Annotated in this window: 53 protein-coding genes and 1 pseudogene (1 of these 54 running past the window's edge); 36 read left to right on the top strand and 18 right to left on the bottom strand. The window is 69.6% G+C overall.

The genetic code is table 11. From position 1 onward, the window contains the following. Positions 1-391 carry the end of an MFS transporter gene (locus ACWDUM_RS08280; RefSeq protein WP_450133589.1) on the top strand. 899 nt of this gene lie to the left of the window's left edge, so 391 of the gene's 1,290 nt are visible here — the last part of the coding sequence; its start codon lies beyond the left edge, outside the window; the stop codon is at positions 389-391. Between the two features lie 66 nt (positions 392-457). Then, a complete protein-coding gene (locus tag ACWDUM_RS08275; protein WP_450133588.1) occupies positions 458-946 on the top strand; it encodes a nuclear transport factor 2 family protein in 489 nt (162 codons plus the stop codon). A gap of 94 nt (positions 947-1,040) precedes the next feature. On the opposite strand, the gene ACWDUM_RS08270 is transcribed toward ACWDUM_RS08275, so the two are convergent. From ACWDUM_RS08270 to ACWDUM_RS08260, 3 genes are all read right to left on the bottom strand, one after another. Next, positions 1,041-2,390, bottom strand: a complete 1,350-nt coding sequence (locus ACWDUM_RS08270; protein ID WP_450133587.1) for an MFS transporter — start codon at positions 2,388-2,390, stop codon at positions 1,041-1,043. Positions 2,391-2,433: 43 nt separating this feature from the next. Beyond that, positions 2,434-4,740, bottom strand: coding sequence for a cytochrome P450 (locus tag ACWDUM_RS08265; protein ID WP_450133586.1), 2,307 nt, complete (start codon positions 4,738-4,740; stop codon positions 2,434-2,436). 268 nt (positions 4,741-5,008) lie between these two features. Next, on the bottom strand, positions 5,009-5,692 hold the full coding sequence (locus tag ACWDUM_RS08260) for an IclR family transcriptional regulator (RefSeq protein WP_450133585.1): 684 nt from the start codon (positions 5,690-5,692) through the stop codon (positions 5,009-5,011). Between the two features lie 221 nt (positions 5,693-5,913). Between ACWDUM_RS08260 and ACWDUM_RS08255 the strand changes: the two genes are divergently transcribed. The 4 genes from ACWDUM_RS08255 (at position 5,914) to fahA (ending at position 9,928) form a co-directional block, all read left to right on the top strand. Further along, positions 5,914-6,483 (top strand): MarR family winged helix-turn-helix transcriptional regulator, encoded by a 570-nt coding sequence (locus ACWDUM_RS08255; RefSeq protein ID WP_450113056.1) that lies wholly within the window; start codon positions 5,914-5,916, stop codon positions 6,481-6,483. A gap of 171 nt (positions 6,484-6,654) precedes the next feature. Then, entirely contained in the window at positions 6,655-7,869 is a 1,215-nt protein-coding gene (locus ACWDUM_RS08250; RefSeq protein WP_450133584.1) for a homogentisate 1,2-dioxygenase domain-containing protein, read from the top strand. Beyond that, positions 7,866-8,750, top strand: coding sequence for a hypothetical protein (locus ACWDUM_RS08245; protein ID WP_450133583.1), 885 nt, complete (start codon positions 7,866-7,868; stop codon positions 8,748-8,750). Before ACWDUM_RS08250 ends, ACWDUM_RS08245 begins: the two co-directional genes overlap by 4 nt. Beyond that, positions 8,747-9,928 (top strand): fumarylacetoacetase, encoded by a 1,182-nt coding sequence (gene fahA / locus ACWDUM_RS08240; protein WP_450133582.1) that lies wholly within the window; start codon positions 8,747-8,749, stop codon positions 9,926-9,928. Before ACWDUM_RS08245 ends, fahA begins: the two co-directional genes overlap by 4 nt. Before the next feature lie 57 nt (positions 9,929-9,985). Here the strand turns inward: fahA and ACWDUM_RS08235 are convergent, their stop codons facing one another. After that, positions 9,986-10,609, bottom strand: a complete 624-nt coding sequence (locus tag ACWDUM_RS08235) for a TetR/AcrR family transcriptional regulator (RefSeq protein ID WP_450133581.1) — start codon at positions 10,607-10,609, stop codon at positions 9,986-9,988. A 247-nt stretch (positions 10,610-10,856) separates the two neighbouring features. Between ACWDUM_RS08235 and ACWDUM_RS08230 the strand changes: the two genes are divergently transcribed. From ACWDUM_RS08230 to ACWDUM_RS08220, 3 genes are all read left to right on the top strand, one after another. Continuing rightward, positions 10,857-12,014 (top strand): hypothetical protein, encoded by a 1,158-nt coding sequence (locus ACWDUM_RS08230; RefSeq protein WP_450133580.1) that lies wholly within the window; start codon positions 10,857-10,859, stop codon positions 12,012-12,014. Between the two features lie 337 nt (positions 12,015-12,351). Continuing rightward, positions 12,352-13,506: a phosphotransferase family protein gene (locus tag ACWDUM_RS08225; RefSeq protein WP_450133579.1), complete on the top strand. Its 1,155-nt coding sequence runs from the start codon at positions 12,352-12,354 to the stop codon at positions 13,504-13,506. Beyond that, positions 13,503-14,603, top strand: a complete 1,101-nt coding sequence (locus ACWDUM_RS08220) for a hypothetical protein (RefSeq protein ID WP_450116957.1) — start codon at positions 13,503-13,505, stop codon at positions 14,601-14,603. The genes ACWDUM_RS08225 and ACWDUM_RS08220 overlap by 4 nt, the downstream gene beginning before the upstream one ends. 85 nt (positions 14,604-14,688) lie before the next feature. Here ACWDUM_RS08220 and ACWDUM_RS08215 read toward each other — a convergent pair whose 3' ends face one another. Continuing rightward, positions 14,689-16,221: an FAD-dependent oxidoreductase gene (locus ACWDUM_RS08215; RefSeq protein ID WP_450134185.1), complete on the bottom strand. Its 1,533-nt coding sequence runs from the start codon at positions 16,219-16,221 to the stop codon at positions 14,689-14,691. Positions 16,222-16,385: 164 nt separating this feature from the next. Between ACWDUM_RS08215 and ACWDUM_RS08210 the strand changes: the two genes are divergently transcribed. The 7 genes from ACWDUM_RS08210 (at position 16,386) to ACWDUM_RS08180 (ending at position 24,265) form a co-directional block, all read left to right on the top strand. Next, complete coding sequence (locus tag ACWDUM_RS08210; protein WP_450116956.1) at positions 16,386-17,003, top strand: TetR family transcriptional regulator; 618 nt, start codon at positions 16,386-16,388, stop codon at positions 17,001-17,003. 159 nt (positions 17,004-17,162) lie between these two features. After that, positions 17,163-18,326, top strand: a complete 1,164-nt coding sequence (locus tag ACWDUM_RS08205) for a steroid 3-ketoacyl-CoA thiolase (protein WP_450133578.1) — start codon at positions 17,163-17,165, stop codon at positions 18,324-18,326. Between the two features lie 116 nt (positions 18,327-18,442). Next, entirely contained in the window at positions 18,443-20,632 is a 2,190-nt protein-coding gene (locus ACWDUM_RS08200) for an acyl-CoA dehydrogenase (RefSeq protein ID WP_450133577.1), read from the top strand. Between the two features lie 12 nt (positions 20,633-20,644). Further along, positions 20,645-21,850 (top strand): lipid-transfer protein, encoded by a 1,206-nt coding sequence (locus ACWDUM_RS08195; protein WP_450133576.1) that lies wholly within the window; start codon positions 20,645-20,647, stop codon positions 21,848-21,850. A gap of 5 nt (positions 21,851-21,855) precedes the next feature. Then, the gene (locus tag ACWDUM_RS08190) at positions 21,856-22,728 is read left to right on the top strand and encodes a MaoC/PaaZ C-terminal domain-containing protein (protein ID WP_450116952.1); all 873 of its coding nucleotides are present in this window, start codon (positions 21,856-21,858) and stop codon (positions 22,726-22,728) included. Further along, positions 22,725-23,378, top strand: coding sequence for a PaaI family thioesterase (locus tag ACWDUM_RS08185; protein WP_450116951.1), 654 nt, complete (start codon positions 22,725-22,727; stop codon positions 23,376-23,378). Before ACWDUM_RS08190 ends, ACWDUM_RS08185 begins: the two co-directional genes overlap by 4 nt. A 98-nt stretch (positions 23,379-23,476) precedes the next feature. Continuing rightward, positions 23,477-24,265, top strand: coding sequence for an SDR family NAD(P)-dependent oxidoreductase (locus ACWDUM_RS08180; RefSeq protein WP_450133575.1), 789 nt, complete (start codon positions 23,477-23,479; stop codon positions 24,263-24,265). Positions 24,266-24,281: 16 nt separating this feature from the next. Here the strand turns inward: ACWDUM_RS08180 and ACWDUM_RS08175 are convergent, their stop codons facing one another. The 3 genes from ACWDUM_RS08175 to ACWDUM_RS08165 form a co-directional block, all read right to left on the bottom strand. Beyond that, on the bottom strand, positions 24,282-24,722 hold the full coding sequence (locus ACWDUM_RS08175) for a nuclear transport factor 2 family protein (RefSeq protein WP_450133574.1): 441 nt from the start codon (positions 24,720-24,722) through the stop codon (positions 24,282-24,284). A gap of 77 nt (positions 24,723-24,799) precedes the next feature. Beyond that, positions 24,800-25,396, bottom strand: a complete 597-nt coding sequence (locus ACWDUM_RS08170; protein ID WP_450133573.1) for a hypothetical protein — start codon at positions 25,394-25,396, stop codon at positions 24,800-24,802. Between the two features lie 98 nt (positions 25,397-25,494). Then, positions 25,495-28,302, bottom strand: coding sequence for an FAD-binding and (Fe-S)-binding domain-containing protein (locus tag ACWDUM_RS08165; protein ID WP_450133572.1), 2,808 nt, complete (start codon positions 28,300-28,302; stop codon positions 25,495-25,497). 217 nt (positions 28,303-28,519) lie between these two features. Between ACWDUM_RS08165 and ACWDUM_RS08160 the strand changes: the two genes are divergently transcribed. Both ACWDUM_RS08160 and ACWDUM_RS08155 read left to right on the top strand, forming a co-directional pair. Continuing rightward, positions 28,520-28,981, top strand: a complete 462-nt coding sequence (locus ACWDUM_RS08160; RefSeq protein WP_450133571.1) for a hypothetical protein — start codon at positions 28,520-28,522, stop codon at positions 28,979-28,981. 80 nt (positions 28,982-29,061) lie between these two features. Then, a complete protein-coding gene (locus ACWDUM_RS08155) occupies positions 29,062-29,460 on the top strand; it encodes a hypothetical protein (protein WP_450116944.1) in 399 nt (132 codons plus the stop codon). 246 nt (positions 29,461-29,706) lie between these two features. Here the strand turns inward: ACWDUM_RS08155 and ACWDUM_RS08150 are convergent, their stop codons facing one another. The 4 genes from ACWDUM_RS08150 to ACWDUM_RS08135 are packed head-to-tail and all read right to left on the bottom strand — an operon-like array spanning position 29,707 to position 33,292. Then, positions 29,707-30,225, bottom strand: coding sequence for a nuclear transport factor 2 family protein (locus ACWDUM_RS08150; protein WP_450116943.1), 519 nt, complete (start codon positions 30,223-30,225; stop codon positions 29,707-29,709). Then, positions 30,222-31,133 (bottom strand): TIGR03619 family F420-dependent LLM class oxidoreductase, encoded by a 912-nt coding sequence (locus tag ACWDUM_RS08145; protein ID WP_450133570.1) that lies wholly within the window; start codon positions 31,131-31,133, stop codon positions 30,222-30,224. Before ACWDUM_RS08145 ends, ACWDUM_RS08150 begins: the two co-directional genes overlap by 4 nt. Then, complete coding sequence (locus tag ACWDUM_RS08140) at positions 31,130-31,615, bottom strand: nuclear transport factor 2 family protein (RefSeq protein ID WP_450133569.1); 486 nt, start codon at positions 31,613-31,615, stop codon at positions 31,130-31,132. The genes ACWDUM_RS08145 and ACWDUM_RS08140 overlap by 4 nt, the downstream gene beginning before the upstream one ends. Positions 31,616-31,633: 18 nt before the next feature. Continuing rightward, complete coding sequence (locus ACWDUM_RS08135; protein WP_450133568.1) at positions 31,634-33,292, bottom strand: class I adenylate-forming enzyme family protein; 1,659 nt, start codon at positions 33,290-33,292, stop codon at positions 31,634-31,636. A gap of 217 nt (positions 33,293-33,509) precedes the next feature. Between ACWDUM_RS08135 and ACWDUM_RS08130 the strand changes: the two genes are divergently transcribed. The 4 genes from ACWDUM_RS08130 to ACWDUM_RS08115 all read left to right on the top strand — a co-directional run bounded on the left by ACWDUM_RS08130 (position 33,510) and on the right by ACWDUM_RS08115 (position 37,894). Then, positions 33,510-35,183, top strand: coding sequence for an AMP-binding protein (locus ACWDUM_RS08130; RefSeq protein WP_450133567.1), 1,674 nt, complete (start codon positions 33,510-33,512; stop codon positions 35,181-35,183). A gap of 22 nt (positions 35,184-35,205) precedes the next feature. Further along, complete coding sequence (locus tag ACWDUM_RS08125) at positions 35,206-36,006, top strand: SDR family NAD(P)-dependent oxidoreductase (RefSeq protein ID WP_450133566.1); 801 nt, start codon at positions 35,206-35,208, stop codon at positions 36,004-36,006. A gap of 120 nt (positions 36,007-36,126) precedes the next feature. Further along, positions 36,127-36,975 (top strand): SDR family NAD(P)-dependent oxidoreductase, encoded by an 849-nt coding sequence (locus ACWDUM_RS08120; protein WP_450134184.1) that lies wholly within the window; start codon positions 36,127-36,129, stop codon positions 36,973-36,975. A gap of 37 nt (positions 36,976-37,012) precedes the next feature. After that, positions 37,013-37,894 (top strand): LLM class F420-dependent oxidoreductase, encoded by an 882-nt coding sequence (locus ACWDUM_RS08115; RefSeq protein WP_450133565.1) that lies wholly within the window; start codon positions 37,013-37,015, stop codon positions 37,892-37,894. Between the two features lie 79 nt (positions 37,895-37,973). Here ACWDUM_RS08115 and ACWDUM_RS08110 read toward each other — a convergent pair whose 3' ends face one another. Together ACWDUM_RS08110 and ACWDUM_RS08105 are read right to left on the bottom strand one after the other, a co-directional pair. Continuing rightward, the gene (locus ACWDUM_RS08110) at positions 37,974-38,381 is read right to left on the bottom strand and encodes a DnaJ family domain-containing protein (RefSeq protein ID WP_450133564.1); all 408 of its coding nucleotides are present in this window, start codon (positions 38,379-38,381) and stop codon (positions 37,974-37,976) included. 27 nt (positions 38,382-38,408) lie between these two features. Continuing rightward, positions 38,409-38,969, bottom strand: coding sequence for a helix-turn-helix domain-containing protein (locus ACWDUM_RS08105; RefSeq protein ID WP_450111786.1), 561 nt, complete (start codon positions 38,967-38,969; stop codon positions 38,409-38,411). 66 nt (positions 38,970-39,035) lie between these two features. Between ACWDUM_RS08105 and ACWDUM_RS08100 the strand changes: the two genes are divergently transcribed. Continuing rightward, complete coding sequence (locus ACWDUM_RS08100) at positions 39,036-39,752, top strand: AzlC family ABC transporter permease (RefSeq protein WP_450133563.1); 717 nt, start codon at positions 39,036-39,038, stop codon at positions 39,750-39,752. Then, positions 39,749-40,072, top strand: a complete 324-nt coding sequence (locus ACWDUM_RS08095) for an AzlD domain-containing protein (RefSeq protein ID WP_450133562.1) — start codon at positions 39,749-39,751, stop codon at positions 40,070-40,072. The genes ACWDUM_RS08100 and ACWDUM_RS08095 overlap by 4 nt, the downstream gene beginning before the upstream one ends. Positions 40,073-40,156: 84 nt before the next feature. On the opposite strand, the gene ACWDUM_RS08090 is transcribed toward ACWDUM_RS08095, so the two are convergent. Further along, positions 40,157-40,591: a nuclear transport factor 2 family protein gene (locus tag ACWDUM_RS08090; protein WP_450111789.1), complete on the bottom strand. Its 435-nt coding sequence runs from the start codon at positions 40,589-40,591 to the stop codon at positions 40,157-40,159. A 150-nt stretch (positions 40,592-40,741) separates the two neighbouring features. On the opposite strand from ACWDUM_RS08090, the gene ACWDUM_RS08085 reads away from it, so the two are divergent. The 9 genes from ACWDUM_RS08085 to ACWDUM_RS08045 all read left to right on the top strand — a co-directional run bounded on the left by ACWDUM_RS08085 (position 40,742) and on the right by ACWDUM_RS08045 (position 49,615). After that, positions 40,742-42,250: an MFS transporter gene (locus ACWDUM_RS08085; protein WP_450133561.1), complete on the top strand. Its 1,509-nt coding sequence runs from the start codon at positions 40,742-40,744 to the stop codon at positions 42,248-42,250. A gap of 91 nt (positions 42,251-42,341) precedes the next feature. Next, the gene (locus ACWDUM_RS08080) at positions 42,342-43,508 is read left to right on the top strand and encodes an acyl-CoA dehydrogenase family protein (protein ID WP_450111791.1); all 1,167 of its coding nucleotides are present in this window, start codon (positions 42,342-42,344) and stop codon (positions 43,506-43,508) included. Continuing rightward, positions 43,505-44,449 carry a bifunctional MaoC family dehydratase N-terminal/OB-fold nucleic acid binding domain-containing protein gene (locus tag ACWDUM_RS08075; RefSeq protein WP_450111792.1) on the top strand — a complete coding sequence of 315 codons (945 nt, stop codon included), beginning with the start codon at positions 43,505-43,507 and terminating at the stop codon, positions 44,447-44,449. The genes ACWDUM_RS08080 and ACWDUM_RS08075 overlap by 4 nt, the downstream gene beginning before the upstream one ends. Beyond that, positions 44,449-45,558, top strand: coding sequence for an acyl-CoA dehydrogenase family protein (locus tag ACWDUM_RS08070; protein ID WP_450111793.1), 1,110 nt, complete (start codon positions 44,449-44,451; stop codon positions 45,556-45,558). Before ACWDUM_RS08075 ends, ACWDUM_RS08070 begins: the two co-directional genes overlap by 1 nt. Then, entirely contained in the window at positions 45,555-45,998 is a 444-nt protein-coding gene (locus ACWDUM_RS08065; protein ID WP_450133560.1) for a MaoC family dehydratase, read from the top strand. Before ACWDUM_RS08070 ends, ACWDUM_RS08065 begins: the two co-directional genes overlap by 4 nt. After that, positions 45,998-47,176, top strand: coding sequence for a lipid-transfer protein (locus ACWDUM_RS08060; protein WP_450133559.1), 1,179 nt, complete (start codon positions 45,998-46,000; stop codon positions 47,174-47,176). The genes ACWDUM_RS08065 and ACWDUM_RS08060 overlap by 1 nt, the downstream gene beginning before the upstream one ends. Positions 47,177-47,217: 41 nt before the next feature. After that, a complete protein-coding gene (locus ACWDUM_RS08055; protein ID WP_450111796.1) occupies positions 47,218-48,021 on the top strand; it encodes a MaoC/PaaZ C-terminal domain-containing protein in 804 nt (267 codons plus the stop codon). Between the two features lie 3 nt (positions 48,022-48,024). After that, positions 48,025-48,828, top strand: coding sequence for an SDR family oxidoreductase (locus ACWDUM_RS08050; RefSeq protein ID WP_450111797.1), 804 nt, complete (start codon positions 48,025-48,027; stop codon positions 48,826-48,828). Between the two features lie 25 nt (positions 48,829-48,853). After that, on the top strand, positions 48,854-49,615 hold the full coding sequence (locus ACWDUM_RS08045) for an SDR family NAD(P)-dependent oxidoreductase (RefSeq protein WP_450134183.1): 762 nt from the start codon (positions 48,854-48,856) through the stop codon (positions 49,613-49,615). A 310-nt stretch (positions 49,616-49,925) separates the two neighbouring features. On the opposite strand, the gene ACWDUM_RS08040 is transcribed toward ACWDUM_RS08045, so the two are convergent. Then, positions 49,926-51,602, bottom strand: coding sequence for an alkaline phosphatase D family protein (locus ACWDUM_RS08040; RefSeq protein ID WP_450133558.1), 1,677 nt, complete (start codon positions 51,600-51,602; stop codon positions 49,926-49,928). A gap of 152 nt (positions 51,603-51,754) precedes the next feature. Between ACWDUM_RS08040 and ACWDUM_RS08035 the strand changes: the two genes are divergently transcribed. Next, positions 51,755-52,465, top strand: a complete 711-nt coding sequence (locus ACWDUM_RS08035; RefSeq protein ID WP_450111799.1) for a phosphatase PAP2 family protein — start codon at positions 51,755-51,757, stop codon at positions 52,463-52,465. 2 nt (positions 52,466-52,467) lie between these two features. On the opposite strand, the pseudogene ACWDUM_RS08030 reads toward ACWDUM_RS08035, so the two are convergent. Then, positions 52,468-52,878, bottom strand: a pseudogene (locus tag ACWDUM_RS08030) (very short patch repair endonuclease); the annotation flags it as partial. A 220-nt stretch (positions 52,879-53,098) separates the two neighbouring features. Here ACWDUM_RS08030 and ACWDUM_RS08025 point away from each other — a divergent pair. Then, positions 53,099-54,337, top strand: coding sequence for an Nramp family divalent metal transporter (locus tag ACWDUM_RS08025; RefSeq protein ID WP_450134182.1), 1,239 nt, complete (start codon positions 53,099-53,101; stop codon positions 54,335-54,337). Between the two features lie 79 nt (positions 54,338-54,416). On the opposite strand, the gene ACWDUM_RS08020 is transcribed toward ACWDUM_RS08025, so the two are convergent. Next, entirely contained in the window at positions 54,417-55,982 is a 1,566-nt protein-coding gene (locus ACWDUM_RS08020; protein ID WP_450133557.1) for an MFS transporter, read from the bottom strand. A 93-nt stretch (positions 55,983-56,075) separates the two neighbouring features. Here ACWDUM_RS08020 and ACWDUM_RS08015 point away from each other — a divergent pair, with 93 nt between their 5' ends. After that, the gene (locus ACWDUM_RS08015; protein WP_450133556.1) at positions 56,076-56,699 is read left to right on the top strand and encodes a TetR family transcriptional regulator; all 624 of its coding nucleotides are present in this window, start codon (positions 56,076-56,078) and stop codon (positions 56,697-56,699) included. Positions 56,700-56,865: the final 166 nt, after the last annotated feature.

The raw sequence follows: 56,865 nt of genomic DNA, 5'->3' as shown, positions 1-56,865 counted from the left end.
CTACGGCCGCAAGCCCGTGCTGTTCACCGGCACCGTCGCCGCCGTCGTCCTGGGCGTCCCGATGTTCATGCTGATGGCGGGCGGCAGCATCTGGCAGGCGGTCGTCGGCCAGTCGGTCCTGTTCATCGCGGTGTCGGTGGTCAACGGTGCGTCGTACGTGACGTACGTCGAGATGCTCAAGGCATCGGTCCGCTACAGCGGCCTCGCCCTGGGCAACAACATCACCAACATGGCGCTCGGTGGCACGGCACCGTTCATCGCGACGTGGCTGATCGACATCACCGGCAACAACCTCGCGCCGGCGTTCTACTTCGTGTTCTGTGCGCTGCTCACCCTCGGTGCGATCTTCTTCGTCAAGGAGACCAAGGGCATCGAGCTCCGCGTCGACTAGTCCGGTCCCGTCGGGCCCTGCCGGTGGCGACACCGGCAGGGCCCGTTCGTACGAGAGGAGCTGCGCATGTCGCTCATCGACAAGCAGGAGATCACCGAGGTCCTGTACCGCTACGCACGGGCGGTGGACCGCAAGGACTTCGACCGCGTCGCCGACTGCTACTTCCCCGACGCGATCGACAACCACGGCGGATACATCGGCACCGTGGACGGCCTGATCGAGGACATGAAGGCCCGGCACGCGACCATCGACTCGTCCCTGCACTACGTCACCAACGTGCTGATCGAACTGGACGGCGACACGGCGAACGTCGAGTCGTACTGCCTGTGCTACCTGCGGCAGGTTCCCCAGGTTCCGGGCGGTACGCAGGCGCGGGCCACCGTCAAGTGCCGCTATGTCGACCGCTTCGAACGGCGCGACGGGCAGTGGCGCATCGCGGACCGCATCGTCGTGTTCGACGAGTCCGTGACCGAGGAGATCGAGGACGGCCTCGACTCCCACTGGGTTCGCTCCCGTCGGTCCCTCGAAGACCCGGTGTTCACGGGGAAGCCCTGACCGGCAACAGTTCTGGAGCGATGATGACGGCAGCGCCGGCACCCTGTGGGTGCCGGCGCTGCCGTATCGGGTGCTCGACCGGGGTGAAATGCGGTCAGGCGACCTCGTCCAGGTCGACGCCCTTCGTTTCCCTGCTGAACAGGAGTGCGGTCACCGTGATCGCCATCGTGACCACCAGATACCCGATCACCGTGCCGACGCCGAAGTTCTCGATCAGCCAGACCGCGATGAACGGGGCCGGGGCCCCTGCGATGATCGACGAACCCTGGAACACCAGCGACGACCCGGCGTAGCGGTAGCGGGTGGGGAACAGCTCGGTGATCCAGGCAGCCTCCGGGCCGGCGAGCATGCCGTGGAAGAAGGCGCCGACGCAGACACCGACCCACAACAGCGTCAGGCTCTGCTGCTGCACAAGCCAGAAGAACACGGGGGCCCACACGACGAGGACCACCGCAGGCACGAGCATCGCGACGCGGCGGCCCACCCGGTCGGACCAGGCGCCGCCGCCGATCATGCCCACGAACTGGAACAGCGACGCGAACGTGACGGCCAGGATGACGTCGCCACGCGGAAAGCCGTGATACGTGGTGGCGTAGGCGATGACGAACACGGTGTAGACGTAGAAGGCGATGTTCTCGCCCAGGCGCATGCCGAGGCCGATCAGGACCGGGCGGGGATGCGACAGGGCCTCGAGGATGCTCGACCGTTCCCGGGCGGCAGGGGTCTTCTCGGCCTGCGCCTGCGCGGCCTTGAAGACGGGGGACTCCTCGACTCCGCGGCGCACCCAGAAACCGATGACCAGCAGCGGGATCGCGAAGAGGAAGGCAACACGCCACCCCCACTGGTCGAACGCCTCGTCGGACAGGAACACTCCGATGACCGTGATCACGATCGTCGCCAGGACCGTGCCCATCGGGGCCCCGGCCTGCGGCCAGGACGCCCAGAAGCCGCGCTTCCTGGGCTCGCCGTACTCACTGACCAGCAGCACCGCGGCGCCGAACTCGCCGCCGAGCGCGAAGCCCTGGATCATGCGCAGCGCCACCAGCATGACGGTCGCCCAGATGCCGATCTGGTCGTACGTCGGCAGCAGGCCGATCGCGGCGGTCGCGGTGCCCAGCATGATGAACGTGACGACCAGCATCGGCTTGCGGCCGAACCTGTCACCGAGATGACCGAACACGATGCCGCCCAACGGGCGGGCGACGAAGCCGAGACCCTGCGTGGCCAGCGCCAGCAGCAGCTTCGCGACACCGCTGTCGCCCGGGAAGAACAGCGGGCCGAGGACGGTCGCGGCGAGGATGCCGTAGATCGCGAAGTCGTACCACTCGAGCACGGCGCCGGCCATGCTGCCGGTCAGGACGCGCTTGAAGCTCGACTTGGGTGGCTGGGCGGTGTCGGTCGTGCCCGGCGGCACGGCGACCCCGGTGACGGTCGGAGATCCCATGACGGATCCTTTCGGGTGCTGGAGATTCTGGAGGGGAGGTGGGTCAGAGCGCGAGGGTGATCTTCTTGCCGCACGCACGTGAGCAGCAGGTCATCATCGACTTGTTCTGAGCCCGTTCGGTTTTGGTGAGAACCATGTCGCGGTGATCCACCTCGCCGTCGAGGACGGGGGCTTCGCACGATCCGCACAGCCCCTCCTCGCAGTCGCTCTGGATATCGATGTTCGACGCGCGCAGGGCGTCGAGAACCGTCTGGTCGGCCGCCACCTGGACGGTGAGCCCCGAGTCGCGCAATTCGACCTCGAACGCGTGCTCGTTGGCCGGATCGAGCGTCGCCAGGTTCGACGTGAAGTGCTCGACGTGGAGGGACTCCTCCGGCCAGTGCACGGTGGCCTCCTCGAGGGCGGAGAGCAGACGCTCCGGTCCGCACGAGTAGATCTGGGTGCCGGGGGCCGGCGTCGCGAGCAGCGCCGGGATGTCGAGGCGGGTTCCGGCGGCGCTCGAGTGGATCTCGACCTTGTCGCCGTGATCGGCGGTGAGCCGGTCGAGCAGTGCCATCGTCGCGACATCGCGTCCGCAGTAGTGGATCTCGTAGTCCTTGCCGGCCGCCTTGGCGTGGTCGGCCATCGCGATGACCGGGGTGATGCCGATGCCGCCCGCGACGAAGACGTAGCGCTCGGCGTCCGCGTCGAGCTTGAAGTGGTTGCGCGGGCCACGCATCTTCAGGACGTCGCCGGCCTGCAGGGTGTGGTGCACGTAGCGCGATCCTCCGCGGCTCTCGGGCTCCTCGAGCACGGCGATCTCATAGTGCGACAGGTCGTTCGGGTCACTGCACAGCGAGTACTGCCGCGACAGTTCACCGAGTTCGAGGTCGACGTGTGAGCCCGGGGTCCACTTGGGCAGCGGCCTGCCCGACGGATCGGACAGCGTCACACGCACGACGCCGTCGGCGGCGGGGGTGACGGCGTCGACCGAGACGGTGCGCGAGATGTTGGTCTTCGACGGCTCACCGATCTTCACCGGCTGACGGTTGTCCAGGATCGACGGATCGGCACGCTCGGGGTTCTCGGACGGATCCCACTGCACCAGAACGTGATCCGGACCGCGGAACGACGTATTGGGCAGGTAGGTGAACTTCTGGTCGGGGACCAGTTCCATGTGCGGGAGTCGCTTGGTGAACTCCTCGAGGAAGATCTGCATCTCCATGCGGGCCAGGTTCTTGCCCATGCACTGGTGGCTGCCGTAGCCGAACGTCAGGTGATCGCTGGAGTTCTCGCGGCGGATGTCGAAGTCGTCGGCGTCCTCGAAGTGACGTTCGTCGTGGTTCGCGGACGAGGTGACGATCAGCAGCTTCGATCCCTCGGGGATGTCGATGCCGCCGATCGTGGTGTCGGCGGTGACGAGGCGGCGCCACGCGGCGACCGAGCCGGAGTGTCGCAGGCACTCCTCGACGGCGCCCGGGATCAGGCTCGGATCGGCGCAGATCTCCTCCCACACGCCGCGGTTCTCGAGCAGCAGGCGGAAGGCGTTGGCCGACGCGTTTGCTGTGGTTTCGTGTGCCGCAACGATTCCCGCCATCATCATCGAGTGCAGGTACGAGTCGGTGACGACGTCGGGCTGCTCCTGCTGGACCCGGATGCCGAACGGCATCCAGCCGTGGCCGGACGGATCCTTGCGCATCTTGTCGAGCACCTGGCCGGCGTACTGCCAGAACTTGCCGACGGCCTCGGCGACCGCGACCTGCTCCTCGACCGCCGGGCGCCCCCACGTGTTCACGGTGTGCGCGATCGAGTAGCTGCGCAGCTCGTCCATGTCCTCCTCGGGCACGCCGAGGAAGTGCAGCGCGACGGTGAGCGGGACCTCCCACAGCATTTCGTCGACGAGGTCGGCCTCACCGGTCTCGATGAAGCGGTCGACGTACTCGCGGGTGAGGCGACGGACCATCGGCTCGTGGTGGACCAGTTCCCTGGGGGTGAACGGGTCCATCAACACGCGTCGGCGCGGCATGTGCGCGGGCTCGTCCTCGTTCACCAGGGTGCGCGCCATCGCGTAGTCGTACTTGGCGAGCGTCGCCGTCGCCTCGTCGGAGACGGGGGTGATCTTCTCGAGCGCGATCGACGGCGAGAACAGGATGTTGTCGCGGAAGACGGCCTTGACGTCCTCGTATCGGGTGACGACCCAGTAGCCGATCTCGGGGCTGTAGAACACCGGCTCTTCGTCGCGCGACCAGCGCAGTGACGCCGCGGGGTCCACCTGGTACGGACCGGTGAAGGGATCGAAGGCGGCGGCATTCGGGGAAACCGGGCAGCCCGCGCTCTGTAGGGCCTTGTGATCGATTGGGCACGCGCTCATGACTTTGAATCTCCGTTGGTCTTGAACTCGCTCTGAACTGCGAAGTTACTAATAACGCACACTCTGTATCGGTGAGCGAACTTCGCACAGAGTAAGTGCGGTCACATTCGGGGTCAAGTGCGGTCCGGAGAACAACGCAGGCGGTCCGTTCTGCGGCTTTGCGTTGTTCTGCCGGCGTCGGCCGGCCGCAGGGAGGGTGCAGGGTGGGCGCAGGGCAGGGCCTGGCGAAGGTGTGACGATCAGGCCGCGGCGGGCCCGAGTGGGAGCGTCAGACGCTGATGAGGTGTTCGATCTCGCGGGCGGTGCGTAGTACCGCGTCCGCGGCTCGGTCGGTGTCGAGGCCGTCGATCGCGACGACCCCGACGCTGCGCTCGAGGCCGGTGCTGGAGCCCGCGCCCTGCGGCAGTGCAATGCCCGCGGCGATGCCGACGGCACCGTGTTCGAGCTGTCCGCGGGTGAGGCTGTAGCCGTCGGCCCGGGCCCGGCGGACCTCGTCGGTCTCGCCCGGCGCCTCCGGGCGCAGGGCGAGGATCGCGATTCCGGCCGCGCCCCGGTCCAGTGGATGGCTGCTGCCGACGCGGTAGCCGACGCGCAGCAGGGTGTCCTCCGGTTCGGCGACCATGATCACGACGCAGTTCTGGCCCTGAGCTGCGGAGACGAACGCCGTGGCGCGTGTCTCGTCGGCGAGTGCGTGCAGGAGGGGCTGGACGTCGCTCGCGAACTGTGGTTCGAATCGTGAGGCGAGTACCGCAGCCGCGACACCGAGCCGGATCCGGCCGTCGGCGGTGCGCGCGACGAGGGAATGCTCTTCGAGGGTGGCGACGATCCGGTAGCAGATGGCCCGGTGGACGTCGAGTTCCCGGGACAGATCGGCGACCGAGATGCCGGAGGGCGACTGGGCGACGATGTCGAGCGCGCGCAACCCACGGTCGAGCGTCTGCAGCGTGCTCATGTTGCGTCCTGTTCTCGGATCGTCGCCGGTAAGTCGGTAGGAGTCCTTTGTACAGACTCTCTCGGTGGCGGCGGTAACCCCTGGGGCGTGGCGATTCGCCGCCGTGAACGCCCGCGCCGGCAGGCGGCGAGCGAGCGCCGAAAAATAATTCACAGATATATTAGTTGGGTGACTGATGAGACGAGCGGGGCGCCGCCCGCCACCGGGATAGTGTTGGCCCCATGAGTGGGGACGAAGCGCGCGGCGGGGCAGGGGAGTCGGCGACGGCGTCCCCCGGCTCACTCGACTTCTGGTCGTTCATCGACCTCGCCAATCGGCGGCTGAGCACCGAGTTCGGCGCCACGCACCAACTGGCCACGCAGGTCTTGCTGACGCTCAACCGGGCCGCCAACGTGGTCACCTATGACCTCGAGTCCTCCGTGCATCGGCCCCGCGGGCTCTCGTGGTCGGCGTTCCGGCTGATGTTCGTGACCTGGCTCGCCGGCCCGATCGAACCGAAGAGCGCGGCCAAGCTGACCGGTATGAGCCGCGCGGCCGTGTCGAACCTGACGAAGACCCTGGAAGCGGGCGGCCTGCTCGAGCGGACGCCGGACGAGCGCGACGGTCGCTCGGTGCAGCTGTCGCTCACGGAGAAGGGGCGCGCCGAGATGGCCGCGACCTACCGGGAGCACAACGAACGCGAGTACGCGTGGGCGAGCGTGCTGACCGAGGCCGAGCAGCACGTGCTGGTCATGCTGCTCGACAAGCTGATCACCAACCGCAGTCAGTTCGACGTCCGCGGCCGTAACTGACCCCGACTGCGCGTCCGTGGTTGCACCCATGCCCACAAAATAGTTAATGTGTTTACTAACGCGATGACGTGAGCCGGGGGCGGGCCGCACGCGGCTCCGTCGATGCGTCGACAAGCAGACCGGTGCCCGCCAGAGTGGAAGCCGGGGAGATCTCAGACCCAGGAGGCCGTCATGGCGTTCTACCGACAGCTCGGCAACGTCCCGCCGAAGCGGCACACCCAGCACCGCGACGAGGACGGGCAGCTCTACTTCGAGGAGCTGATGGGCGAGGAGGGGTTCTCCTCGGACTCGTCGCTGCTGTACCACCGCAACATTCCGTCGGCGATCGTCGACGCGACGGTGTGGGACCTGCGCGACCAGACCACCACCCCGAACCATCCGCTCAAGCCCCGGCACCTCAAGCTCCACGACCTGTTTCCCGAGCAGATCTGGGCCGAAACCGATGTCGTCACCGGCCGCAGGCTGATCCTCGGCAATGCCGACGTGCGCATCTCGTACGTGGTGGCCGCGAAGGAATCGCCGCTGTACCGCAACGCGATCGGCGACGAGATGGTGTACGTCGAGTCCGGCGAGGCGATCGTCGAGACCGTGTTCGGCGCGCTGCGCGCACGACAGGGCGACTACGTGCTGATCCCGATGTCCACCACCCACCGTTGGCTGCCACAGGGCACGGAACCGCTGCGCGCGTACGCGATCGAGGCCAACAGCCACATCGTCCCGCCGAAGCGTTACCTGTCGCGCTTCGGTCAGCTGCTCGAGCACGCGCCCTACTGCGAGCGGGACCTGCACGGGCCCGCCGAGCCGCTCGTCGCCGAGGGCGCCGACGTCGAGGTCCTGGTCAAGCACCGCACGTCCCACGGCATCGTCGGCACCCGCATGGTGTACCCGACACATCCGTTCGACGTCGTCGGCTGGGACGGCTGCCTGTACCCGTACACGTTCAACATCTCCGACTACGAGCCCATCACCGGCCGCGTGCACCAGCCGCCGCCGGCGCACCAGGCGTTCGAGGGCAACAACTTCGTCATCTGCAACTTCGTGCCCCGCAAGGTGGACTACCACCCGCTGTCCATCCCGGTGCCGTACTACCACTCGAACGTCGACTCCGACGAGATCATGTTCTACTGCGGCGGCGACTACGAGGCGCGCAAGGGATCGGGCATCGGGCAGGGCTCGATCTCCATCCACCCCGGCGGCCACGCCCACGGCCCGCAGCCGGGCGCGTACGAGCGCAGCATCGGCGTCGAGTTCTTCGACGAACTCGCCGTCATGGTCGACACCTTCCGCCCGCTCGAACTCGGCGAGGGCGCCCTGGCCTGCGAGGACGAGGCGTACGCGTGGTCCTGGGCCGGGCGCGGACCGCAGGCGGGGGAGGGCGCACAGTGAGTACGATCTCACCGCTCCTGGCCGGGCTCTGCGACGACGCCGCGCTGTTCCCCCCGGGTAACGCACCCCTCGAGTCCGCGGTACCCGCGCACTTCGCGCACGAGGACAGCGCGCACGCCGACCTAGTGGGGCCGTTCGTCTTTCCCGCGACCCGGCTGGTCGAACTGCCGGCCGTGCTCGCCGACCGTGGCGGACGCACCCTGCCGGTCAGTCTGACGGTGCCGGGCGGCACCGATTTCGTGCCGCAGGCGATCGAACAGTTGCGCGCGATCGACGGTGCAAACCTGGTGGCCCTCGAGATCGCGGTGCCGATCGACCAGTCCGTCGCGGACCTGTTCGCAAGCCTGCACGAAATCTCCTCCACCGCAACGGGAGTGGACATCTACGTGGAGGTTCCGCGAGACGATCGCCGCGCCGATATCCTCGCCGCGCTGCCCGCCGCCGGGTACCGGGCGAAGTTCCGCACCGGCGGTGTCGTCGCCGACGCCTACCCGGACGAGGTGGAACTGGCGAAGGCCATCGACGACGCCGTCTCCCTCGGCGTGCCGTTCAAGGCGACCGCCGGACTGCATCATGCGGTGCGGAACACCGATCCCGACACCGGATTCGAGCAGCACGGGTTCCTGAACCTGATGCTCGCCACCCACCTCGCCGGGACGGGCGCGGGCACGGACGCCATCGCCGCGGCGCTCTCGGACCGGGACGGCGCCCGACTGGCCGCCGCGCTCGGCGCGCTCTCGGGCGATGCCGTCGCCGCGCTGCGCGACCGCTTCCGGTCGTACGGCACCTGCAGCATCTCAGACCCGCTCTCGGACTTGACCGCCCTCGGCCTGGTGTCCGACCCAGAATCCCCCGCAGTCGACGAAGGAAGCCCCGCATGACCGTCATCCCGATCCCCGACGACTCCCTCTTCGGCGTTGACAACCTGCCGTACGGCGTCTTCTCCACGGCCGGAACCGATCCGCGGGTCGGTGTGCGTGTCGGCGACCACGTGGTCGACCTCGCGAAGGCCCTCGGCGACGACGTGTTCGCGCAACCGACCCTCAACGCCTTCATGGCGCAGGGCCGTGTGCGGTGGGATGCGGTTCGTGCGCAGATCACCGACCTGGTCGGCGGTGAGATCGCCGACGACGCGGTGCTGCCGGTCGACGCGGTCACGATGCATCTGCCGATCGCGGTGGCCGATTACGTCGACTTCTACGCGTCCGAGAACCACGCCTCCAACCTCGGCCGGCTGTTCCGCCCGCAGAACCCCGACCCGCTCATGCCGAACTGGAAGCACCTGCCGGTCGGCTACCACGGCCGCTCGTCCACCGTCGTCGTGTCGGGCACGGACATCGTCCGTCCGTGCGGCCAGCGCAAGGCTCCGTCCGACGACGCACCGACGTTCGGCCCCTCGCTCCGCCTCGACATCGAGGCCGAGATGGGCTTCATCGTCGGGGTCGGCTCGCCGATGGGAGCCTCCATCACCCCGGATCAGTTCGCCGAGCACTGCTTCGGTGCGGTGATCCTCAACGACTGGTCGGCGCGCGACATCCAGGCGTGGGAGTACGTGCCCCTCGGTCCGAACCTGGGCAAGAGCTTCGCCACGTCGATCTCCGCGTGGGTCGTTCCCCTGGCGGCCCTCGAGGCCGCCCGTATCGACACCCCGGTGCAGGACCCGACGCCGCTCCCGTACCTACAGGGTGACGAGAAGTGGGGCCTGGACATCGATCTGGCGGTCGAGTGGAACGGTGACGTCGTCAGCCGTCCGCCGTACGCGCAGATGTACTGGTCGCCCGCGCAGATGCTGGCGCACACCACCGTCAACGGCGCCGCCGCCTCCACCGGCGACCTGTTCGGCTCCGGCACCATCTCCGGTCCCGAGAAGGACCAGCGCGGTGCCTTCATCGAATTGACCTGGGGTGGAGCGGAGCCCGCCACCGTCGCGGGAGAGGAGCGCACCTTCCTGCACGACGGCGACGAGGTGTCGATCTCGGCGACCGCACCCGGGGCGAACGGCGGGCGCATCGGCTTCGGCGAGGTCCGCGCCCGCATCCTGCCCGCCACCGGCGCCTGACGCAGACAGTCCCGCCGGCCCGTCGCGGGCAGGCGGGAGTCGGGAGGTCGAGTCGCTTCAGTCCCGGGGCAGGAGCGACTCGGCCGCATACCGCGCCGCCTTCACGAAATTGTCCGCGAGGTCGAAGCCCGGATCCTGCCGCCAGTAGCGGATCGTCGAGACGTAGATCGCGGCGACCATCTGCGCGAGGAACCGTGGCGGGTAGTCGGTGCGGACCTCGCCGCGCGCGATGCCCGGATTCAGGATCCGCAGGAGCTCGTCGTTGAACAGTTCGGTGCGCTCCACACTGATCGTGGGCGAGGCGAGGTCCCGTTCGAACTCGCCCGTCACGGCACGCAGGTAGCCGGGCAGGTCCTCCGTGGCCCGCACGAAGTCGGTGAAGACGCCGACGATTCGCTCCTCCGTCGTCAGGTCCCGGCCCAGGAGGTCGTCGATCACCGCCGCCAGCGAGCTCATGTGACTCGCGTACAGGGCAGCCAGCAGGTCGTCCTTGCTGGGGAAGTAGTTGAAGAAGGTGGCGCGGGAAACGCCGGCCAGGTCCGCGATGTCGTCGACGGGCGTGCCGACGACGCCGCGCTGAGCGAACAGGGTCCGGGCGGCGTCGAGCAGTCGGCCGCGCGTCTGCAGCTTGTTCAGTTCGCGGCGGCCGAGTGTCGTCGGTTCGTTCACTTTCTCCAGCATCTCCCCTCCGGACACCCCACCCGAGAGCGATCACGGCCCGGTTCGGGGTGCCAGCCCGGGATGCGTGGCACCCGCCAGTTTCGGCTCACGGGCGTGTCCGTGTCCAATTTCGCGAATCCACCCCAGAAATATAGACGCGAGTCTATCTTTAGCCTCAGAGTCCAGAAATCAACTGATCCGTCGTGGCCGACGCGGCCGCGGTGGCATCGGGCCTGGGCTTCGAACCCGGACTTCGGAGGAGGCGCCAGTGGGCGGATCGATCGGGCCACTCGTGGCGGCGGACGAGCACTTCAACCATCAGATCGTGGACACCTTCGCGACGGTGTCGCAGAGTGACCACGCGTGGACCGAGAAGGTCTGTCTGATGGCCGCCGCGAAGGACGGATCGCTGCAGATCGGATTCGGCTTCGGTAAGTACGTCAATCGGGGCGTCGTCGACGCGTACGCCGGTGTGGCACGCGGAGTCGAGCAATGGACGGTACGCGCCAGCCGCGCGCTGGCCGCCGATCCGGACTCGGTGGACGTGGGCCCCATTCGGTACGAGATCGTCGAGCCGCTTCAACGGATTCGCGTCGTGCTCGAACCCAACGACGTCCAACCCGTCGCGTTCGACCTGCTCCTCGAGGGGGCCGTGCCCTGCGTCGTCGAGGAGCGTGAGGATCGTCGGAACATCACCGGCAATCGCCGCACCGCGGACCAGATCCGGTACCACCAGACCGGAATCGTCGCGAGCGGATGGATAGAGGTCGACGGTGACCGCATCGACGTCGGTCCCGAGGGCTGGATCATGACGCGTGACCATTCGTGGGGAGTGCGCCCCGGGGTCGGCGACGACATCGGCGACCTGGCGCCGGACCCCACCGAGAGCCACACGCCGCGCGTCCTGGCGGTCTGGAACCCGCTGTACTTCGAGCATCCGGACGGCGGCAGCTACGCCTTCCACCAGTACCTCCTGCGCTACGAGGGTCCCGGCTACTCGCACAAGCTGGCGCAGGGCGGCTTCGAGTACGCGGACCGGCCCCGGGACCTCGTCACGGACATCGACCCGATCATCGAATTCGACTCCCGGAACAACCGCTTCCTCGGTGGGACCTTTCGTCTCACCATGGCCGACGGGCGTGAGCGTCTCCTGGAGGCCGAGCCGGTGTCCGACACCGGCTTCCACTTGGGTGCGGGCCACTACCTGCGACCGAACGGAGACCGCGGGGGATCATGGAAGGGTGAGTTCTTCATCGACGGAAGCTATTTCGCCGACACATCCACCCCCGAGAGTGTGGCGTCGCTCAACCAGTTCCGCGACTGCGTCATTCGGGTCAGGGACATCGAGACCGGTGCGACCGGCTGGGGGAACCTGCAGACCTGGGTCGGTGGCGCCTGGCCGGAACTCGGACTACCAGAAGGATGAACCCGTGACGTCGGCCGGCTGAACCGGTGACATCGAGCCGGGTCGCGAAACTGTGACCCGGCCGGTCGTCGTCTCGCGGTGGTCTCCCGCGGAACACCAGTAGAGATGATCCAATTTCGTTGACGTACAAGTGGATTAGCTGCTGTACTCGACTCGGGATCGCGGACTGTGGCCACCGTCGCGGCGCGAATCGAGAACTTCCCAGAACATGCGAGATCGCCGATTCGGGTCTCGTCGTTCGATCCGTCCGCCCCGCAGGAGGGGCGGACGGTACCCCGTCCGAGGTCCGGAGGATGTGACCCGGGCTCCCTTCATCGTGAGAACTGGAGATACGGGCATGACCACCGAGAGCGCGATGCCGGAAGGCGCGGAACAGAACATCAAGACCACCGAGACCGACCTGGAGCAGCTGCGCCGGCAGCTGGAGGGATGGCTGGGGGAGCGGCTCGGAGCCGACGAGCCGCCCCGCGTCCACAACGTGAGCCGCCCTGGTCACTCCGGAATGTCCAGCGTATCTGTTCTTTTCGACCTCGACTGGAAGCAGGGCGGAATCGAGCACACGGACCGGTTGGTCGCCCGGCTCGCGCCCGAGGCATCCGCGTTCCCGGTCTTCCCCGGCTACGATCTGCGGCACCAGTTCGGCGTCATGGCCGCGGTCCGCGACCACAGCGAGGTTCCGGTCCCGAACGTGCGCTGGGTGGAGACGTCCGCCGAGCCGCTCGGCGCCCCCTTCCTGGTGATGGATCGGGCAGGCGGAGCCGTGCCGGTGGACAACCCGCCGTACGTCTTCGGGGGGTGGCTGCACGAGTTCGACACCCAGGCGCGGAAGTCCCTCCAGGAAAACACCATCCAGGTTCTCGCGAACATCCATGCGATCGACGATCCGGCGGCGAAGGTGCCGTCTCTCGGTGCGGCAGGCGGGGAGTCCAGCCTGCGTCGGCACTTCGAGAACGAGCGCGCGTACTACGAGTGGACCCGCCGTGACGACGGCCTCCGCATCCCGGTGCTCGAGCGGGCCTTCGACTGGCTCGAGGCGCACTGGCCCGCGGAGCCGTCGCCCGACGTGCTCTGCTGGGGCGATTCCCGGATCGGCAACATCATGTACGCGGAGACCGTTCCGGCCGCGGTACTCGACTGGGAGTCGGCGGTGCTCGCGCCTCGTGAGCTCGATCTCGGGTGGTTCCTTTTCTTCCACCGCATGTTCCAGGACCTGGCCGAGCAGTTCTCGCTGCCGGGCCTGCCCGAGATGTTCACCCGCGCCGATGTGGTGGACCGGTACGAGAAGGTCGCCGGCGTTCAGCTGCGTGACCTCGACTTCTACCTCGTGTACGCCGCGCTCCGCCACGGAACCGTCATGTCGCAGATCGCCCGCAGGCGTGTGCACTTCGGGGAGATGGAAGCCCCCACGAACCCCGACGAGTATGTGCTGCATCACGCCATGCTCGCGCAGCTGATCGACGAAACATACGAATGGGAGAAGCCGGCCCGATGAAGCCTGTTCTGCTCGACGAGTACCCGGTACACCAGTCGCCGTTGTCGATGGCGCGGGTGGCGTCCACCGACCGGAACTTCTACGACCGCAACTACTTCAACGCTCACGACCGCACCGGTGATGTGTACCTGATCTCCGGATTCGGCGTCTACCCGAACCTCGGTGTCACCGACGCCTTCGTCACGGTGCGCCACGGGGACACTCAGGTGGCGGTGCGCTTCTCGGATGCGCTGGAGGAGCGCTCGATGGAGAGCCGGGTGGGCGGCTACCGGCTCGAGGTGATCGAGCCGCTGCAGAGAATTCGGCTGATCTGCGAGCACGAAGAACTGTCGTGCGACATCACGTGGGACGGGTCGTTTCCCGCCGTGCTCGAGGAGGCACACGTCCTGATGTCGGGACCGCGTCCGATTCTCGATGCGTCGCGTTTCGCGCAGGTCGGAAGCTGGGCCGGCACCCTGACGGTGGGCGGGCGCGACTTCACCGTCGACCCCGAGACGTGGATGGGTACGCGCGACCGTTCGTGGGGTATCCGCCCCGTCGGTGAGTCGGATCCGCAGGGGCGCATGACCTACGAGGCCCGTGGTGGCCACTACTGGACCTACGTTCCGCTGCGGTTCGACGATTTCGCGCTCGTGGTGATCGTTCAGGAATCCCAGGACGGACATCGGACCCTCAACCACGCGACCCGTGTCTTCGCCGACGGACGCATCGAGCAGCTCGGCTGGCCGCGGGTCGAGGTCAACTATCGCAGTGGCACAAGGCATCCGGAGACCGCGCGACTTCATCTGACGACACCGTCGGGTGAGCCTCTCGTCGTGGACATCGAGAACCTCGGCTTCATCTCGCTCAGTCACGGCGCCGGGTACGGCGGCGATCCCGACTGGACGCACGGTGAATGGCGCGGAGAGAATTGGTCGTCGGCCACGACATTCGACACCACGAGCCCGGAGTTCCTCGGCAGGCTGCCCTACAGCACCATCGACCATGTCGCGAAGGCAACCATCGACGGTCGGGTGGGCTGGGGGATGTTCGAGCATGCCGTCATGGGCCGGCACGATCCGTCGGGCTTCGTCGGCTGGGTCGACATGGCACCCTGAAACGAGACGTCCTCGAAATCGCTTCCACAATGCAAAACGGCCCCGCCCGACCTGTCGGTCGAGCGGGGCCGTTCGGTGTTCGGCGTCAGCCGGCCATGTGCTGGGCGGCGCGGTACGAGAACACCATCGCGGTGCCCAGGGGAACGCCCGGACCGGGATAGACCTTCTGGCTCAGCGACGCGGAGGTGTTGCCCGCCGCGTAGAGGCCGTCGATCGCGGTGCCGTCGGCGCGCAACACGCGACCGTCGACGTCGGTGACCAGGCCGCCCTTGCAGCCGAGGTCCGACAGCACGATCCGGGCCGCGAAGAACGGTCCGGTCTCGATCGCGGTCAGCGCCTTGTTCGGGTTGCCGTTCGGCGGGCAGAAGAAGTTGTCGTACGGGTCCTCGCCCCGGTGGAACGACTCGTCGACGCCGTGCTTGGCGTAGTCGTTGAACTGTTCGACGCTGGTGCGCAACGCATCCGCGGGCAGGCCGGCCTTCGCGGCCACCTCCTCGAGGGTGTCGCCCTGCACCCAGGTGCCCGCATCGAGGTGCTTCGCGGGCGCGGTGTTCGGGATGCTGATGCCGGGCAGGCCGCCACGCTCGCGCGAGTCGAAGATCATCCATGACGGCACGGCCGCGCCATTTCCGTTGTGCGCGTGCATCGCCCGGCCGAACTGGTCGTACGGCAGCGACTCGTTCAGGTAGCGTTCGCCGTTCGCGTCGACGACGATGCCACCGCGGATGCCGACCAGGAAGGCCGCGGTGCCGTCCGGCTGCTCGACGCCCGGGCAGAACCACGCCTGATCGAGCAGTGCGGTCGCGCCGCCCGCGGCGACGCCGGCCGCGATCGGTGCACCGGTGTTGGCGCCGATCGGGCCCATCGACCACTCCGCCTTGCCGGGGGTGCCGTTCGCCGCGCGCGCCTGCGCGTTGGCCTCGATGCCGCCGGCGGCCATCAGCACACCGCGGTTCGCCTTGATCCGGATCGGCTGCCCGTCCTGCTCGGCCTCCACGCCGACGACGCGGCCGTCCTCGACGACCAGTCCGGTCATGGCGACGCCGGTGCGCAGGTCCGCGTTGCCGGTGCCCGCGACCGCGGCCAGCAGGCGCCCGACCAGGGCGCGGCCGCCGATCAGCTTGCCCGGCGCGTGGCCCTGCCCGGTGCGGTCCTGGTCCAGCTCGGGTCGGACCTTGGCGGCCAGCTCGCCGATGCCGGCGGGGTCGAGGTCGAGCGGGTTGATCGACCGGCCGGTGTCGAGGCGTCCGTCGGCCTTGTAGTAGTCGGGGAACGCCCGGAACTCGAAGTCGATGTTCGGGTTCTGCTCGAGGAACTCGACGACCGCAGGCGCGGTCTCGACGTACGCGTCCTGCCGCTCGCTCTCGACGTCGCCGAGCAACGCGCGCAGGTAGGTGCGGGCCAGCTCGGTCGAATCGGGCAGCCCGGCGCGCTCCTGCACCTGGGTGCCGGGCAGCCAGATCGAGGCGCCGGAGTACGACGAGGTGCCGCCGAACAGGTCGGTCTTCTCCAGCACCACCGTCCGCAGGCCACGCGTGGCCGCGGTGTAGGCGCCGGTCAGGGCTCCGCCACCGGACCCGACCACCACCACGTCGTATTCGTCCGTCCAGTCCTGCATGTCTCCAGCTACCTCCATCACATCGAGTGTGGGTGACAGGCAATCGCAGGCGGGCGGGCCGGACAGGCCGGCTCCCACTGAGCGGAACGGGAGTCCGGGCATCCTCTACAGGTGTCAGGATCTACCCTCATTCCGTCGGAAGTTGAAGAAGTGGGGGACCAGAGATGCCGAGGCTTGCGGAGGTGCGCGACGCAGCCGAGCCGAGCTCGGTGGAGCAGCGGGCACGGCACGGCCGGATCCTGAAGGTCGCCGCCCAGTTGGGGGCGGAGAAGGAACTCGAGCGCGTGCAGATGCAGGAGGTCGCCAAGCGCGCCGGCGTCGCGATCGGCACGCTGTATCGCTACTTCCCGTCGAAGACCCACCTGTTCGTCGCGGTCATGGTGGACCAGATCGAGCGGATGGGCACCCAGCTGTCCCGGCGGTCGCGGACGGGCATGTCGCCCGCCGACGCCGTGTTCGATGCACTGCTGCAGGCGACGCGGGCGCTGCTGCGCACCCCGCTGCTCGCCACCGCGATGATCCAGTCCGCCGCCACGTCCAACGCCGCGACGATCCCCGACGTCGCGAAGATCGACCAGCAGTTCGACAAGCTCCTCCTCGACGCAGCCGGGATCGAGGAGCCGACGATCCGGGACGTGACGGTGCTGCGGCTGGTGGTGGCCCTGTGGTTCGGGCTGATCCAGTCCGGGCTCAACAGCCGCACCTCGATTCCCGAGATCGAGTCCGACCTGCGGATCGCCTGCGACCTGCTGCTCGCCGAGTTGTCGGGCACCCCGAACTGACCTGCGCCTGTCGGCGCAAGACCTTCCCGCACCGAGCCGCCGCCCACCGTCCATCGGACGCTGGAGGCGGCTCGTCTCGTCCGGTGGGACGGCCCGGACATTGCCCTCTCCGCAGAAATAGAATACGTTTCAGAAAACCGTCTTCTCAGGGGAGCAACAATGAGCAACGTCGTCATCGTCGAGGCCGCGCGGACGCCGATCGGCCGTCGTCGTGGTCAGCTGGCCGGGGTGCACCCCGCCGTGCTGCTGGGTGCCGCCCAGAAGGCGCTCCTCGACCGCACCGGGCTGCCCGCCGACCAGGTCGGCCAGCTCGTCGGCGGCGCCGTGACCCAGGCCGGTGAGCAGTCCAACAACGTCACCCGCCAGGCATGGCTGCACGCCGGACTGCCCTTCACGACCGCCGCGACCACCATCGACTGCGCGTGCGGCTCATCGCAGCAGGCCGTGCACATGGTCGCGGGCCTGATCGCGTCCGGGCAGGTCGACGCGGGTATCGGCTGCGGTGTCGAGGTGATGAGCCGCGTGTTCCTCGGTCAGGCCAACGCGCCCGGCACCGGCAACCCGTACCCGGACGACTGGACCATCGACATGGGTGACCAGTTCACCTCCGCCGAGCGGATCGCCGCGAACCGCGGCATCACGCGTGCGGACGTCGACGCCCTCGGCCTGGAGTCGCAGCGGCGGGCCGCGCAGGCCTGGGCCGAGGGTCGCTTCGACCGCGAGATCGTCCCGGTGCAGGCCCCGGTCGTCACCAAGGAGGGTGAGCCCACCGGCGAGGTTGCAACCGTGACCCGCGACGGCGGCCTGCGGGAGACCACCGCCGAGGGCCTCGCCGCCCTCAAGCCGGTGATCGAGGGCGGCATCCACACCGCCGGCAACTCCTCGCAGGTCAGCGACGGTGCCGCGGCGGTTCTGCTGATGAGCGAGGAGAAGGCCCGGGAGGCCGGACTGAAGCCGCGGGCCCGGATCCTCGCGTCCACCCTGGTCGGCTCCGACCCGTACTACCACCTGGACGGCCCGATCGAGTCCACTCGGGCCGTGCTCGACCGCACCGGGATGTCGCTGTCGGACATCGACATCGTCGAGATCAACGAGGCGTTCGCCTCGGTCGTGCTGTCCTGGGCGCAGGTGCACAAGGCGGACATGAGCAAGGTCAACGTCAACGGCGGCGCGATCGCGCTCGGTCACCCGGTCGGGTCCACCGGCTCGCGGCTGATCACCAGCGCGCTGCACGAGCTCGAGCGCTCGGACCGTTCCACCGCGCTGATCACCATGTGCGCGGGCGGCGCGCTGTCCACCGCCACCATCATCGAGCGCATCTGACCGCCCTCCCGGTCGAGTGAACGGAAGCGTTCGCTCGATCCACTCGACCGAATGTTCCGTTCACTCGGACGAGCCCGGGATCGGCACTAGAATTTCTTCTACTTAAGGACCCTTTGATGACCATTGGAATGAGCGACGAGGACCGCGAGCTCCGCGACTCGGTGCGCGGCTGGGCCGCCCGGTACGCCACCCCCGAGGTGATCCGTGCGGCCGTCGAGGCCAAGGTCGAGACCCGGCCGCAGTACTGGAGCTCGCTCGCCGAGCTCGGCATGCTCGGGCTGCACCTGCCGGAGGAGGTCGGCGGCGCCGGCTTCTCGCTCCTGGAAACCGCCATCGTCGCCGAGGAACTCGGCCGCGCCATGGTCCCCGGACCGTTCCTGCCCACGGTCGTCGTCTCCGAGGTCCTGCACGAAGCGGGTCGCAACGCCGAGCTCGAGGGCCTGGCAGACGGCTCGCTGTTCGGTGCGGTGGCGCTGCAGCCCGGCGACCTGCGCATCGTCCGCGACGGCGGCGAGGCCACGCTGTCCGGCACGTCCAGCCACGTCCTCGGCGGACAGGTCGGCGACGTGTTCCTGCTCGCCGCGGACGACGCGGGCGAGCTCGCGTTCGTCGTCGTCTCGCGGGATCGCCTGGACATCTCCGAACTGCCCGGCTACGACGTGATCCGTCGCAACGCCGAGATCACGGTCGACGGCCTCGCCCTCGCCGACGGCGACGTGCTGACGCTGAACCCTCAGCGGGTCCTCGACGTCGCCGCGGCCCTCTTCGCCGCCGAGGCGGCCGGGCTGGCGGACTGGGCGACCACCACCGCCGCCGACTACGCGCGGGTCCGTCAGCAGTTCGGGCGGGTCATCGGCCAGTTCCAGGGCGTCAAGCACAAGGCCGCCCGGATGCTGAGCCTGACCGAGCAGGCCCGCGTCACCGCGTGGGACGCCGTCCGCGCGCTCGGCGATGACGTCTCGAGTGCCGAGTCGTCGCTGGCCGCCGCCGTCGCCGCCGCGGTCGCGCCCGAGGCCGCGTTCCAGGTCACCAAGGACTGCATCCAGGTACTCGGTGGCATCGGATACACGTGGGAGCACGACGCCCACCTCTACATGCGGCGCGCGCAGTCGCTGCGAATCCTGTTGGGCTCCACTGCCTCTTGGAAGCGCCGCGTCGCGAACCTCACCCTCGAGGGCGCCCGTCGCGTGCTCAGCATCGAGCTGCCCGCGGAGGCCGAGCAGATCCGCGCCGACATCCGCGCCGAGCTGGCGCCGGCCGCCGACCTGGCGGGTACCGAGCAGAAGACCTACCTCGCGGAGCGGGGCTACACGTCACCGCACCTGCCGGCCCCGTGGGGCAAGAGCGCCGACGCGGTCACCCAGCTCGTGATCGCCGAGGAGCTGCGGGACGCGAAGATCAGGCCGCACGACATGATCATCGGCAACTGGGTGGTGCCCACCCTGATCGCGCACGGCAACGACGAGCAGATGCAGCGCTTCCTCCCGGCGTCGCTGCGCGGCGACATCGTCTGGTGCCAGCTGTTCTCCGAGCCCGGCGCCGGGTCCGACCTCGCAGGCCTGTCCACCAAGGCCACCAAGGTCGACGGCGGCTGGAAGCTGCAGGGCCAGAAGGTGTGGACCTCGATGGCTCGCGACGCGCACTGGGGCATCTGCCTGGCCCGCACCGACGGCGACGTGCCCAAGCACAAGGGACTGTCGTACTTCCTGATCGACATCAAGAACTCCGAGGGTCTCGACATCCGCCCGCTGCGGGAGATCACCGGCGAGGCGCTGTTCAACGAGGTGTTCTTCGATGACGTGTTCGTCCCGGACGAGTGCCTGGTCGGCGAGCCCGGTGACGGATGGAAGCTGGCCCGCACGACCCTCGCGAACGAGCGGGTCTCGCTCTCGCACGACTCCTCGCTGGGTTCCGGCGGCGAGGCGCTGCTGACGCTGGCCGCGACGGTGCCCGGCGGCCTGGACGCCGAACAGCTCACCGTGCTCGGCCAGGTGCTGTGCGACGCCCAGTCCGGTGGGCTGATGGGTTTGCGCACCACGCTGCGCTCGCTCACCGGCGCGCAGCCGGGCGCCGAGTCGTCGATCGCCAAGCTGCTCGGCGTCGAACACATCCAGCAGGTGTGGGAGGTCGCGATGGAGTGGGCGGGTCCGTCGTCGCTGCTCGGCGAGCAGGATCGCAGGTCCGCTACACAGATGTTCCTGAATTCGCAGTGCATGTCCATCGCCGGTGGTACGACGAATGTTCAGTTGAACATCATCGGCGAGCGGATCCTCGGTCTGCCTCGCGATCCAGAACCCGGAAAGTGAGCACGTAGTCACATGAACCGCACCTTTGTCGTCGGCGTCGGCATGACCAAGTTCGAGAAGATCGAGTCCCGGGACTGGGAGTACCCGGACATGGTCACCGAGGCCGTCGGCAAGGCGCTCGCGGACGCCGGCATCGACTACTCACAGGTCCAGCGTGCCGCCGCCGGCTACGTGTTCGGGGCGTCCACCGCCGGGCAGCGGGCGTTGTACGAGACCGGGCTGACCGGGATCCCGATCGTCAACGTCAACAACAACTGCGCGACCGGGTCCACCGCGCTGCTGATGGCGCGTGAGTGGGTGCAGGCCGGCTTCGTCGACTGCGCGCTGGCCGTGGGCTTCGAGAAGATGACCAAGACGTCTATGACCGGCACCGGCGAGATGCCGAAGGTCACCACCCTCGACGACCAGCTCAAGATCATGATCGAGAAGTTCGGCTGGGGCAAGGGCCCGATGACGGCGCAGCTGTTCGGCAACGCCGCGGTCGAGCACATGGAGCGTTACGGCACCACCGCCGAGCAGATCGCCGCGGTCGCGGTGAAGAACCACCGGCACTCGGTGAACAACCCGTACGCGCAGTTCCAGGACGAGTACGCCCTCGAGCAGGTGCTGGGCGACAAGATGATTCACGCGCCGCTGACCCGGTCGCAGTGCTCGCCGACCTCCGACGGCGCCGGCGCCGCGATCGTCGTCAGCGAGAAGTTCGTGCGCGAGCACGGCCTCGAGGACCAGGCGATCGAGATCGTCGCGCAGGCGCTCACGACCGACGGCGAGGAGGCGTTCGCGGAGAGGTCGATGATCGACGTCGTCGGCGCGCCGATGACCCGCGCGGCCGCCGAGCAGGTGTTCGCGCAGTCGGGGCTGACGATCGAGGACGTCGACGTGATCGAGTTGCACGACTGCTTTGCGATCAACGAGATCATCACCTACGAGGGCCTCGGCCTGTGTGCGCCCGGCGAGGGCGGCAAGCTGGTCGAGTCCGGTGCGACCACTTACGGCGGCCGCTGGGTCGTCAACCCGTCCGGCGGTCTGATCTCGAAGGGGCATCCGCTGGGTGCCACCGGTCTCGCGCAGTGCGCGGAGCTGAACTGGCAGTTGCGCGGGCAGGCCGACGCGCGTCAGGTCGACGGTGCTTCCGTTGCCCTGCAACACAACCTGGGTCTCGGTGGGGCGTGCGTCGTCACTCTCTACCGGTCCGGAACCATCTCGAAGGAGTCATAACCCCAATGCCGATCGACGTGAGCGCCGCCCTGTCGGCCGCCCCAACCGTCCGCGAGGCCAGCTGGACCGAGCGTGACGTGATCCTGTACCACCTGGGCCTCGGCGCGGGTGTCGACTCGCTGAACCCGGCCGAACTCGGCTGGGTGTACGAGAAGGGTCTGCGGGTGCTGCCGACCTTCGCGATGGTCGCCGGCCAGGGCATCTCGGCCGGGACACTGAAGCCGGTCGGGATGAACATGCCGGGCATCGACATCGACCTGCGCAAGATCCTGCACGGCGGGCAGTCGCTGACGCTGCACGCCCCGATCCCGGCGTCGGGCACCGCGACGATCTCGTCGCGGGTCGCGAACGTCTGGGACAAGGGCAAGGCCGCGGTGATCGTGCTCGAGCAGTCCGCCAGCGATTCCGATGGAAACCCGTTGTGGACCACCGGGATGCAGATCTGGGCGCGCGGCGAGGGCGGCTTCGGCGGCGAGGCCGGACCGGACGTGTCGAACGCGGTGCCGGAGCGGGACGCCGACACGGTGCTGGTGTCGCCCACGAGCACCCAGCAGGCGCTGGTGTACCGGCTCAGCGGCGACCTGAACCCGCTGCACGCCGACCCGGAGTTCGCGAAGATGGCCGGGTTCGACCAGCCGATCCTGCACGGGCTCGCGTCGTACGGGGTCGTGTGCAAGGCCGTCGTCGACGGCGTGCTCGACGGGGATCCGACTCGGGTGCAGTCGTTCTCGGTGCGATTCGCCGGATCGCTGTACCCCGGGGAGACCATCGAGACCGCCGTCTGGCGTGACGGTGACACCCTCACCCTGGTGGCCACCTGCCCCGAACGGGACGGGCAGCCGGTGCTCACGCACGCGACGATGGAGGTCCGGTCGTGAACGAGGGCAACACCCACCCCACTGTCCGCACCCACCCGCACCGGACGGTGCTGACGGCTGCGCCGCAGGACACCCCGGTCGATCGCGCCACCGCGGCGGCCCGTCGGGTGATCGACGCGATGCTGCGCACCGATCGCGGCAACGCGAACCTCGACCGGGTCGCGGAGGAGCTCAACAGCATCGCTGACCACCTCGAGGAGCATGCCCCCGAGGTGGCCGAGCGGCTGGTCGACATGTGGAGCGGGGAGGGCGTCACCCGGCACGACCCCATCACCGGTCCGGAGAACGCCATCGCCCCCCCGCTGGTGATCGAGGGGCTCGAGGACGGTTCGGTTCAGGGCGTCGTCACGCTCACCCTGCCGTACCAGGGTCCGCCCGGGTGCGTGCATGGTGGCGTCTCGGCGTTGATCCTCGACCACGTGCTCGGTGTCGCCAACGCCTGGGGCGGCAAGGCAGGCATGACCGCGCAACTCAACACTCGGTACCACAAGCCGACGCCGCTGTTCGAGCCGCTGACGATCACCGGCAAGCAGATCTCGGTGGAAGGCCGCAAGATCCGCACGGTCGGAGACATCAAGAACGCCGCCGGTGAGGTCTGTGTCTCGGTCGACGGTCTGTTCATCGACGCCACGGTTCCGCGCCCCCGCTGACCGTCCTACCGAATGTGGGATCCGGTCGGTTCAACTGACCGAATCCCACATTCGGTCAGCGGGGAGGGGGTACGAGAGCACACAGGAGGAGCGCAGGTATGGGCAAGCTGGACGGACGGGTTGCCGTCATCACCGGAGCGGCCATGGGCATCGGCCGCGGTGTGGCGGGCGCGATGGCCCGCGAGGGCGCGAACATCATCGTCTCGGACATCGACGAGCAGGCGGGTGCCGACACCGTTCGGTGGCTCATCGACGAGTGGGGCGTGGGCGCGAAGTTCATCCGCGCCGACGTCGCCGATCGTGAGCAGGTGCACGCGATGGTCGACGCGGGCACCGAGGAGTTCGGACGTCTCGACATCCTCGTCAACAACGCCTGGCGTCCGCTGGGCTACGCGCGGTTCGAGAAAACCGCCGAGGAGAACATGCGGATCGGCTTCGACATGGGCGTCATGTCGGCGTTCTGGGCGATGCAGCGTGCCTTTCCGGCGCTCGCCGAGCACGGCACCGGACGCGTCATCAACATGTGCAGCCTCAACGGCGTCAACGCTCACATGTACTCGGTGTACTACAACGCCGCGAAGGAGGCGCTGCGCAGCATGACCCGCACCGCCGCCCGCGAGTGGGCGCCGAAGCACGTGTGCTGCAACGTCATCTGCCCGGGTGCGAAGAGCGCCGCCTACCAGCGCGTCGCCGAGGCGAACCCGCAGATGGCGGCCGGGCAGGAGGCGGCGAACCCGATGGGACGCATCGGTGATCCCCTCGACGACATCGGCACCGTCGCCGCGTTCCTCGCGTCCGACGACTCCCGCTACCTCACCGGCAACACGCTGTTCGTCGACGGCGGCAGCCACATCAACGGCGTGCAGTGGGCGCCGCAGGTGGACTGAGGCGGCGCCGACCGGGTCAGCCGACCGAGATGGTGCGCTGGGCAAGCAGCCAGCGCCCGTCTTCCCGCCGGAACAGGTCGTGGTACCGGCCCATGCTCGTCAACCGCGGCGCCGTGGCCGTCTCGGCGTAGAACTGCCAGACGGACTCTGCGCGCGCGGTGTCCGGGCCGTCGACGGAGACCGCGACGCACGTCGTCAGGTGCCGGGTGCCGGTCCCGGGTCCGGCGATGCCCGCGCCGCGACGTTCGCGGACGGCCGCCATGATCTCCGCGAGCCCCCGGGAGACCTGGGGCTTGGCGCCGGATGCGGTCGTGCCGGTCATCTCCCACACCGCGTCGTCGGTGTAGAGCTGCGCGTACGTCTCGACCGACGCCTCGTCGGCGGCGTGTGCGATGCGGGCGATGAGGGACCGGATCGCTTCGGCGGGTGCCTCGTTCTGAACAAACTCGCTGGTCATCCCCGCATCCTCCGTCTACGCCGACGCGGGTGCGAGCGGTGTCCCGGGCAGCGGGACACCGCCCGGCGGTTGGTCGGCTACCCCGCGCTGCCGCCGAGGCTGCCGGTGTCGACGCCGATCAGGTCCAGGATGGCTTCGATCGCACCGGGGGTGCCTGCGACGGCGCTGCCGAGGTCGAGGACCGCGGACCCGACCTCGATCGGGCTCCCGACGAACACCGGCTCGAAGTCGACGGCCGGATTGGTGATGTTCGGGTTGATGCAGACACCGAGCGCGACGTAGACGCCGACGGGCACGTCGGGGACCTCGTACGTCCGTTCGCGGACCAATGCGTTGGTGGTGGTCGCGGACGGCCCCCACTGGAACACGGCGGGGTCGATCTGATCCAGCGGGGGCAGGGTTCCCCCCGCGAGCGCGGGAATCAGGGGGACGGCCTTGGCCGGGTTCACCAGCGCCGCGGTGCAGAAGGTCAGGGCGTGCGCGAGTCCGCTGTTGGGATCGGAGAGCTTGATCGTCAGGTGATTGCCGTCGACCGTCGTGCTGATCGCGGGTGGCGCAGGCGGCGGGATCTGGGCGGACGCCGTCGGCGCCGCCATCGCGCTCACCGCGAGGACGGCGGTGGCCGTCCCGGCCATGGTCGCGGCCATTGTCTTCCAGCGCGCAGTTGTGGGCACGACTACCTCACCAACCCTTCGAGTCGGCCCGGCTCGGGAGTGAGCCGAGTCGACTGATGATGCCCCACGACAGCAACCGATCGGGGGAGGTGCGCAGTTCAGGTCGTGTGCGTGGCGAACAACTGGGCAAGGTGGACGCCCTCGCGCCCGGCCAGCTGGGCGGCCTGGGTGCGGCACGAGAAGCCGTCCGCGAGCAGTGTCGCGTCCGGGTGCGCGGACAGGGCGGGCAGCAGGGCGTGGCCGGCGACCGCGACCGAGACATCGTGGTGTCCGCGTTCCATTCCGAAGTTGCCGGCCAGTCCGCAGCAGCCGGTGAGCTGGTGCACCGTGGCCCCGGCCAGGTCCAGTAGCGCACGGTCGGCCGCGAATCCGGTGACGGCGTGCTGGTGGCAGTGCGGCTGCACCACGACCTCGACGCCCTCCAGGCGCGGCGGGTGCCAGGGTGTGCCGTCGGGAAGGGTTGCGGTGGAGAGAAACTCGGCGAACGTGTGTGTCGCCGCTGCCGCGAGGTGCGACCGGGGATCGTCCGGGAGCAGTTCGACCAGGTCCGAGCGCAGCACCGCGGTACACGACGGCTCCAGCCCGATGATCGGTCGGCCGGCATCGAGGTGCGGCTGCAACTGGTCGAGCGTGCGAGCGAGTTGTCTTCGCGCCCCATCCAACTGGCCGGTGGTGATCCAGGTCAGGCCGCAGCAGGACCGCCTCTCGGTCAGCTCGACTCGATATCCGGCGTGCTCCAGCACCGTGACCGCGGCACTCGCCACCGCCGGGGTGAAGGCATCGGTGAAGGTGTCCAGCCACAACAGAACGCTGCGTTCCGCTTGCGGTGCACCGGATCTGCGGCGCAGGGATCGGCGCGAACTTGCGGGTGCCAGCGCCGGTACTCCGCGGCGCGGGTCGAGTCCGGCCAGCCGCAATCCGGTGCGGCGCAGGAACGGCACCCCGGTCGCGGCGTTGACGACACGCGGTGCCCGGGTCGCCGCGGCCGCCCAGCGAGGCAGCCAGCCGAGCGTGTAGTGGCCCCGCGGGCGCAGTCGCCGCCGATACCGGCGATACAGCACCTCCGACTTGTAGGTGGCGATGTCGACCCCCGCCGGGCAGTCGGAAGAACACGCCTTGCACGACAGGCACAGGTCCAGGGACTCGGCGAGTTCTCCGGCGTCGAACCCGCTCGACACGAGCGTGCCGTTGATCGCTTCCTGCAGTACCCGCGCCCGGCCTCGGGTGCTGTCCTTCTCGTCCCGGGTCGCCAGGTACGACGGGCACATGAATCCGCCGGATTCCGAGCGGCACTTGCCGATTCCGACGCACCGATGGACCGCGGTCGAGAGGTCGCCGCCATCGTCGTGCAGCGCGAATCCACCGGCCCGGGTGACCGGCCGGGCGGCGGGTATCCGCAGATCCGCATCCACCGGTGCCGCGTCCACCACCACGCCGGGGTTCAGCACGGCGTCCGGGTCGAACAGCAACTTGAATCCCGCGAACGCCGAGAGCGCGGCGGGGGAGTACATCAGCGGCAGCAGTTCGGAGCGTGCGCGTCCGTCGCCGTGTTCACCGGACATCGAGCCGCCGTGCCCGGCGACCAGTGCCGCCGCGTCCAGAAGAAACGCGCGGAAGCGTTCGGGCGCCCGGTCCATCGGGAAGTCCAGTCGGACGTGCACGCACCCGTCACCGAAGTGGCCGTACAGCAGACCGTCCACGTCGTGCTCGCCCATCAGGTCGTCGAAGTCGCGCAGGTACGCCCCGAGACGGTGCTGGGGCACTGCGGCGTCCTCCCATCCGGGCCAGGCCGGGCGCCCGCGCCGGGTGCGTCCCGACAGCCCGACGCCGTCCGCTCGGATCCGCCACAGGGCCGCCGACTCGGGCCCGGTCGCCACGACCCTGGTGTCCACCGCGTTCGACGCCGCACACAGCGCCGCGGCGTCGGCGAGCGCCTGTTCGGCGGTGTCCCCGGCCATCTCGACGAAGAGCCAGCCTTCGCCGCGGGGCAGTTCGGGTACGGCGGCGCCCTTGTGTCGTCGGACCACGTCGACCAGCCGGGCGTCGATACCCTCGACGGCGAGGGGGCGGGCCGCCATCAGCGCCGGGACGTCGTCGGCTGCGTCGGGCATGGCCGGGTAGCCGAGAACCGCGAGCGCAGTCGCGGCGGGGACCGGAACCAGGTCGACGGTGGCATCGAGGATCAGGCCGCAGCTGCCCTCGGTGCCGACGAATGCCCTGGCGAGCGCGTGCCCCCGTTCGGGCAGGAGGTGCTCGAGGGAGAATCCCGACGCCTGCCGGTCGAAGCGGCCGAGCTCGGTGCGCAGCGTCGCCAGGTTCGCGGTCACGAAGCCGTCCAGCCCGGGCACCACGGACAGGTTGTCGGCGAGGACGCGCTGCGTGCCCGTGCCGTCCAGGATGCGCAGCCGGCGTGCGTTCTCGGCGGTCCGCCCCCAGGCGACGGCGCGTGGGCCGCAGGCGTTGTTGCCGAGCATGCCTCCGAGGGTGCACCGGTCCTGCGTCGACGGATCCGGGCCGAAGCGCAGACCGTGCGGTGCGGCGGCCCGCTGCATCGAGGAGAGCACCACCCCCGGCTGCACGACCGCGGTCCGGGCGCCCGGATCGAGATCGAGGATCCGGTTCATGTGGCGACTGAAGTCGAGCACCAGTCCGGCGCCGATCGCGTTGCCCGCTACGGACGTCCCCGCTCCGCGGGCCGTCACCGGGACGCCGTGGGCGCGGCCGACCGCGAGAGTTGCGGCCACGTCCTCGTCGGAGCGCGGGAACACGACCGCGGTCGGGGGTACTCGGTAGTTCGAGGCGTCGGAGGAGTACTCGGCCCGACGGCGGGTGGAATCGTCGACCTCGCCGTCGAGGCGGGAGCGTAGTTCCGCGACGGCGGCGCCTGTCGTATCCGCACTGGGCACGGTGCCGATACTACGACCACCGCACACTGTCGCGCCGGGCGCGCATGGCCGCTGACGTGGCGTAATCGAATGATGCTGTTAGACAGAACGATTGATTGAATGCGGCAGATTTCGAGAAGCCCTGACCGGCGGGTGTGAGTCGTGCATGATGGCTGCCGGCGTGCGCACCGCGCGCACCACCATCCGCACCCGACCATCATCGAGAAACGGACACGCTGTGAGGACATCCCGCAAGAGCACCGCACGACTCGCCGTCATCGCCGGCCTCGGGGCCGCGGCACTGGTCGCCAACCCGGCCGTCGGTTCCGCCGCGGTCGCGGGCACCGCGAACGTGACGTCGAGCGGCAACACGATCACCGTCAAGTTCGCCGACGTCAGCTCCCCGTCACTGATCGCCTGCTGGGTCAAGGTGGACAACGCGAGCGGCACCGAGTCCACCGCCAACCCTGTGCTCATCCTCGGAAACCCGGGCGCCGGGACCTTCGTCTCGCAGGGACTGGACAGCGGTGACTACACCGTCCACGCCCTGTGCCTGGACGATGACGGCTCGACGCCGCTGACCCCCGTCGACGGCGTGCCCGTCACCGTCGGCTCCGCCACCAGCTTCGGCAGCGTCACGCTCGACACCGGCAGCCTGGGCCTCGACGCCGGCAGCCTGAGCCGGATCTTCGGCAGCTGACGGTCGTGGCCGCTCACCGTGCCGGTGAGCGGCCATGGCACTCCCGCCGCGCGGGTCGGTCTCGTAAGAGCGTTACCCGCGTGGGTGCCGTTGTCGGATTCGCCGCCCTCGCACTGGTCGCCAACCCTGCACTGAGCTCGGCCACGGCCGCCGGTTCGGTTCACGTATTCAAGCCCAGCGCCGACACCATTCAGGTCGATTTCACCGGTATCAGTTCTCCCACCCTGAGTGGATGCTCCGTGGACGTGCTGGAGGAGTTCGGCCGGGAGAGTTTCCACGGCGACGTAGTGTTGACCGGGAATCCGGGCGACGGTACGTACACCTCGCCGCCCCTCAATCCGAACTGGAACTACAAGGTCGTCACGTCCTGCGTCGACGCGGACGGAGAGATCCCCCTTGTCAACACGACGCCGGAGCCGACACTCGCCTTCAGCGTCGATTACAACATCGGTCTTTTCACGTCCCTGTTCGCCAGCTGATCGCCGGTGCTCCTCCTCGGCAGTCCTGGCGCCGGGGTCTATACGCAGAAATTCGACAGCGGTGACCACACCGTCTCCGCCTCCTGCCTCGACGGCGACGGTCCTCACCCCCGCAGGCGGGGTGCCGGTGACCCTCGGAACGAGTTTCGGAAGCCTGACGCGATACCGGCAGCGGGGGCGCGATCTTCGGCAGCTGACGAGCCGGGTCGCTCGCCCCGGGGTGAGCGGCCCGGCTCGCCGGTCCGGTCAGGACGCGGCACCCACCCGCGCGCGCAACGTGTCGAGCAGATCGCTTCCGCCGCGCGTGCCCCGCGGGCCGGCCGCCTCGGGTGCGATCATCCGGCCGTCGTCGGATCGGGTCCACTCCCGGACCGCCCAGCGTTCGGCGATCGCCCACCGGCCGTCGCGCCGCTCCATCAGGTCGACGAAGCGTGCCCCGCTGGTGAAGTCGCCGCGGTTCGGGTGTCCCCAGTGCACATTGGTGGAGTAGGCCTCGCTGATCGCGACGTCGCCGAACAGTTCGACGAGATGGTTCCCGACGTGGTGCATGGTGCCGCCGAGCAGTTCCAGCTTCGGCCCGACCCAGGCGATGTACTCGTCGACCGTGCCGTCGAATCCGGTGTGGTGGTCGATGCCGTCCGGGTGGTAGCAACCGCGCACCAGATCGAGATCGAGCCGGTCGATGCCGCGGCAGTACCGCAACACGACCTCGCGGATCTCCTGCTTGTCGAGAAGCTCTCGTAGTTCGCGCGACTCCACCGTCATCGAGCCTCCTCCTTCAACCCGACCAGCCGGTCGAGCAGGTCCGGGACGTCCTCGGCGTCGGCGCCGAACGCCACCGGCCGGAACACCGCGACCGTCGCGCCGGCCTTGTGCCACTGCAGCGCCCGGTCCGCGGTTGCGTCCAGATCCACCGCCCCGGACGCGTCGTGCACCGGCGTCACCGACACCTGAATCCGCGCCGAATCGGGATCGCGACCGTGCTCGGCGAAGCATTCCCGGAGCAGCGCGACCGACTCGCCGAAGGCCGCCATGTCGGTGGGGTTGACGGTCCAGCCGTCCGCGACCCTCGCGATCCGCTCGAAGTTCCGCCTGCTCGGGCCGAACCCGAACAGCACCGGCACCCGGTCCTGGGCCGGCAGCGGGTACGAGTGGAAGTCCTCGAACGAGAAGTCGCGACCGGTGAACGTCGCCGGCGGCGCCGCCCACAGTGCCCGGCAGGCCGCGACGGTCTCCTCCATCCGGCCGAACCGGGCGTCGAACGGCACACCTGCCGCGGCGTACTCCGCCTCCTGCCAGCCGACACCCATCCCGATCGCGACCCGGCCACCCGAGATCGCGTCGAGCGTGGCGATCTGTTTGGCCAACAGCAGCGGCGGGCGGAGGGTCGCGATGAGCACCGATACACCGAGCCGGGCCCGCCGGGTCACCGCGGCGACCGCCGAAAGCAGCGAGATCGGTTCGTACCACGGGTGGTCCAGCGCGAAGACGAACCCGTGCTCGGCGACCCGTTCGGCGTGCGCGGCCTCGTTGAAGCCGAGGTGGTCACCGGTCGAGATCAGATCGAACCCCACGCGATCGGCGTGCGCGGGCAGGTCGAGCACCGGCTGGATCCGGCCGCCGTACAGCGCTTCGGCGCCCAGGATGTTGAGTCCCACTTCCAGTGCCGTCACGGACGGAGCAGCCTCTGCGCGTGTTCGCTCAGGTCGCCGGTGTGGTCGATGCAGCACAGCCGTTGCGTGAACCGCCACCGGCCGTCCACGCACTCGAAGCGATCGAAGTAGCGTCCGACGAGGATCGGCTGCAACGGGAGGTCCGCGGTGCCCTGCAGCACCGTCACGTACGAGACCGCGCTCGCCTCGGTGTTGTCGTCCGAGACGGACACGCGGACGTTGGTGGTGACGTGCTTGGTCCGCGGGGACGGCGGGTCGCCGTGCATCTTGACGAACGTCTCGTTGGCGCGCTGAACGGCCGCCGGGTCCCGCTCGATGAGCCCACCGAGCGGCACGCCGTCCCCGTCGCACTGTCCGTAGGTGGCATCGGCGAACAGGGCCGCCACCGAGGACAGTTCACCGCGGTCGATCAGATGCGAGTACGAGAAGACCAGGTCCCGGATCGCCTCGGTCGCGGCGAGCCGCTCGATCGTGTGCCGCATGTCCAGCACCGCCGGCCCCTACAGCTTGACCTGACCGCGGGACACCTTGCCGGTCGCGTTGCGTGGCAACGGCTCGGTGGTCAGCCGCCACCGCGTGGGCACCTTGAAGTAGGAGAGCCGGTCCGCGGCGAACGCACGCAGCTCCTCCTCGCCGACCGTCGCCCCGGCGCGCACCACGACGATCGCGGCGACCTCCTGGCCGAGGTCCTCGTGCGCCTCGCCGACGACCGCGCACTCCGCGACGTCCGGATGCTCGTCGAGGACCTGCTCGATCTCGGTGGGGTAGATGTTCTCGCCGCCGCGCAGGATCAGGTCCGAGCGGCGACCGGTGAGCCGCAGTCGGCCGTCCTCGACTCGACCGAAGTCGCCGGTGTGCAGCCAGCCGTCGCGGATCGACGCCGACGTCGCCTCCGGGTTGTCCCAGTAGCCGAGCATCACGTACGGGCTGCGGACGCACACCTCGCCCTCCTCGCCGTCCGGCAGCCGCTCACCGAACGGGTCCCGGATCTCCATCGCGACCGCGAAGATCGGCCGGCCGAGGGTGCCGGGGAACTGCTGCACGTCCATCGGGGTGGCGACGGCGATGCCGGTGCTGCACTCGGTGAGGCCGTAGCTGTCGACGAGGGAGTCCTTCGCGAACGGCACCTCCTCGCGCAGGCGCTCCTTGAACGCGATCGACGACGGGGCGGAGGCCAGCGCGAACGCGGTCAGCGACGAGGTGTCGTACTTGCGGACGTTGCCGTGCTCGATCAGCCGGGCCGCCATGGTCGGCACCGCGCCCCAGTTGGTGACCTTCTCCCGCTCGACCAGTGCGAGCACCCGGTCCACGTCGAACTTGTCCTGGTACAGGACCACCGCGCTGCCGGTCGCCAGGCGGGGGACGACGATGTTGTGCAGGCTCGCGATGTGGAACAGCGGCGAGGTGAGCAGGTAGCGCAGGTCGCTGGGCCGGTTCGGGTCGTACTCGCGCCCGGCGAACGCGTCGAGCAGTGCGTCGCTGTAGCGGTGGTAGTCGGCCACGGCCAGCAGGTTGCGCTGCGAGTGCAGGGCGCCCTTGGGCTTGCCGCTGGTGCCGCTGGTGAACAGGATGACCGACGGGTCGTCCTCGGCGACCTCCGCGGTCCGCAGTGCGGCACCGCGATGGGCCTCGATCAGGCGCGGGACGTCCTGCTCCATCGTGAGCACGGGAACACCGGTCTCGGCCTCGTCGAGCAGGGCGACCCGCTTGGCGTCGGCGATGAGCACCTTCGGCGTGGTCAGCTCGATGCCGTACGCGATCTCCCGCGGCACCCACCACGCGTTCAGTCCGACCGCGATCGCACCGAGCGACTGCGTGGCCCAGAACGCGATCACCCACTCGACGGTGTTCGCGGCGAGGATGCCGACCCGGTCGCCGACACCGACGCCGTACTCGTCGGCAAGGGCCTCGGCGAACGCCGCGACCTGCTCGGCGTGCTCGCGGAACGAGATCCGCTGATCCTCGGTGACCAGATAGTCGCGGTCCCCGTACGCCAGCGACGCGGTGAGCAGTTCGTGCACCGCGTGGTTGCGCTGCCGCATGACCGGCATCCGCGTGCCGCGGACATCCTCGTCGACCAGCTCGAAAGGAGCCTCCGGTCCCGTCAGCCGGGACACGACGGCCGCGAGGTATGCCTGCGGGTCGGTGGATGCAGTCATGAGATCGGGACCTCCCTGTACTTGAATTGGCGAGAAGGATCACACGGCCAGGGGGGTGCATGGAAGGCTTTTCCACTGACCGGGACTGGTGCGGTTCGGTTCTCGGGCCCTGGTTAGCGTCGGTCGAACATTGCTGGACCGTGCGCCGACTCCGGAGCCCGCGCCCCTCGCCGGTGCCTCCGCCCTGACCGTCGCAGTGCACAAGCAGACAACGGGAGTGGAATTGGAACGCGCGACGATCGCCGAGATGCTGCTGGATCGCCTCGGAGACGAGCACCTGGGCACCCGGACGCGGGATCGGGACTGGACGTGGGACGAGACGGTCCGTGAGAGCGCGGCGCGCGGGGCGCTGGCCGCGTCGCTGCGCAGGGAGGGGCCTTTCCACATCGGTGTGCTCCTCGAGAACGTTCCCGAGTTCCTGTTCTGGCTCGGCGGCGCCGCGCTGACCGGGGCGACGATTGTCGGCATCAACCCTACCCGCCGCGGTGCGGAACTCGAGGCCGAGATCCGGTACGTGGACTGCCAGCTCATCGTCACCGACGCCGAGGGCATGGCGAAGCTCAAGGGCCTCGACCTCGGTCTCGACGAGGACCGCTTCGTGCTCGTCGACGACCCGGCCTACGCGGACACCGTCGCATCGCATCGCGTCGCGGAGCCCGCCCTGGACCCGTCGATCGACGAGTCCTCGCTGTTCCTTCTGCTGTTCACCTCCGGCACCACCGGCATGTCGAAGGCGGTGCGGTGCAGCCAGGGCCGGCTCGCGCGTCTCGCATACGCCAACTCCGCGAAGTACGGGCACTCGCGCGAGGACGTCGACTACTGCTGCATGCCGCTGTTCCACGGCAACGCGCTGATGGCGCTGTGGGCGCCCGCGCTGGCCAACGGCGCCACCGTCTGCCTGCCGCAGGCCCGCAAGTTCTCCGCGTCCGGGTTCATGCCCGACGTGAAGTTCTTCGGCGCCACGTTCTTCACGTACGTCGGCAAGGCGCTGTCGTACCTGATGGCGACCCCCGAGCAGCCCGACGACCTCGACAACACCCTGGTCCGCGGGTTCGGCACCGAGGCCTCCCCGGAGGACAAGGTCGAGTTCGTGCGCCGCTTCGGCGCGCAGCTGTTCGAGGGCTACGGCTCCTCCGAGGGCGCCGGTTCGGTGAAGCTGGACCCCGAGGCCCCCGAGGGCGCGCTGGGCAGGCCCGCCCACGACGAGATCGCCATCGTCAACCCGGAAACACTCGTCGAATGCGTCCGCGCGAAGCTCGACGAGCACGGCCGGGTGCTCAACCCGGACGAGGCGATCGGCGAGATGATCGACAAGGGCGGCGCCAAGCGGTTCGAGGGCTACTACAAGAACGAGCAGGCCATCGCGGACCGGATCAAGCACGGCTGGTACTGGACCGGCGATCTCGGGTACATCGACGAGGACGGGTTCATCTACTTCGCGGGACGCAAGGGCGACTGGATCCGCGTCGACGGCGAGAACACCTCCGCGTTGATGATCGAGCGGATCCTGCGCCGCCACCCGAAGGTCATCGCCACCGGCGTGTACGCGGTCCCGGACCCGCGGTCCGGCGATCAGGTGATGGCGGCGATCGAGGTCTCGGACCTCACCGACTTCGACCCCGAGGAGTTCGCGTCGTTCCTCGGCACGCAGGACGACCTGGGCACCAAGTCCGCCCCGCGCCTGGTTCGGGTGTCAACGAACCTCCCGGTGACCGGATCGAACAAGGTGCTCAAGCGGGAGCTGCAGGCGCAGCTGTGGCGTTGCGACGAACCCGTATTCCACTGGCAGGGACGAGGCGAGCCGACCTACGTGGAAATGTCCGATGATGACAAGCGTGAACTGGAAGCGCAATTCGCGGCGTCGGGCCGGCAGCGGTTCCTCGGCGCCTGAGGTAACGACGCCGGAGCCGACCGTGCCCGATCCCAGTGGTCGCCCGGTCGCCTTGGTGACCGGGGCGAGCCGAGGGATCGGTCGCGAGATTGCACTCGCTTTCGCCCAGAGTGGATTCGACGTCGCCCTCACCGCCCGGACGGGGCGGGAGGGCGGCAGTCGGGGCGGATCGCGAGCACACGGCGGTTCCGTCCTCGTCCCCAGCGACCTGGAGGACACCACTGCCCGGGTGCGGGCGTTCGGCGTCGCCGCGCTGCCGGTCCCGATGGATCTCCTCGACGGCGCCTCGGTGCTGGCGGCGGCGGATCGGGTGCTCGAAACGTGGGGTCGCGTGGACGTTCTCGTCAACAACGCCTACGTGCAACCCGCCGGCGTCGTCGACGGGGCACAGGGTGTCGAACTCGACGACGCCACCCTGATGACGCGCGGGAACTACCGGCACCAGCTGGCCCTGATCCAGCGGGTGCTGCCCGCGATGGTCGGCCGGGGTTCCGGTGTCGTGATCAACCTGTTGTCGGGCCCGGAGCCGACGGAATCGGCCGGCACGGACACCGCTCTGAGCCCCTCCCACGCGACGTCGAACGCCGCGTTCCGGCGTCTCGCCGCCGCGGTGAACGCGGAGTACCGGCACCGCGGGGTGCGCGCGTTCAACCTCGGCCCCGACGCCGCGGTCGCCGAACCGGGCGAGGAGGCCGGGGGCGACGGCGTGCCGTCCAGGATGGTCGCCAGGTCGGCGTTGTGGCTGGCCACCCAGCCTGCCGCCGACCGGTTCCTCGACAACGTGGTGTGGGTGCCGAAGCCGGCGAGTCCGCTCGCGGCATGAACTGGTCTGCGGGACAACAGGAAAGGGTGTGCTTGGCATGAAGTTCGGTGTGGTGGTTTCGGTCGAGTCGGGGATGACGGGGGACCGGTCGTGAGCGCGAATACGGGCAGCTCGCAGCCGATGCCCGACGTCGTGAGCGCCGCGCCGAGTGGCCGCCCGGTCGCCCTGGTGACCGGCGCGAGCCGCGGCATCGGCCGAGAGATCGCGCTCGCCTTCGCCCGCAACGGATTCGACGTCGCCCTCACCGCGCGGACGGTGCGGGAGGGTGACGGGCGGGTGTCGCCACGCACCCACGGTGAGCTGATTCCGGTGCCGGGCAGCCTGGAGACCACCGCCGCGGAGGTCCGGGCCCTCGGCGTCGACGTGCTGGCCGTCCAGATGGATCTGCTCGACGCCACGTCGGTGCTGGCGGCGGCCGATCGGGTACTCGAAACCTTGGGTCGCGTGGACGTTCTCGTCAACAACGCCTACGCGCAGACCGCGGGCAACATGGACCGGCTGCTCGACATCGAACTCGACGACGCCACGGTGATGATGCGCGGCAACTACCTGCACCAGCTCGCGCTGATCCAGCGGGTGCTGCCCGCGATGGTCGGTCGCGGGTCCGGCGTCCTGATCAACCTGGTGTCGGGATCGGCGACCATGGATCCACCCGCGGCGCCCGGCGAGGGCGGCTGGGGGCTGTCGTACGCGGCGTCGAAGGCCGCGTTCGGCCGGATCGCCGGTGCCGTCAACGCCGAGTACCGGCACCGCGGGGTGCGGGCGTTCAACCTCAGTCCGGGCTTCGTGGTCACCGAGTCGGGAGCCGCCCGCGGCGGCACCGACGCGATCACCGACAGCGGGTTCGACACGGTGCCCGCGACGGTCCCGGCCGAGGCGGCGGTGTGGCTGGCGACCAACCCGGACGCGGACCGTTTCCTCGGTAAGGTCGTGTGGGCTCCGAAGCTGGTGGACTCGATCGCTGCGTGATCTGCGCTGCGGGACAACGGGAAAGGGTGTGCGTGGCGTGAAGCTCGGTGTGGTGATGCCGGTCGAACTGGGGATGGCGGGGGACCCGGAGCAGGTTCTCGAATTCGCCAGGGCGGCCGAAACGCTGGGATTCGACGAGATCTCCGCGGTCGAGCACGCGGTGGTGATCGCGAACACCGGCAGCGAGTACCCGTACTCGCCGACCGGCAAGTCGCACCTGCCCGACGACTGCCCGCTGCCCGACCCGCTCGAACTGCTCTCGTTCGTCGCCGGCGCCACCACCCGGCTCGGCCTGGCCACCGGAGTCCTGGTGGCGCCCAACCACAACCCGGTCGTGCTGGCCAAGCGGTTGGCCACCCTGGACCGGCTCTCCGGGGGACGCACCCGGATCTGTCTCGGGGTCGGCTGGATGCGTGAGGAGATCGAGGCGTGCGGCGGCGACTTCACCCGCCGCGGCAAGGCGACCGACGAGGCGATCGCCGTGATGCGCGCGCTGTGGGCCGGCGGGTCCGACGGCGTCGACTTCGCCGGTGAGTTCAACTCGTTCACCGGTGCCTACTCGTTCCCGAAGCCGTTCCGGGAGAGCGGTGTTCCGCTGTACATCGGCGGGCACAGCGCGGCCGCGGCCCGGCGGGCCGGACGGCTCGGCGACGGATTCCAGCCGCTCGGGCTCGGCGGCGACGATCTGGCCGGCGCGGTCGCGACGATGCGCTCGGCGGCCTCGGACGCCGGCCGTGACCCTGCCGACGTCGCCCTGGTCCTCGGCGCGACCCTGCCGCGGATGGACGAGTCCAAGGTCGAGTGGGCGCGCGCACTCGGCTCCGACCGCATCCTGCTCTCGGCGTCCCGGCACGCCACCACCTTCGGCGCCGTCCTCGACGAGATGGCCGCCTGCGCCGAGCGCATGCAGCTGGTCTGACCCCTTCCCTGGAGTTCCGTAATGTCACATCGGGTCACTTGACGACCCCCGATGTGACATTAGGGAACCGCGGGTGGGGTCAGCGGGTGGTGCGGCGGGCTCGCCACGCGGCGACCGCCCGGTCGGCGTCGACCTTGTGGACCGGCACGACCGGGACGCTCGGGGCGCGCAGGTAGTCGGCGATGCGACGGTTCAGATCGGCGACCGCCTCGCGCACGGCCTGCTCGGTGGGCAGGTCGGCGACGACGTCGGACAGCCGTTCGACCTCGCGGCGCAACTGCAGTGAGGGCGGAAGCAGCGCCTCGGTGGACAGGCCCTCCGCCGCGAGTTTGCGCTTGACCCACCACAATTCGTCGGAGTCGTCGATCGGGGGCAGCGGCTTTCCCGCGCCGGCGAGGTTGTCGAACTCGCCGCGCTCCTGGGCCAGCCGGATCTGACGCTCGACCCACGACTCGAACGGGACGTTCCAGGGCTTGCGCTCGGTCATGTCCCCATTGTCCGCGCGGCCCGGCTGTCAGGTGTGTTCGGAGACGAGGACCGCGCGGGTGCCGGGCTCGAGGGCCTGGAAGACGTGCGCGACGTCGCCGGGGTAGGCGATGTAGTCACCGGGGCCGAGTTCGACCGGGTCGTCGCGCAGGCCGACCAGCGCGCGGCCGGCGCTGACCAGGACGTGCTCGACCGTGCCGGGCAGGTGTGGCTCGGACTCGCGGGCGGGGCCGGGCTCCACGTCGAGGCGGTAGATGTCGCGACGCGCGTTGGGTGGGCACGATGCGACAAGAGTGACCTGGTAGTCGGTGCGCTCGGAGTACAACACCGGACCCTCGTCCGCCCGGATCACCTGCACCCGGGGTCGCGGCGGATCGATCAACTGCGCGAACTGGATGTCGAGCGCGACGCTCAGCGCCCACAGCGTCTCCACGCTGGGGTTTCCGGCACCGGCTTCCAGCTGCGACAGCGTCGACTTTGCGATGCCCGCACGCTTCGCCACCTCGGTCAGGGACAGGCCCGCGCGGTCGCGCTCCCGGCGCAGGGAGGCCGCGATGACGTCCAGGGGCGCCTTGCTGTCCGATGCCATGTGTTCACTGTATCGGCAGAGTTGTTCGATTTGACGAACGAGCACTATGTGTTCACTATAAAGATCATGCGTTCGATCTGGCGAACACTGGACGGGGGGCTGCGGCGGGACATCGCACTGGTATCCCTGGCCGACGGCCTCGTCGGCGTCTCCTACGGCGCGATCGCCGTCGGTCTCGGCTTCGCGCCCTGGGTCCCGGTCCTGATGTCGGTGGTCGTGCTCGCCGGTGCGTCCGAGTTCCTTTTCGTGGGCATCGTCGCCGCCGGTGGCAGCCTGGCCGCCGCGCTCGCCGGCGGACTGCTGGTCAACGCCCGGCACCTGCCGTTCGGCCTCGCCGTCGGCGACGTCGCCGGCCGCGGATGGCGAGGGGTCCTCGGCGCGCACCTGCTCAACGACGAGAGCACGGTGTTCGCCCTCGGGCAAGCCGAGCCGCGTCGCAGACGCGCCGCCTACTGGCTGTGCGCGATCGGGATCGGGATCTGCTGGCCCCTCGGAGCCCTGATCGGTGCGACCGCAGGCACCTTCATCGACGACATCGACGCCTTCGGTCTCGACGCCATGTTCCCGACCGTGCTCCTCGCCCTGGTCTTCCCGGCGCTGAGGGACCGGGCGACCGCACTGGTCGCGCTTCTCGGGGCCGTCATCGCCGTCGCCGCCACCCCCTTCCTGCCGGCCGGGATTCCGGTGCTGCTGGCGCTCGCGGCCCTTGTCGGCCTGGTCTGGCTCAAACCCCGCAGGGTGGCCGAGACGAACCCGGAACCGGAAGCGGCGGTGGCCTCGTGACCTCGCCCCTGTTGCTGGTCGCGACGGTCCTGGTGCTCGGCGCGGGGACCTTCGCATTCCGGTTCGCCGGACCGCTGCTGCGCGCGCGGGGCATCGTCCCGGACCGACTCGAGGCGGTGCTGGCGGTCGGTGCGGTCGTCCTGCTCGTCGCGGTCGCGGCGACCCAGGCGCTGGTCGAGGACGGCGGCCCGGCGGGCATCGCGCGGCCCGCGGGAGTGCTTGTCGGGGGAGTCCTGGCATGGCGGAAGGCGCCGTTCGTCGTCGCTGTCCTCGCCGCCGCCGCCACCGCCGCGATCCTGCGACTGTTCGGCCTCCCCTGACCGTTCCGCGAAAGTTCCCAAATGTCACATCGGCTCACTTGGCGATACCCACTGTGACATTTGGGAACCATGAACGGAGGGCGATCAGGTACCGGGGACGGTGACGGTGCGGTCCTCGGCGAAGTCGACGACCAGTTCCCGGCGCGCGATCAGCCAGCGGTTGTCCACCCGTCGGTAGTCGTCCCGGTAGCGGATGGCGATCACGTTGTCCCGCATCCCGTCCCGGCCCCGGTACAGGTGATGCGCCTGGCAGTACACCCGCCCGACCGCGGTGTTCCCGTCCACGTCGACCACCGACTGGTGCACGGCGTGATGCGTGGCGTGCAGATGTGCGGTGCCGTCCAGCACGACCGCGACGATCGCGTCGCCGCCGACCGTGACGACCTCCCCGGCGCCGCGCGTCAGGGCGGGGGGCTGCACGAACTCGGCGTCCGCGGTGAACAGGGCGGCCAGGGCGGTGGCGTCGCGGTCGTCCACCGCGACCGCGTATCGGCCGGCAAGGTCCGACGGATCAGTCATGGCACGAGTATGCGGGCACCGGCCCGGCTCGGGGTTTCGGCACCCGCTGGGTGGAACGGGGGGTGTTCCGGCGGGACCGCATGTCATAGTGTCCAAAGCTAAATAGCGCTTAGTTGAACAGATAGCTGAATAGGTCGTTCGGGAGGTTTCGTGCCGTTGCCAGTGCGCGCTGCGTCCGTCCGTGTCGTGGTGCTCGCCCTGGCGTCCTGCGGCATCGTGGTCTCGCTGATGCAGACCATCGTGATGCCGCTGCTCCCCGAGTTCCCGCGGTTGCTGAACACCACGCCCGGCGGCGCGGCCTGGCTGGTCACCGCCAACCTCATCGCCGGCGCGGTCTGCGCACCGGTCCTCGGTCGTCTCGGTGACATGTACGGCAAGCGCAGGCTGCTGCTCGTCGCGTTGGCGGTGATGGTCGCCGGCAGCCTCCTCGGTGCGGTGTCCGACGCCTTCGCCGTCGTGCTCGCCGCCCGCGCGCTGCAGGGCGCCGCGATGGGCGTGGTGCCGCTCGGCATCAGCATCATGCGCGATGAACTCCCCGAGGAGCGGGTGGCGAGCGGGATCGCGCTGATGAGTTCGACCCTCGGCGCAGGCGGCGCGATCGGACTGCCCCTCACCGGTGTGGTCGCCGAGCACTTCAGCTGGCACTGGCTGTTCGGCGGGGCGGCGGTGTTCGGACTGCTCGGGATGCTCGGAATCTGGCGGCTCGTCCCGGAATCCGAGGTCCGTTCCGGCGGGAAGTTCGACCTCGTCGGCGCGCTCGGGCTGTCCGCGGCGCTGGTGTGCCTGCTGCTGGCGATCACCCAGGGCAACGGCTGGGGCTGGACCAGCGTCCCGGTCCTCGGCCTGTTCGCGGCCGCGACGGTGCTGTTCGCGGCGTGGGGCGTCTACGAGTTGCGGCTCGCCCCACCCGGTCGGGCCGACGTGGTCCGGCAACCTCTGGTGGACCTCCGGGTCTCCGCACGCCGCCAGGTGTTGCTGACGAACACCGCCTCCGTCCTCGTCGGATTCGCGATGTTCACCTCGTTCATGGTCAGCGCACAGATCTTCCAGGCGCCGACCGAGACCGGCTACGGCTACGGGATGTCGTTGACGCTCAGCGGCCTCGCGTTGCTGCCGGGGGGTCTGATGATGATCGCGTTCTCCCCGGTGACCGCGTACCTGTCCGACACCAGGGGGCCGCGGATCACCTTCCTGATCGGCACCGCGATCCTGATGCTCGCGAACCTCGCCCGCGCGGTCATCCCGCACCAGCTCGTCATCGTGATCGTCGCGACGGCGGTGACCTCGGTCGGCGCAGCTCTCGCCTACGGCGCGATCCCGGCGATGATCATGCGCGCGGTCCCGGTCACGGAGACCGCGGCGGCGAACAGCCTCAACGCACTCGCCCGTTCGCTCGGCACCTCCACCTGCAGCGCCGTGGTCGCGGCGGTCACCACCGCGTCGGTGATGCACGTCGCGGGGGTGGAGTTCGCGACGGCGGGCGCTTACGCGGTGGTGTTCGGGATCGGTGCGGGCGCGGCCCTGCTCGCGGTCGTCATCGGCGTGTTCATCCCGCGCGACCGCATGGGCAGCGCCGAAACCCCCGAGTCCCCGAGGTCGGAGCCCGGCGACCTACCGCTCAGTGAGACCGCGCAGGACCGGCTCCGCATCTCTCCGTAGCGTCCGAAGTTCGCACGGACGCGAGCGTCCATTCGAGTGCGTACGCGAGCGTCCATTCGAGTGCGGGCGCGCGAGGAATGGGAGAGCAACGATGGAGTTGAGGGAGTCGGCGGCGCAGCAGGAGCTGCGACGGGAGCTGCGCGCGTACTTCGCGAGCCTGTTGCCGGAGGAGAAGCGGCGCAAGGCCGGCGAGCAGGGCGTGGGCGGTGAGTACTTCCGCGAGGTCGTGAGCCTGCTCGGCAAGGACGGCTGGCTCGGGATCGGCTGGCCGACCGAGTACGGCGGACAGGGCCGCTCCATCGAGGAACAGTTCGTGTTCTTCGACGAGGTGCAGCGGGCCGGACTGCCGTTCCCCTTCGTCACCGTGAACACCGTCGGCCCCACGCTGATGAAGTACGGCACCGAGGAGCAGAAGGCCCGGTTCCTGCCCGGCATCCTCTCCGGCGACATCGTCTTCGCGATCGGCTACACCGAGCCGGAGGCAGGCACCGACCTCGCCTCGCTCAAGACCCGCGCCGTCCTCGACGGCGAGGAGTGGGTGGTCGACGGCAACAAGATCTTCACCTCGGGAGCGAACACCGCCGATTACGTGTGGCTCGCGTGCCGCACCGATCCGGAGGCGCCCAAGCACAGGGGCATCTCGATCCTGGTCGTCCCCACCGACGACCCCGGCTTCTCGTGGTCGCCGATCCCCACCGTCGGCGGTCTGATGGTCACTTCGACGTACTACAGCGGGATCCGGATTCCGCAGGAGAACGTGATCGGTGAGATCAACGGCGGCTGGCAGCTGATCGCCGCGCAGCTCAACCACGAGCGCATCGGCCTGGCCGCGATCGGCGGCCGCACCTACGGTCTGTGGCATCAGGTCCTGGCCTGGGCCAAGGAGAACGGCGCCATCGAGATCCCGTGGGTGCAGCAGGAATTCGCGCGTACCCACGCGAAGCTCGAGGCGATGCGGCTGCTGAACTGGAAGATGACGGCGGCCGTCGCGGCGGACACGCTGTCCGGCGCGGACGCCGGTGCCACCAAGGCGTACGGCACCGAGACCCACATCGACGTCTACCGCACCCTCCTCGGCATCCTGGGCGCGGCAGGCCGCATCCGCCCCGAGTCCCCGGGTGCGCTGCTGGCCGGTCAGATCGAGCAGATCTCCCGGCAGGGCATGGTCAACACGTTCGGTGGCGGCGTCAACGAGGTCCTGCGCGACATGGTCGCGACGATGGGCCTCGGCCTGGTGCGGGAGAAGAGGGTCAAGTGAGCGAATTCCTCACCACACTCAAGGCATTCGAGGGGCAGACCCTCACCCCGAAGACGTGGGGACCGGACGCGGTCAACACCCCGATGATCCGGCACTGGGTCGAGACGATGGGCGACACCAACCCCATCTACCTCGACGACGAGGCGGCCCGCGCCACCGGCCGCGAGGGCGCCGTCGCGCCCGCGCTGATGGCGCAGGTGTGGATCATGCGCACCTTCACCGACAAGATGGCGAACAACGACCCGTCCCAGGTGTGGACGGACCTGATCGCCACCCTCGACGACGCGGGCTTCTCCTCCGTCGTCGCCACCGACTCGGATTTCGAGTTCTTCACCGAACTGCGTCCCGGTGACCGGGTTTCGATCACCGAGGTGATCGAGTCGGTCTCGGAGGAGAAGACGACCGGACTCGGCGTCGGGCACTTCGTCACGACGCTGAAGACCTACCGCAACTCCGACGACGAGACCGTCGCGACCCAGCGCTGGCGCACCCTGCGCTTCGCTCCCAAGCCGAAGCAGGAGAGCAAGCCGAAGGGGCTGCGCCCGCGTCCGGCGCTCAACGCCGACAACGCGTTCTGGTTCGCGGCCGCCAAGGAACACCGCCTGGTGATCCAGCGCTGCACCGCCTGCGGCACCCTGCGGCACCCCACCGGGCCGATGTGCGGTGCGTGCCAGTCGCTCGACTGGGACACCGTCGACGCCTCGGGCCGCGGCACCGTCTACAGCTTCGTCGTCAACCACCACCCGCAGATCCCCGGATTCGATTACCCGCTGATCGTGGCGACGATCGAACTCGAAGAGGGCACCCGTCTGATCGCGAACATGACCGGCATCGCGCCGGAGGACGTCGAGATCGACATGCCGGTGGAACTGGACTGGATCGACGCCGACCCGGATCTGACGCTGCCCGCGTTCCGGCCGGCCGCACGGGAGGACTCCTGATGGACTTCAACTACAGCGAAGAGCAGGAAGCGATTCGCACCCTCGCCGACGAGGTCTTCACCAGCAAGGCCGACATCGACCGGGTCAAGCAGGTCGAACTGAGCGACGAGCGCATCGACCGGGACCTGTGGCGCGAACTCGCGAACACGGGGCTGCTCGGCATCGCACTGCCCGAGGACCTCGGCGGCGGCGGGCTCGGACTGGCCGAGCTCTACGTTCTGCTCGAGCGGCAGGGCAATTACGTCGCCCCGGTCCCGATCTGGCAGTCGGCGCTCGCGGCGCTCGCGGTCGCCGAGTTCGGGACCGACGCCCAGCGCGCACTGGTCCCCGGTGTCGCCGAGGGCAGCAGCTTCCTGACGATCGGTCTCGAGGAGTTCGGCCCGTACATCGACCGCGACCCGGAGACCACCGCCACCGAGGCCGGTGGCCGGTGGACGCTGACCGGCGCGAAGGCCGTCGTCCCGATCACTCACGTCGCCGACCGCGCGATCGTCTCGGCGACCACCGAGACCGGTGCGGCACTGTTCGTCGTCGACCTTGCCGCCGCGGGCGTCTCGGTGGAGCAGACCCAGTCCACGAACTGGGAGATCTGCGGCAACGTCACCCTCGAGTCGGCCCCCGCGGAGCTGCTCGGCGCCGCCGACGGCACCACCGTGCGGTGGCTGCGTGATCGGGTCGAGCTCGCGCTCGCCGCGATCCAGATCGGCGTCGGCTCCGGTGCCGTGGCGCAGGCCGTGACCTACCTCAACGGCCGGCACCAGTTCGGGCGCCCGCTCGCCACGTTCCAGGCCGTGGGGCACCAGCTGGCCGACTGCTACATCGACCTCGAGGCGATGCGCGTGACCCTGTGGCAGGCCGCGCAGAACCTCGTCGACGGCATCGACCCCGGCACCGCCGTGCTGGTCGCGAAGTGGTGGGCCACCGACGGCGGCCAGCGCATCGTGCACCGCACCACGCACCTGCACGGCGGCATGGGTGTCGACACCGACTACCCGGTGCACCGGCACCTGCTGTGGGGCAAGCAGATCGGCGCCACCCTCGGCGGCTCGGCCTCCGACCTGGCGCGCCTCGGCGCCCAGCTCGCCGCCGGTGTCGAGGTGGTCGCATGACCGCCACCATCGAGCTGGCGGGCCGCGGCTACGACGACATCTCGGTCGGCGAGGTGCTGCCGGAACTGGCGATCCCGCTGACCCGCACCCTGATCGTCGCGACGGCGCTCGCGACCCGCGACTTCCAGGACGTGCACCACGACCCCGAACTGGCGCGTGAGCGCGGCTCGAAGGACGTGTTCATGAACATCCTCACCAGCAACGGGCTGGCCGGGCGGTTCGTGACGGACTGGGCCGGGCCGTTCGCGACGGTGCGCCGCGTCAAGATCCGCCTCGGCGCCCCGAACTACCCGGGCGACACGATGACGATGACCGGTGAGGTCGTGTCCAAGGAGAACTGCGTCGTCGAGGTGAAGGTCGTGGGCGCCAACAGCCTCGGCAACCACCTCTCCGGCACCGTCAGCGTGTCGTACCCCGCCAGCGAAGGGAAGGACGCCTGATGGCTGTCAGCCCGCTCTCCGGCGCCGCCGCGATCGTCGGCATCGGCGCCACCGAGTTCTCGAAGAAGTCCGGCCGTTCCGAGCTGCAGCTCGCGTGTGAGGCGGTCACCGCCGCGCTCGCCGACGCCGGCATCGACCCGTCCGAGGTCGACGGTCTGACCACCTTCACCATGGAGACCAACGGCGAGATCCTCGTCGCCCGCAACTGCGGGCTCGGGGAGCTCAAGTTCTTCTCCCGGATCGGCTACGGCGGCGGCGCGGCGTGCGCGTCGGTGCAGCAGGCGGCGATGGCCGTCGCGACCGGTGTCGCCGACGTCGTGGTGGTCTACCGCGCGTTCAACGAACGCTCCGGCATGCGCTTCGGCGCGGGCCAGCACGACCGCCCGATGGATTCGACCGCGGACCGCGCAGCCTACGCATGGCTGACCCCGCAGGGATTGGCCACTCCCGCCCAGTGGGTCGCGATGTTCGCTCGGCGGTACATGCACCAGTACGGTGCCACGAGTGAGGATTTCGGTCGGGTTGCCGTCGTGGCGCGCAAGCACGCCGCGAACAACCCCGCCGCGTGGTTCTACGGCAAGCCCATCACGCTCGAGGACCACCAGAACTCCCGGTGGATCGCCGAGCCGCTGCACCTGCTCGACTGCTGCCAGGAGACCGACGGCGGCCAGGCCCTCGTCATCGTCTCGGCCGAGCGTGCCAGGGATCTGCGCAACAAGCCCGCGATCATCAAGGGCGCCGCGCAGGGGTCGGGCAAGGACCAGCACATGATGGCCAGCTACTACCGGCCCGACATCACCGGCATCCCGGAGATGGGTCTGGTCGGCCGTCAGCTCTACAGCCAGGCCGGTCTGACGCCGGAGGACATCAACGCGGCGATCCTCTACGACCACTTCACTCCGCTGGTGCTCCCGCAGCTCGAGGAACTCGGTTTCTGCCGTCCCGGCGAGGCCAAGGACTTCATCCGCGAGGGCAACCTGGAGATCGGTGGACGACTGCCGAGCAACACGCACGGCGGTCAGGTCGGGGAGGCGTACCTGCACGGTGTCAACGGGATCGCCGAGGCGGTCCGGTTGCTGCGGGGCACCTCCACCAACCAGCCCGACGGCGTCGAGAACGTGCTCGTCACGGCGGGAACCGCGGTTCCCACGAGCGGCCTGATTCTCGGCGCCGCCTGACCCGGCAGTAGCCGACACAAGAAGCCCTGGAAGGACGAAGAATGACGGCAGTGGAGCAGAAGCCGGCCGGCGCCTGGAAGGGGGCCGACCTCGGCACCCGCACCGTGAGCTACACCGAACGCGACGCGATCCTCTACGCGCTCGCCGTGGGTGCGAAGGCCACCGACCTGGACCTCGTGATGGAGGACCGGCTGCGGGTGCTGCCGACGTTCGCGCTGACCCTCGCCCAGTGGGCACCCGACGAACTCGGCTCGCGCGGTGCCTTCGACACCAAGACCGCACTGCACGGCTCGCAGGAACTGACGGTGCTCGCGCCGCTCCCGCGCTCCGGTGAGGTCACGCTGTCCGCCCGCGTCGGCGAGGTGTGGGACAAGGGTGCCGCCGCGGTGTTCGAGGTGGTCGTCGAGAGCGAGTACTTCGTCGCCACCTGGTCGCTGTTCGCGCCCGGCTACGGCGGATTCGGCGGCGAGCGTGGGCCGTCGAAGCCTGCCGGCCCGACCGGCGACCCCGCGGTCACGACGGAGCTGGTGACCGCCGAGAACCAGACGGCGCTGTACCGGTTGCTCGGGGACATGCACCACATCCACATCGACCCGGCCGCGGCCGCGGTGATCGGGCAGCCCCGCCCGATCATGCACGGGCTGTGCACGCTGGCGGCGAGCACGCTGCCCCTGGCCGGTGCGCTCGGAGCGCACCCGGCGGATCTGGTGCAGCTGTCGGGACGCTTCGCGGCCCCGGCCTTCCCGGGTGACCGGCTGCCGATCCGTGCATGGCGCGGCGAGACCGGCGTCGACTTCGAGGTCGGCGGCGCCATCACCGGTGCCCACGCCCGGTTCGGGGAGTAGGCAATGAGCAACGCAGCCGAGTTCCCGGGAAGGGACAACCCTGCCGACTTCACGGGCAAGGCCGTCCTGATCACCGGCGGCACCAAGGGCATCGGGCGCGTGGTCGCCGAGACGTTCCTCGCGGCCGGCGCGCAGGTGACGGTGTGTGCGCGCAGTGCACCGGAGGCCCCGATCGCGGTCGACGGTGTCGAGGCAGGCTTCCTGCCGGTCGACCTCCGCGACGCCGACGCCGCGAAGGCGATGGTCGACGCCGCCAACTCGGCGATGGGTCGGCTGGACGTGCTGATCAACAACGCCGGTGGCTCACCGGACGCGGACGCCGCGACCGTGTCCACCCGGTTCGTCGACAAGATCGTCGCACTGAACCTGCTGGCGCCCTTCTACGTTGCGCAGGCCGCGAACGCGGTGATGCAGCAGCAGGAGACCGGCGGGGCGATCGTCAACATCGGGTCGGTGTCCGCGCACGACCCGCAGCCCGGCACCGCCGCCTACTCCGCGGCCAAGGCCGGCCTGTTGATGCTGACCAAGGCCCTCGCGCTGGAATGGGCGCCGAAGGTGCGCGTCAACCACATCACCACCGGACTGATCCGCACCGAGGCCGCGGCGTCGGTGTACGGGGAGGACGGCGGTGCCGCGGTCACCCGGACCCTGCCGATCGGCCGGATGGCGGTGCCCTCGGACATCGCCGGTGCCTGCCTGTTCCTCGGAGGTCCGCTGGCGGCGTACGTCAACGGCGCCGACCTGGCGGTGCACGGCGGCGGCGAGTACCCGGCCCGCTACCTCGCCACCCACCCCGAAATCAACTGACACACAGCCTGATCGGAGCATGAGCATGGGAATCCTCGACGGTAAGGTCGCGATCGTCACCGGCGCGGGGCAAGGCATCGGCCGGGGCATCTCGCTGGCCCTGGCGAAGGAGGGGGCCGCGATCACGGTCGCCGGCCGCACCGAGTCGAAGCTGCACAAGACGGTCGCGGAGATCGAGGAGTTCGGCGGGCGCGCCATCCCGGTGCGCTGCGACGTCTCGGTCGCCGAGGACATCGAGGCGGCCGTCGCAAGCACCGTCGAGCAGTTCGGCGGCGTCGACATCATGGTCAACAACGCCAACGACTCCAAGCCCGGTCCGCTGCTCGACGTCGTCGACGAGCACTTCGAGCGTGCGTTCGCGTCCGGTCCGATGGCCACCCTGCGGTTCATGCGGGCGTGCCACCCGCACATGGTCGCCCGCGGCGGCGGCTCGATCGTCAACCTGGTGACGTCGGCGGCGGTGCGCTGGGACGCCAGCAACTACGGCGTCTACGGCTCGATCAAGGAGGGCACGCGGGTGCTCACCCGCGCCGCCGCCGCCGAGTGGGGCAAGGACGGGATCCGCGTGAACAACGTTGCCCCGCATGCAGTGACGCCCGCGCTCGAGTGGTGGATGGACAAGAACCCGGAGGAGGCCGCGGAGTTCGTCGCGGGCATCCCGCTCGGCCGGGTGGGCGACCCGGAGTCCGACATCGGGCGCGCGGTGGTCTTCCTGTGCTCCGAGGACTCGCGGTACCTCACCGGCTCGACCATGCCCCTGGACGGCGGCCAGTCCCGCTGGGGCTAGTTCTCGAACGCCGACGCGCACCCGCCGTGGCGTCGCGCGAAAACCCCTGTGCACACCGGTCCTGACGGGTGCACAGGGGTTTTGTGTGTGTATGGCCCGTGTGCACGGGGCATGGACCCTGTGCACACGGGTTTTCGCGGGCGGACGCACGGTGCGCGCGATGCCGGATGTGTTGTTGGTGCAGAACTCTTGTGCACAGGGGTTTTCGCGCGTGCACACAGGCTTTGTGCGTGCAAAGCCTGTGTGTGCGGAGCAATGACCCTGTGCACAAAGGTTTTCGCCGCACCCGCTCGGGGCTGTCACATTGCGGTCACGCCTCGTGGATCACCGACTCCCCGGACCCGACGCGCAGTGCCTTCGACGTCTCCACCCCGGCGTTCGGGTTCAGCTTGTCGACCGACCGGAACGCGAACCGCGCCTCGCCGGCGTCGACCTCGAGAATCCCGTAGCCGTGGCCGACCATGTCGGCGTGCCGGAGGTGCGGGTTCTTCGCCAGCCGGCTCGCCTCCTCGGCGCGCGCCCCGGCCGGGTCGGCGGCGCTGCTGGTGTAGGCGCCGTCGCCGGTGTTGGACGACGTCACCGACGGGACGACGAACTCCACCCCCGCGCGGCGGGTGCCGGGCGCGTTGACCTGGGCTCCGCTCGGGGTCCCCGGCCCGAAGCCGGTGTCCCACAGTTCGCCCGCCCAGCCGTCGTGGTCGTCGCCGGTCACCAGTACCAGGTTGTCGACCGATTGTGCTGCGGTGGAAAGGATCTCGGCTCGCTCGGCTCCGTAGCCGTCCCACGTGTCCATGTAGGCGCGGGTCCCGTCGTCCGCCACCACCATGCCCATCATCATGTTGGGGTTGGCGATCACCTTCCAGCGAGCGTCGGACGTGGCCAGGCCGTCGAGCAGCCACTGCTTCTGCGCCGCGCCCAGCATGGTCCGTCCCGGCGCATCGGCCTCGGCGCAGACGATGTGGTCCAGCGAGTCGCCGCACGCCTGCCGGTCCCGGTACTGGCGGGTGTCGGGCGCGAACAGCTCCACGGTCCGGCCCACCCGCAGCGAGCGGTAGGTGCGGGTCGGGTCGCCCGCGAACCGGGGTACCGGCATGTGCTCGAACCAGGACTGCCAGGCCCACTGCTTCTTCTGCTGGAATCCGACCGCACCGTCGATCGGCGAGATCACCGGGAACGTCCACCCGTCCTTGCTGTAGTTGTTGCGGAACTCGTGGTCGTCCCAGAGCGGCACGAACGCGTGGTTGCTGTGCATCAGCCGCAGATCTGCGTCCGTGCGGTACTGGCGGTACTTGTCCCGCATGGCGTCGATCGTCTGCGGGAACGCGTTGGTGGCCACGCCGCGCACGCCCGGCTTGGTGAACTCGTACACGTAGTCGCCGAGGCACACGACGAAGTCGAGGTCCTCCGCGGCGAGGTGGCGGTGCGCGGCGTAGTAGCCCTCCTCGAACCCCTGGCACGTGAACCAGCCGATGCGGACCGGCTCGTTGGAGTCGGCGGGCCGCAGCGTCCGGAACCGTCCGACGGGCGACTCGCCCCCGGTTCCCCGGAACTGGTAGTAGTACGTTTCCCCCGGAGCGAGGCCGCTGACGTCGAAATGCACTGTGCCGTCGGCGTCGCCCTGCGCCTGGACCCGCTCGGCGAGCACCGGGGCGGACAGGTCCTCGCGGGTGGAGACGACCAACGCCAGTTCTCCGCCTGCCGCGCTGCTCCCGGCGCTGCTGGTGCCGATGCTGCCGGTGCCGATGCTGCCGGTGCCTGCGCTGTCGGTGCCGATCCGTGTCCACAGGGTCGCGCCGTCGGTGCGGGGCACGCCGGCCATGACGCCGTTGCCGAACTCCGGGTTGCGGATCAGGCCGGGGCCTGCGTCCGGTGCCTGGCGAAGGACAGGGGTGGCGCCGGCGGCTGCGGGCAGCAGTGCCGCGCCTCCCAGTGCGGACAGACCGGCCAGGAAGGCGCGGCGGGAGACGTTGGCGGGGGAAAGGGCCACAAGCCACCTCGTGATGCGTGGGGACGAAGGTTCCTGACGACCCTAGACACTGGACGTTCGTCCAGTGACGTTTTCCGGGTGTTCACCCGCCGAGGGTTGCGCCGCGGTCCGCTCTCAGTTTCCTACCAGTTTCGCCGAGTACATTCCGCCGGGTGCGTACCCGTTTCCTTCCCCGGCACTGGCCTCTCGGACTGGCCGCCCTGATCGTCGCTGCCGGCATTCTCGCCGTGTTCGGTCCGGCCGAGATGGCGACCAACCCGATCATCGGGTGGTCCACCTCCCTGTACCGGGACGTCGACACGATGACCGCGTCCTGGCCCGCCGGGGCCGGTACCGTCAGCGACCTCGTCGCGGAGGCGGGGCTGTTCGCACTGGCCGGCATGCTCGCGCTGGCGCTGTGGTGGGGACGCGGCGACACGCGAACCCTCGCGGTCGGATTGGCGGCCGGGGCGGGAGCGGCCGGCTCGGCGCTCGCGACCCTCGCGGTGAAATCGGTGGTCACCGAGGAGCGCCCCTGCACCGCCATCCCCGGTGTCCACGCGCTGTCCGAGTGTCCGCCGCTCGGAGACTGGTCGTTCCCCAGTAATCACTCCGGCATCTCGGCGGCGTTGGCGACGGCAGTGGTCCTTGCCGCGTACGCCGCTCGCCGCGTCTGGCTCGGCGTTGTCGCCGCCCTCACCGCCCTGGTGGTGGGGGCGTCGCGGGTGGTCAGTGGTGTGCACTACCCGCACGATGTCGCCGCGGGCCTGGTGTTCGGCTCGTGCATCGCGCTGGCCTTCGCCGTGGCGCTGACCCCGGTCGCGGCCGCGGCCGTCCGTCGGGTCGGGCTCGGCTCCGAACGGCGGGAGCCCGCGCACTCCTGACGCGCGCGCAGCGCGGCCTCCACCGCGTCGGCACCCGCGACAGGGTCCTCGTGCTCCCACACCCGCACCACCGCCCAGCCCGCCGCCGCGAGCCGGGCATCGGTGTCCCGGTCCCGGGCGACGTTCCCGTCCAGCTTGTCCGCCCACCACTGTGCATTGTTCTTCGGCGCGGTCGCGTGCACCGGGCAGCGGTGCCAGAAGCAACCGTCCACGAACACCGCGACCTTCGCGGCCGGGAACACCAGGTCGGCCCGGCGCCGCACGCCCGGCAGCGGCGCCCGGTCCACCCGGTACCGGCGACCGCGGCGGTGCAGTTCCCGCCGCAGCGCCATCTCCGGCACCGTGTCGCGGCGGCGTTGCGCGCTCATCCGGTCCCGGGTGGACACCGAATCGGGCGCCGGTCGGGAGGTCATGACGTCATTGTCGCGCGTGGGCGCCCGCGCTGGCAGCACCGGAAGATCGCCTTCTCGCGGTGGTCGCGAGGGCGCGCGGAGATGCACTTGCGCCCGTAGGATCCGCCCTGCCACAGCGAGTCGGGACGGGCGAAGTTCGGGCACCCAAACTTCTTGATATGGTGGCGCTAAACAGCGGCGCTGACATGGACGGAGACCAGCGGTGGCGAGCGTGCGCACGATCGACAGAACCCGCCCGCCCTCTCGGCGGACAGCGGGCCTCGGCCGCCTGATCGTGCTGGCCGGCCCCGCGTTCGTCGCCGCGATCGCCTACGTCGACCCGGGCAATGTCGCGGCCAACCTCACCGCCGGCGCCAAGTACGGCTACCTGCTGGTCTGGGTCCTGGTGATGGCCAACGCGATGGCCGTGCTCGTGCAGTACCTGTCCGCGAAACTCGGGCTCGTCACCGGCCGGTCGCTGCCCGAACTGCTCGGCGACCGGCTGCGCCCGACCCCGCGCAAGGCGTTCTGGTTGCAGGCCGAACTCGCCGCCGTCGCCACCGACCTCGCCGAGGTGATCGGTGGTGCGATCGCGCTGAATCTGCTGTTCGGATTGCCGCTCTGGCTCGGAGGTCTGATCACCGGCGCGGTGTCGATGGCCATCCTCTCCACCCAGGCGCGTGGGCAGCGGACCTTCGAGTTCGTCGTGATGGGCCTGCTCGCGATCATCACCCTCGGCTTCGTCAGCGGTCTCGCCTTCACCGACGTCTCCTCGCGGGACGCCCTCGGCGGTCTGGTCCCGCGGTTCGAGGGCGCCGAGACGGTGCTGCTCGCGGCGAGCATGCTCGGGGCGACCGTGATGCCGCACGCGATCTACGTGCACTCCGCACTGGCCCGGGACCGGCACGGCCGTGGAATCCGGCCCGGCCTGCTGCCGCGCCTGATCAAGGCCACCAAGCTCGACGTCGGGGCGGCGCTCGCCGTCGCAGGCACCGTCAACATCGCCATGCTGCTGCTCGCCGCGTCCGCGCTGCGGGGGGTCGAGGGCACCGACACCATCGAGGGGGCGCACGCCGCCATCTCCTCGGCGCTCGGTCCTGCGGTGGCGGTGGTGTTCGCGATCGGGTTGCTCGCCTCCGGGTTGGCGTCCACCTCGGTCGGGTGCGCCGCCGGAGCCGAGATCATGGCCGGCCTGCTGCACTTCCGGATCCCGATGCTGCTGCGCCGGATTCTGGTGCTGATTCCGGCGCTGGTCATCCTCGCGAGCGGCGCCGACCCGACCATGTCGCTGGTGATCAGCCAGGTGGTGCTGAGCTTCTGCATCCCGTTCGCGCTGATCCCGCTGGTCCGGATGACATCCGAGCCCGAGCTGATGGGTGAGCACGTCAACCGTCGAGCCACCACGATCGCGGCGTGGGCGGCCACCGCGGTGATCGTCGCGCTGAACGTCGCCCTGCTCGTGCTCACCGTCGCCGGCTAGCGTCCCGCGCGTCGTGCCGCCTTCCGCATGAACGGAATCGTTCAGTCGGGTAGATCGAATGAACGGATGGTTCAGTCGGTCAGTCCTTCTCGGAGCCGACCAGTTCCGTGTCTTCTTCCAGCCGCGCCGACTTCGCGCGGGTCCGCCCCGGCGCGATCATGCCGACCGCGACGGCCGCGACGATCAGGATCGCGCCGAGCACGTGGGCCGCGTCGGCCATCCCGTCCATGAAGACGGACCGGGCGAAGGAAGCGAGTTGATCGCCCTGCGGTCCGGCCATCTTCGCGACTTCGAGCGCGGCGGCGAGGGACGAGCCGACCGGGTCCTTCGCCGCCTCCGGCACGGCCTCCACGGCGGGTGCGATGCCCTGGCTGTAGCTGGCAGCGAGCAGGCTGCCCGCCAGGGCGATGCCGATGGCGGCGCCGACCTCGCGGGTGGTGTCGTTGACGGCGGACGCGACTCCCTGCTTGTCGTCAGGGGTGTTGTCGATGATGGCGTGGGTGGCGGGGGCGGTACACAGTCCGAGACCGAACGCGTAGATCATCAGGGCGGCGACGCTGGCCCAGTAGCCGCTGTCGGCCTCGACCGTCGAGAAGGCGAGCATCCCGGCACCGGTCAGCGCGAGGCCGATCACGCTCAGCCAACGCAGGCCGATCCGGGGCAGCAACCACGGGATCACGGCCGACATCGCCATCACGGGCACCGCAATCGGTGCCAACGCGAGTCCGGACATCAACGGGCTGTATCCGAGAACCAGTTGCATGTACTGCACGATCAGGAAGAACAGCGCGAACGACGCGAGGTACTGCAACGTCATCGACAGGGATCCGGCGCTGAACCCGCGGTTGCCGAACAGGCGCACGTCGAGCAGGGGTTCGGCGCGGCGTAGTTCGACCACCGTGAAGGCCACCGCGCACAGCCCGCCGACCACCAGCGCACACAGCGGCAGCGGGTCGCTCCACCCGCGCATCGGGCCCTCGAGCATGCCGAGCACGAAGCCGCCGACCGCGCCGATGGACAGCAGGGCACCGGGCAGGTCCATGGGCGGTGGGTTCTCGGCCCGGGATCCCGTGATCGTCCATGTGGCGGCGAACAGCGCGACCGCGCCCACGGAGAACCCCACGAAGATCGACTGCCACGGCCAGTGTTCGAGCATCAGCCCCGAGACCACCATGCCCGCGACCCCGCCCGACGCCGCGGTCCCCGCCCAGATCGCGACGCCCCGGGCGCGGTGTTCGGGCGGGAAGGTGGCGGTGAGCAACGACAGCGTCGCCGGCATCACGAGGGCGGCGCCGACGCCCGCGACGGCGCGGAACGCGATGAGCCAGGTCGGGGAGTCGAGCCAGATCGGGCCGACGGATGCGGCCGCGACGATCGCGAGCCCGGCCAGGAGCACCCCGCGTCGACCGTAGCGGTCGCCCAGCGCGCCTGCGGGCAGCAGCAGCGCCGCGAGAACGAGGGTGTAGCTGTCGACGATCCAGGTCAGTTCGCTCTGGGTCGCGCCGGTCTCGAGTGCGATCGCAGGGAGCGCCGAGTTGAGTGCGGCCATCGCAGCGATGACCAGGGCCACTCCCGCACACACCACCGTCAGGGTCCAGATCTCACGGCCTGACATGCCGGTGCCGGACCTGGTGCGTGCATTCATGTGGCCTCCCCACCGCCAAACAAGACTGCCAGTATCGTTTGTGGGACGGTGGTTTCACAACCTCTCCGGTGACGGTCGTGAATTGGAGGTGCCGTGGACGCTGACAACCCCGGGCGGGAGGATCCGCGCAAGGCGCGGTCACGGGCACGACTGCTCGACGCGGCGACAGCCCTGCTCGCCCGCGGCGGCATCGAGGCCGTCACGATCGACGCCGTGACCGGCGCCGCGCGCGTCGCCCGCGCGACGCTGTACCGGCACTTCGACAGCGGCACCGAGCTGCTGGCGGCGGCGTTCGCGCGGCTGCTGCCGCCCGCATCGGTGGTCCCCGACGACCTGGGGCTGCGGGAGCAACTGATCGTGCTGCTGACCGAGCAGGACCGGTTGATCGACGAGGCCCCCGCCCAGCTGACCGCCATGTGCTGGCTCGGGATGGGGCCCGGACTCGGGGACTCCGACGGCGACGCCGACCGCCCCGAACTGCGCTCGCTGCGGCGTCGCATCGTCGAGCAGTATCGGGAGCCCTTCGACCGGGTGTTCGCCGGCGCGGAGGGCCGGGAGCTGCTCGGCCGGGAGGGCCACGCGATCGCCCTCGCGCAGCTGCTCGGTCCGCTGGTGTTCGCCCGGCTCGGGGCGCTGCCCCCGCTCGACGCGCGGGCCCGCGAGCGAATCGTCGACGACTTCCTCGCCGCCCGCCGCGCCAACCGGGCCACGGGGTAGGGCTGCCACCGCTCTCGTTGCGGGTGCCTCGTCGCCGGTTCCCTCGGTGGTGAGGCGATGTGTATTCGAATTGGCGCGTTCGACTGCGGGGCCCTTGCGGGTGCGCGGATACTGGAATCCGAGCTCGTCTTCCCACGGACCGGGCGTGAGGCCCGGTGCCGGAGAA

The organism is Rhodococcus sp. NPDC003322 (assembly GCF_053589555.1).
This window is presented reverse-complemented; position numbering and strand designations above follow the sequence as displayed.

Bases quoted from the DNA above. Each gene is read 5' to 3' on its own strand.
- ACWDUM_RS08275 (WP_450133588.1), top strand. From the start codon at position 458: ATGTCGCTCATCGACAAGCAGGAGATCACCGAGGTCCTGTACCGCTAC.
- ACWDUM_RS08270 (WP_450133587.1), bottom strand. From the start codon at position 2,390: ATGGGATCTCCGACCGTCACCGGGGTCGCCGTGCCGCCGGGCACGACC.
- ACWDUM_RS08265 (WP_450133586.1), bottom strand. From the start codon at position 4,740: ATGAGCGCGTGCCCAATCGATCACAAGGCCCTACAGAGCGCGGGCTGC.
- ACWDUM_RS08260 (WP_450133585.1), bottom strand. From the start codon at position 5,692: ATGAGCACGCTGCAGACGCTCGACCGTGGGTTGCGCGCGCTCGACATC.
- ACWDUM_RS08255 (WP_450113056.1), top strand. From the start codon at position 5,914: ATGAGTGGGGACGAAGCGCGCGGCGGGGCAGGGGAGTCGGCGACGGCG.
- ACWDUM_RS08250 (WP_450133584.1), top strand. From the start codon at position 6,655: ATGGCGTTCTACCGACAGCTCGGCAACGTCCCGCCGAAGCGGCACACC.
- fahA (WP_450133582.1), top strand. From the start codon at position 8,747: ATGACCGTCATCCCGATCCCCGACGACTCCCTCTTCGGCGTTGACAAC.
- ACWDUM_RS08235 (WP_450133581.1), bottom strand. From the start codon at position 10,609: ATGCTGGAGAAAGTGAACGAACCGACGACACTCGGCCGCCGCGAACTG.
- ACWDUM_RS08225 (WP_450133579.1), top strand. From the start codon at position 12,352: ATGACCACCGAGAGCGCGATGCCGGAAGGCGCGGAACAGAACATCAAG.
- ACWDUM_RS08220 (WP_450116957.1), top strand. From the start codon at position 13,503: ATGAAGCCTGTTCTGCTCGACGAGTACCCGGTACACCAGTCGCCGTTG.
- ACWDUM_RS08215 (WP_450134185.1), bottom strand. From the start codon at position 16,221: ATGCAGGACTGGACGGACGAATACGACGTGGTGGTGGTCGGGTCCGGT.
- ACWDUM_RS08210 (WP_450116956.1), top strand. From the start codon at position 16,386: ATGCCGAGGCTTGCGGAGGTGCGCGACGCAGCCGAGCCGAGCTCGGTG.
- ACWDUM_RS08205 (WP_450133578.1), top strand. From the start codon at position 17,163: ATGAGCAACGTCGTCATCGTCGAGGCCGCGCGGACGCCGATCGGCCGT.
- ACWDUM_RS08200 (WP_450133577.1), top strand. From the start codon at position 18,443: ATGACCATTGGAATGAGCGACGAGGACCGCGAGCTCCGCGACTCGGTG.
- ACWDUM_RS08195 (WP_450133576.1), top strand. From the start codon at position 20,645: ATGAACCGCACCTTTGTCGTCGGCGTCGGCATGACCAAGTTCGAGAAG.
- ACWDUM_RS08190 (WP_450116952.1), top strand. From the start codon at position 21,856: ATGCCGATCGACGTGAGCGCCGCCCTGTCGGCCGCCCCAACCGTCCGC.
- ACWDUM_RS08180 (WP_450133575.1), top strand. From the start codon at position 23,477: ATGGGCAAGCTGGACGGACGGGTTGCCGTCATCACCGGAGCGGCCATG.
- ACWDUM_RS08175 (WP_450133574.1), bottom strand. From the start codon at position 24,722: ATGACCAGCGAGTTTGTTCAGAACGAGGCACCCGCCGAAGCGATCCGG.
- ACWDUM_RS08150 (WP_450116943.1), bottom strand. From the start codon at position 30,225: ATGACGGTGGAGTCGCGCGAACTACGAGAGCTTCTCGACAAGCAGGAG.
- ACWDUM_RS08140 (WP_450133569.1), bottom strand. From the start codon at position 31,615: ATGCGGCACACGATCGAGCGGCTCGCCGCGACCGAGGCGATCCGGGAC.
- ACWDUM_RS08135 (WP_450133568.1), bottom strand. From the start codon at position 33,292: ATGACTGCATCCACCGACCCGCAGGCATACCTCGCGGCCGTCGTGTCC.
- ACWDUM_RS08120 (WP_450134184.1), top strand. From the start codon at position 36,127: ATGCCCGACGTCGTGAGCGCCGCGCCGAGTGGCCGCCCGGTCGCCCTG.
- ACWDUM_RS08110 (WP_450133564.1), bottom strand. From the start codon at position 38,381: ATGACCGAGCGCAAGCCCTGGAACGTCCCGTTCGAGTCGTGGGTCGAG.
- ACWDUM_RS08105 (WP_450111786.1), bottom strand. From the start codon at position 38,969: ATGGCATCGGACAGCAAGGCGCCCCTGGACGTCATCGCGGCCTCCCTG.
- ACWDUM_RS08100 (WP_450133563.1), top strand. From the start codon at position 39,036: ATGCGTTCGATCTGGCGAACACTGGACGGGGGGCTGCGGCGGGACATC.
- ACWDUM_RS08090 (WP_450111789.1), bottom strand. From the start codon at position 40,591: ATGACTGATCCGTCGGACCTTGCCGGCCGATACGCGGTCGCGGTGGAC.
- ACWDUM_RS08080 (WP_450111791.1), top strand. From the start codon at position 42,342: ATGGAGTTGAGGGAGTCGGCGGCGCAGCAGGAGCTGCGACGGGAGCTG.
- ACWDUM_RS08070 (WP_450111793.1), top strand. From the start codon at position 44,449: ATGGACTTCAACTACAGCGAAGAGCAGGAAGCGATTCGCACCCTCGCC.
- ACWDUM_RS08065 (WP_450133560.1), top strand. From the start codon at position 45,555: ATGACCGCCACCATCGAGCTGGCGGGCCGCGGCTACGACGACATCTCG.
- ACWDUM_RS08060 (WP_450133559.1), top strand. From the start codon at position 45,998: ATGGCTGTCAGCCCGCTCTCCGGCGCCGCCGCGATCGTCGGCATCGGC.
- ACWDUM_RS08055 (WP_450111796.1), top strand. From the start codon at position 47,218: ATGACGGCAGTGGAGCAGAAGCCGGCCGGCGCCTGGAAGGGGGCCGAC.
- ACWDUM_RS08050 (WP_450111797.1), top strand. From the start codon at position 48,025: ATGAGCAACGCAGCCGAGTTCCCGGGAAGGGACAACCCTGCCGACTTC.
- ACWDUM_RS08045 (WP_450134183.1), top strand. From the start codon at position 48,854: ATGGGAATCCTCGACGGTAAGGTCGCGATCGTCACCGGCGCGGGGCAA.
- ACWDUM_RS08020 (WP_450133557.1), bottom strand. From the start codon at position 55,982: ATGAATGCACGCACCAGGTCCGGCACCGGCATGTCAGGCCGTGAGATC.